The following is a 57671-nucleotide window of genomic DNA, read 5'->3' as shown; positions in this document are numbered from 1 at the left end:
CTTAAACGGATTGCTTAAAGAGGGAATGTTAAAAGTAGTAAACGCCAGGGCCAGCCTTTGTGAGTTATTATATGCCGGATGCGTACCAAGATAGTACAGGCTGAAGAAAGAGACAAAAAACAGTCCTTTCGTCAGATAACCTTTTTCAAAGGAGATTAACAGCATGATAAAGGCGCAAGGCACTACAAAATACGTAACATAGTGATCAGCACGACCAAAACCAAGCTTAAATAGCAGCAACCAGGTTACAGCTAATGGGATTAAAAATAACCGATGTTTACGTATGCCATAGATAATAAAACAACCAAGCACAATAAAAGAACAGATAAAAGCAAAGCGATGATTTTCGATATCCAGTGTCATGTCAACACCATTACCGTAACTCAGTTGCATATTTACGGTAAAATATTTAACCACCAGCCTGATATCGCCATAAATCAGCATACCAATTAAAAGTGATGAGACTGCAAAAGCAAGCACAAAGGCGATAACTTCTTTCAGTCTGAAACCTTTCAAGAACTGAACAGCAAGATACCCACCAAGTACCGCAACCGCAATCAATCCATAGAAAAAGCGAACATACAATAACAATCCTGCAAGGGCCCCAAGTGCAAGACAGAGACTTACGTTAAAGTAAAAATCTTTTTCACTGTTAAATTGACGGTAAAATAAAAAAACTAGTGGCCAAAGGAATAGAAAAACCTTGAGATAATAAAACGAAAAAAAACAAACAACAATTAAGAAAAGAGATAAATAGCCTCGTGATTTGTACGTAAGGACGAATATCGCCCAGAGTACTGAGGCATAGAACAACAGCGCGAACGCAATTGAAAGATAATAACTCCCAGCGCTATAATATTCACTTACCCCCCCCACCAACCAAAACAAGGGGCCGTAACTGAATATAAAGCTTTGCCCTTCAATAAATACTGCATTCGTTAAATTAACCCAATGTTCAGCATTATCTATGGAGCTCTTCACTGGTCCAGTTGCAACAATATTTACGACAGGCACCAATGCTAAGAGCATAAAAATAAAAAATATAAACTTCCTTGTCGCTAGACGTTGAAAGTATGGCCCCGCAAAATTCACGCTTATTGCCCTCTCTTAACGTTATATGCGCCAAAGCAACTCTTAAACAAAATTTTCAGCACAGCAAGATTCCCTCTAAAGCTGCTGATTTTTGTCGGTACTTCCCCCTCCGGGTAGATGCGTGAGGTCGGCAGTTCGATGCAACGGAAACCCAGTTTCGGCGCAATATATGACAGGTAGGCCAGTAACTCATATGTCATAAATACATTACGGAATGGCGCAACACGCTCGTCCAGCAACATTTTGCTGCTGTATGCGCGGAAACCTTGCGTTGTATCAGTCCAATGGAATCCCGACGCAATACTCAATACGGGGGCGTGGATGAATTTTATCGCAAAGTCACGTGATTTAGGCGTGTTAACCGCTACACCACCATTTACAAAACGCGAGGCCTGTACGAAATCATATCCCTGCTCTAAAGCGGCGATAAACTCCGGAATAGGCGCAGGATCATCTTTGTCATTACCATCAATGGTAATGATATTTTTATAGCCTTTTTCCAGAACAAACGCATAACCACAGCGCAATTGCGCACTTAACTTACCTGGCGCGGTTTTAAGTAACAGACCGCTGACGTTTAACTTTAATAAGTTTTCTGTTTCCAGTGAACCATCTGTACTACCGCCATCTACAATAATGATATCTGCGATGTTGTTAATATTCAGATTATTCATCTTAGTGAGAAGGCTGACGATGCGGTTTCCTTCATTAATGACCGGAATTACTACGCAAGCATCATGCTTTTTTTCCGTCCATAACGTGACGTTGTATGCAGGAACTTCCCATTTTTTTTCGTTATTCATAGCAAAATCCATTCTTGTTAAGCCGCTTTCGAGGTGATCAATGCAACACCGACGATAACAAAGGCAACACCCACTATGGTCGTCCAGTGAAATGTTTCGTTAAAAACAACGACCGACAGTATTGCTACCGCAGCCACCGCACCGGTTGTAAGCACAGGATGTGCAATATTAAGTGGCAACACTGCAAGCGATGCGGCATACAGAACAAATGCGCCACCGTAAAGCGTCAGCCCTAACCAGAACGGCCAATTTGTTAACGACGCAAGCGGGTCTGCCAGTGAAGGAAATTTACGCGGTGGCATCATCGCCATTTTAATTAAGACACTGGCTGAGGCATTACATGCAATGCCTAAAATAAGTATTAACCATTTCAAGGTCATTGTACCTGTTTAACGATATAGGGAAGTGACATGAGAAAGAGCGCGACGGATAGAAACGAGATGCGACTCCTCTTTCGTTGCGAGCATTTCAATCGTGGCCGGGAAAGTTGCCAATTGCGTTTTTAATACTTCGGCCAGCGCGACATGTCCATTGAACGTATCGCCAACCGTCGCAAGTTGCGCCTCACTGATATGCACATGCCCGATAACATTCTTCGCCTGAGCCACGACAGCCTCGATACTTTCCTGGTTAATAATGACTGCTCCAGTATCAAGCTGCATTTTGATGTTGGGGTGAGCAATGCCCGTGACAACATTACAGGTCTCATTGCTTGTTGTCATAAAATTGGCGCCATAAACCGCCGGATTTGGCTCCAGACAGATAATCACACCTTGATCGGCAGCAATATCACCAAGTTTACGGAAAAACGTTTGGGCAACACGCTCGGTTTCCGTTGCACTAAGACCGGAGCAATCACGATTTTTTGGCGAACCAAAGACCAGACGAGTAGCCCCCAGAACAGAACCGATACGACAAATATCAGCTAAATGCGCCAGTAGTTTTTCCTGGACCGCTTGCGAACCAAATACATTTAAACCTGTAGTACCAAACAAGAGTGACTGCATGCCGATGATGTCAGCCCCCTGCTCTTTCCACCAGGTTTTTACCGCCACGATATCTGCGGTTGTTGCTTTGGCTGGCTCTGGAAAATACTTACCGGGCGCAATATCGATAGCATCAACTTGAAATTCTTTAAGCAGAGACAATACGTCGAGATCTTCGCTAATGTCCCAGGCAAGGTTTGAGATGGAGATTCTCATTGCTTATCTTCCTGAGCTTTTTTAGGTTCCGACTGCACGTAATGTCTGACTGCCTGCAGCGTTTCCTTCGCGGAGTACTGGTAATGCGCAGTGCCGCCAAATAATGCGCCATATACACTGCGCATATCATAAGAAACGGGGGATGCGGCCTGTTGACGGGTAAATTCGAAACCAAAACCTTCACCCGCAATTTTTGCAACAGAAACAGGCTCAGCAGTTAGATGAACGAGGCTGATATTATTTTCAAGTGCTTTGTTGATATCAAACCAGAGATTAACCATCGGGTAAAACTGGAAAACGCTACGGCTTTCGATTTTGGCAACGTTATTATCATTGAGAAAATCAAAGATGATATTTTTACGCAGCCCGGGGCCAACCAGACCTGGTAATCTCACGATCACGTGACGCGAAAATTTTTGCGCAACAAACTGCTCAAGTCGGTAGCGATTCAGACCATAAGCATGCAGATCCTGCACATCAATCGGTGTATTTTCATCAACACCCACGGGTGTTTTAAAAACGTCAACCGTACTGATAAAGACAAAGTTATCGCATTCAATACTGTCAAGGCAGGCGATCAGTGAGTCAATTTTCTCACGGTCTCCTTGTGGATCGGCATTGGCAATCCATTTCTGCGCGGGGGCGCCAGCACAGACAACAAGATCGAATTTTTTACCTTTAATATCATTAATATTCGTCGAACGATAAAAATCGTCAAATTGGGTTTGCTTCATCAAAGTGGTGCCAACAAACCCGGTATACCCAATTAACGCCTTCGCCATGTTCTCTCCTGTAATTATCGGTCGCGTCCGGTCTGCACAAGATTAGACTCTTCAGCAGTGGCATCATTTAAAACGTTTACGCGGTCCTGATTCACCATCACCGCGCTATTTTTCTCAAATACGACGGAATAAGCCGCTTGCTCACTTCGATCATCCAGAAGTCGGCTGAGGTATTCACCAAAAAACGCCAGCATAATGAACTGGAGCATAAAGAGCACCGACATAAACAGAATGGTTGTCGTCCATCCCTCAACTACGTGGCCATTAATGAGATTGACCACAATACTGTAAATAGCAAACAGCAATGCACATGAACTTCCGACGGTCCCAACAACTGACATCCAGCGCAGTGGCCGTGAAGAGTTAAATACCATCAGCCGCACTAAATTACGAAAACCATACACAATCGATTTTTTAACATGATTTTCGCTAATCGGCTCATAAACCAATTCACTTATCGGGTAGCCGGTCTTTTGAATGCGGAGGTAAAACTGGTGATGAAAACGGCCAGTATCCGTCACCGCATTTACCGCACGACGACTTAAGCAACGCAGCCCGGTAGAGTTCTTGGGAATATGGTAATCAATCGCACTCAGAATATGGGATGCGGTATTACGTAAGAAGCGATATGCGCATGGCAGAGGCTGATTAGAAACACCGACGACAACATCATAACCAGACTTACATTCCTCAACGGCGCGATGAATAACATCGACGGGATCGGTCAGGTGATCATAAAGAACAACAAAATCGCCGATCGCATTTTCGAGCCCGGCAGCCCAAACCACATCATCATGTGCTGCACCGGAGAGTTGCATAAAGCGCACACTGGGGATCGTTGCTAAAATTTGATCCACAGCCGATTTTCTCGGTACGTCACGATAGGGGCCTTTAGAAACAACTAATATTTCGTAATCACTATAATTTACATCCAGTAATTGCTGGATCTGTTGTAATTTTAATGTCAATTCACCCGAGAGATCATGAGTCTTTAAAACAACAGAAACAAAAGATTCGCTTTTCACTTGTGTAGTCTCTTTTTATTCTTAAATAATGTTCATATTCTTAATAGCTTCAACGGCATCATATACGTTATCTATCTTGCCACCCATAATACAATGGAATCCGTTCATGCCATGATGAGGTCGAAAAAGAATTGGACGAGAGTCATCCGTTTCACTGCGTGGCAACAACGTTTTCACTTCCCAGAGCGAGCGTTCGTAACGGCAATCATTGAGAATAGGCATATACCGGGAGGCATCCTTAACCATATACTGCCATGCGCTGTTTTTCTTATCCTCATCGAATTTCACATGCGAGTCGCGGTATTTTTCACCCGGATTATCATGCCATTCGTAATGCGGTGTATAGCGTACATGACTGAAAGAATGCAAGCCGACAGAAGGGAAAGGCATCACGGAGAAAAATGGGCCGCACATAATCGTAAACCCGGTTTTTTTTAATTCGTCGGGTACATCAACCAGGCACATTTCTGTCATTTCATGCTTAAGCGGAATCAATTCAATTCCGGAGTTATCAAGCAAATAATTCAAATGTGAATAGGTACAATTAAAGACATGATCAGCATGATGGGTTTCAACTTCCCCACTGGTTATGTTTCGTACATATGCTGTAATTCTGTTATTGATGCTTTCGACTTTATCAACCGAGTAACCACAGCGATACTCAGCCGTAGAGCTTTCCAGCCGTTGCAACATCATATCGCGCAGCTTGAATGCATCGAATGCAAATTCTTTGACCGTAAAACAGGCATCGATCAACTGGGGGTTGACCATGTTCTGAATTTTAGCAGGCGCCACATCGCAGTCGGCACCGATACGCTTGCAGAACATACGGAACTGGCCCGCTGACACTTTGCCCAGCATTTCGCTAATTAAATAATATTTATCAAAATCCGAGTCCACACAATCTCTAAACTCTTCAACAAAGCGGGGAAAAGAGATGCGAGAGCGTAAAGCGGTTAATATGCTTCGGGGATAGTGGTAACCATTATGCACACGGGCCTGATTATTATAAGACGCGCGGGACATATAGTTATTCTCTTTTTCAAAGAGTTTGACTCCGTGTCCTAGTAGAGAAAATTGCTCGGCAAGGTACATACCAAAAAAACCACCGCCGACAATTATTATATCTTTGCGCATGATTGCTTTAATGCCTTAATCAAATGAGATTTATGTTATTCCTTTTACACTCAAAAAAGCAGAAATAACTTTAAAGTATAATTTATTTCAAAGCAAGGCCACCCGTTTGGATGGCCTTTTATATAGGTATTATAACAGAAAATTAATTAATCCAGCCATTCCGTATGGAATACGCCTTCTTTATCAGTACGTTTATAAGTATGCGCGCCAAAATAATCACGTTGAGCCTGGATCAGGTTGGCTGGCAGTACTGCAGCACGGTAGCTATCGTAATAGGCAACCGCAGCGGCAAAGGTCGGGACCGGAATACCATTTTGTACAGCATAAGCCACGACATCGCGCAGCGCCTGCTGATACTCATCAGCGATTTTCTTAAAGTACGGTGCCAACAGCAGGTTAGCAATTGCCGGCGTTTCTGCATATGCATCGGTAATTTTCTGCAGGAACTGAGCGCGGATGATGCAGCCTGCGCGGAAAATTTTCGCGATTTCGCCATAGTTTAAATCCCAATGGTATTCATCAGACGCAGCACGCAACTGAGAGAAGCCCTGTGCATAAGAGACGATTTTACCGAGGTACAGTGCACGACGAACTTTCTCGATAAACTGCACTTTATCACCAGCAGGCTGTGCCTGCGGGCCACTCAGAACTTTAGACGCGGCAACGCGCTGCTCTTTCAGCGAAGAGATATAACGTGCGAACACGGATTCGGTGATCAGGGAAAGCGGTTCGCCGAGATCCAGGGAACTCTGGCTGGTCCATTTACCGGTGCCTTTGTTGGCCGCTTCGTCCAGAATCACATCGACCAGATAGTTACCGTCTTCATCTTTCTTGGTGAAGATGTCCTTAGTGATATCGATCAGGTAGCTGCTCAGCTCGCCTTTATTCCACTCGCTAAAAGTAGTGGCCAGCTCTTCGTTAGAAAGGTTGAGGCCGCCTTTCAGCAGAGAGTAAGCTTCTGCAATCAACTGCATGTCACCATATTCGATACCGTTGTGAACCATTTTAACGTAATGGCCCGCACCGTCAGCACCGATATAGGTCACACATGGCTCGCCATCTTCGGCAACGGCTGCAATTTTGGTCAGGATCGGTGCGACCAGTTCGTAAGCATCTTTCTGACCGCCAGGCATGATGGATGGGCCTTTTAGCGCGCCCTCTTCACCGCCTGAAACACCGGTACCAATAAAGTTAAAGCCCTCAGCAGAGAGTTCGCGGTTACGACGAATGGTGTCCTGGAAGAAGGTATTACCGCCATCAATGATGATGTCGCCTTTTTCCAGATACGGTTTCAGGGAGTCAATAGCGGCATCTGTGCCAGCGCCCGCTTTCACCATCAACAGGATGCGACGGGGAGTTTCTAAGGATTCAACAAACTCTTTCACGGTGTAATACGGAACCAGTTTCTTGCCAGGGTTCTCGGCAATCACTTCTTCGGTCTTATCACGGGAGCGGTTGAAAACGGAAACGGTATAGCCACGGCTTTCGATGTTAAGCGCCAGGTTGCGCCCCATCACGGCCATACCAACAACGCCGATTTGTTGCTTAGACATTACTTACTCCTGTCAGGTGTGGTAACCCTCTGGCGGTCAGGCCATTGGGCTTAAGTAAAGATTATAGTAACGTAGATTACACACGCTGGGTACCTGCGAAAGAGGCAACTTACCGCCAGGCCATATGCAGCCGTAAGGAGCGGCAGTTTCGCAGGTTAATGACTGAAATGATGTTACTTCCGTACGTCGCGCGACATGTCAGGTAATCATTATCTCGTTCAGAGAATTTAAGCATCGATAATCACAGTATCAATTGGTGAAAAATGCGATTATTTCAGACTCTTCTCGTTCATGGGCAATAAAAAATCGAGAATAATGAATTAACTTATGTACCGATGTTTCGAAAAAGCGACATTCATGGCTGCATAACAGCCATAAGGGTCAATTAAAGAATACATTATTGTCCCGCGCGTCTTCCATCGCAAAATCAGCACAATGTTCTCTTTAATAGCAATCAACTCAGCATTCATTGTTCACAATAAAATATGGAACAAACATATATTTAACTAATTAAATAATCTTCAACGCACAGTGATTTCAATCTTGAGCTACCCCACGCGTCAAAATTTGAAATACCCGTGATTGCTGAATAGTCCTGCCATTTTTTATTTTGCACCAGAGTAAGCATACTCAAAGTAAGCTCATGCGGCGTCAACTCAACGTTGAGACGCTTGCTTAGCGCGTTGTAATTTTCTGCGAATAACATCGCGCCATCACAGATATCGGAAATACTCTGAGACAAATCGCGTTTTAACCCACGCCCTTGGTCACCAACGGGTGCGGATGTGGTTGCGTCATACCCAATAATTGAGTCATGCGGCGCAGAGAAAAAGAGTTCAATGGCCACACGGTTTTCATAGATCTGATCAATGAGAGTTATATCGGTATTTTCAGCTTCATACATCGCGTGCATTTGCAGGAATGTCTTACGTCTAAGTTTTTCTGCGGTATTTGCAAGGCAGAAATAATAACCGTGGATCTCTACATCAATAAATTGCTTCACCGCATGGTAAAAGGCCTCTTGCGTGGTACCACTCCAGCCGACATCCACGAGAGCAATTTTCTCACCTGATTTAATACCTAACTTTTGAATATAAGCGAAAAGACCACGGCGGTTTTTACGGCAAACCAGTAAGATTTGCCATCTCCACGCATACAGGAAATTAGTCATTAATGGGAATAGCTCAGGCGTTAGCGCAGTTTCCGCAGACAGCCCAAAAGAAGCCATAATTTCGGGAGCTGGCGGAACGACACCAATACGCTCAAGGACTTCACGTGGCTGCAACCCCTCGGCACCAGAGAGTAAAAAGGGGATGAACTGCAAAAAGTTCTGATCATTAATTGTCGCAAGGGTCAGCGCTGTACGGGAACCATAGAAATATGTTGAATCAGGGAAATCACCAACATCGCCCCGCTCCACCATCTTTTGCATTACATAACCATCACGGGATAAGAAAAACACGTGATCGATCTGTTGTGCTACCGCCTGAGCTTTAATCCATTTAAGGAAACCAAGAGATGCAGCGCCACCATAGGTAAAACCTAAACTTTTATAAGTCTGCAGATCATGATAACCCTCATGGCTTTTTAACATCCCCTGAGCAAAAGAGAGGGACAGCGGTAGCCCTTTGCAAATAGTGCTTAAGTAATGGGAACAATAGTGATATGCAAGAAGACCTTTCTCACGCGGGCGTATCACATCGGATAATTCATTATCACCAACATGTAAAATCTGATCCGTAGAAACATTCAGTCTACGTGCAATGATGTCAAAGAGCTCTCCTGAATCACGCTTAGTCGCGTTTTCATCGGCTGAACTGAACACCGCAACACCGGTAACTCCGTATTTCTCCAGCGCCTGCTCAAAAAAACGCGCCGGTAAATACATATCGGAAGTAACAATGACCGTTTTCCCGGCCTCTTTTAAATGTTTAAATAATTCAAAGATAATACCATTTGGCTCAACTAAGTTTAGTTCCAATTGATATTCTGCATTAGCCATTTTTTCAGCGGCCTGCACATCATGAGTGAAGGCTGCATAAATACCTGCAATAGTAATTTCTTTTTTACCACTGGCACTCATCTGACGAAACGCTTCAACCTGAGCGCTTTGCCGTTTTGTTTTGAAATTATCAATACCCAGTTGCTTCCCAAGTATGTCAAATGCATCCTCCGGATCAGCAAGCGGACGGGTAAATAATGTGTCGAAAAAATCAAAAGAGATAACTTCCGCATCATTTAATGCAGTTACTGGCAAATCTTTAAATGATTCAATCGCTTCTGCAAAACGATTGAATTCAGGTCCCAGAATAGTATTCATAAGCATCAGCAACCAACCTCAAAATTAATGCCGTTAGGGTGCAAGTTAATATTGAAGAATGGATCATATTGATAATAACGAGGATGTTTTTCGTTGAGTCGACTTAGCTCGTTCATGAGGCGTCGCACTTTTTCTTCATCCTGATGATCCAATCCACGACTAACGGACTCGTAATGATAAAGTTCAACAGCTGGGCACATTACATTGTAATATCCCGCATCTACGCTGCGGAAACATAAATCTACATCGTTATAGGCAATAGGAAAAGATTCGTCGAACTGACCGATTCGGTCGAATTTTTTCCTTTCCATCATCAGACATGCACCGGTTACAGCCAGCCAGTTATATTCCAGAAGGTTACGCATGAAATAACCTGGGTGGGTACGGTCAATATTATGTAGCGCATGCATTGGTCCACCGGCAAGATTCAGCACACCAGCGTGTTGGACAAGGTTCGTTTCCGGATATATTAATTTTGCGCCTACAGCACCTACATGCGGCAATTGAGCGTAACCTATCAGACGCTCTAACCAATCAGCATGCAAAACTTCTGTATCGTCGTTCAAGAAAAGCAGAATCTCACCTTTTGATTCAGCCACACCAACATTATTGAGTTCCGAGAAATTGAACGGGCGATCATGGCGAATGACTTTTATCTTTTCTTCGCTTTCAAGCGAGGAAAAGTATTCAAGTGCATCAGCAGCAACAGAGCCATTATCGAGAATAATGATCTCATATTGGCTGTAACGTGTCGTATTGTTAATGGAATCAACACAGCGACGCAATACGTTACAATTGTCGCGGGTAGGAATAATAATGCTGACTAACGGATTACCAATCGGGAAGTAATTTACACGAAAATAGCCTGCAGGCCCCACAACAGGTTCGACGACGCCCTGTTGACCGCGACGAGCCAGTGCGTCTTTGCGTACATTAACTGAGGCTTCCATGACATAATCTTTCGCTGCAATATCAGAAGCGGTCGATTGGGGAATAATTCTCCAATGATACAGTACCTTAGAAATATGGCTAATTTTTGATGTCTGTTCAGAAACACGCAAAACAAAATCCCAATCCTGACAGCCATCAAATTCAGAACGTAATAAACCCGTTTTTGCCAGTAATGTTTTTTTGACACAAGACGCATGGCACGTAAACATCGTGCTCATCATGGTATCTGGCGACCAGTCAGGCTTGAAGTGAGGCTGGACGTAGAATCCTTCTTCTGAGAGTTTATCTTCATCACTGTAGATAAAGTCAGGATCATCATTGTTAATGCATAGCGCCATTTCATATAAGCAATCTGGCGTCAGGAGATCATCGTGATCCGTAAAGACAATATAATCCCCCGCTGCATGCTCGATAGCAAAATTCGTTGCACCGGAAATACGGCTATTCGTTTCAAGATGAACAACTTTGATCTGTGGATTGGTAATACTGCTTAGGACGTCATAGAGTTGCGGATCGGTACTGCAATCATTAGCCAGAATCAATTCCCACTGAGGGTACCACTGCGCTTCGATAGATTCGATAAGCTCATGGAGCAGATCCAGCGGCGTGTTGTAGATTGGCACCACAATAGAAAAGAGTGGTTTAACGGCCATATTGTTGATAATGATTGATAAATTATCTGGCTGCGCAGGAGTAACGTAACAGTATTCCGAAACACCATGGCGGAGATGATAGCCTTCGCTTCGGTTATACGTAATCGTGGTTGGCAACATGACCGCCATAGGGGCTGTACTGCCAACCGCGGACGTAGCATTTTCGTCATTACCCGCGATGAAAGGCGCTGGCACTGGGACTGGCGCTGCAGCAACAGCGTGCAGCATTTGCATCATACGCTGCTGCCGGAGGCGCGCAACGACACCTTTCCAGCCCTCCCGACGCAAGGTACTCATACCGCGTGAGACAATTTTCTTCAGCCCATGCTGGCGATACAAACGTCGGGTAACAGAGGCCAACGCCTTGGATCTGTGTTTTATTTTCCCTACTGCGCGCAGAGGTGCTGTAACTTTCCAGCTGGATGAGCTCTCAAGGGCATTTATTCTTGCCATTGCGCCCGCGAGCTGGGCATTAACATGAGCAAGTTGCGCATTAGCAGATGATAGTTGCACTTTAGTATTTTCAAGTTGTGCATTTCTGGCATCCAGTTGCGCCTCGGTATCTTCTAATTCGGTATGCACATCAATAAGTCGTACAGTGGTCTCACCCAATTGTACGGTTGAATTCTCCAGTTGCACGGTGGCTTTCTCCAATTGTGCCGTGGTCTTGTCCAAATGTACCGTGGTGTTCTCGAGTTGAACCGCTGTGTCGTCCAGTTCCTCGGTAGTATTATCCAGTCGTACCTTGGTGCTTTCTAGTTGTACCCGGACATTGTCCATCTGTACTTTCGTATTTTCCAGTTGGGTTCTTGTCTTCTCTAATTGTCCAGAGGTTTCATCCAATTGCTGTGTGGTTTCTTCAAGTTTTTCAGACGTTATATCCCGTTGTCTGGCAGTTTCCTCCAGTCGTTCTATTGTTTTTTCAAGACGTAATGTCGTTTCCGTTAGTTCAATATGGGTATCGTGTAATTTCGCGGATACGTCATTTAATTTTTTCTGTTCAAGCATTAAGTTATGTGCTTTATTGGCTCTGAAAATTTCAGCCAGCGCACTTTCCTTGATAAGTTCCACTTCGGCTTCAATATACATCTCAGAGAGTGCAGGAATATTTTGCAAAACGATCTGTGGGTCTTGCGATGTCGAATAATAAACGTCCTGCGGTTGTCCCTTCTGAACTTTCAGAATATCTCTGTATTCACCGTTAGCCTTATGGGAATTTAACTGCCAGATAGTTTCACCATCGGCATTTTTGATAGCTAATCCTGACATTGAGAACCAGTGGCAGCCATCTACCGGGTCGAACCGTAACTTCGTTACAGGTTGCTGGTTATTTCCCTTAATTGCCCAGCGAATTGTATTTTTGCCCCAGTTAAGCACAGAGAACTGTGTATTTTCTTCCGCAAAATCTTCCTCTCCGGACGCGAAATAGATACTAGCTCTACTACGCTTAATACTCACCGGAGCCAGAGGTCGCTCTTCGTGCCAGACAAGTAAATCGTCAAAGTTACGGCCTGTGACCTGATGCTGGAATTGAGCTTCTTTGCGCATGTACCGCTGCAGATCATCATCTGCCAACACAATCCCCAAACTTGCAAATACTTGATGAACAAATTCTTTTCGGGTAATTAACTCATTATCAGCCAATGGACGGACCCTTGCCTGATTGAGTACCAGGATGATACCTCTGAACAGGAGATGCCCCAGTTCAATTCGCTCCGTACCTTCCCACTCAATGTCGAATAAAACAGGCTGCCCATCAGTAAGAATAATATTCTGTGGAATGGCATCTATAAAATATGCAGGTAAACTAAAGTCAGCATTGAGTACGAGCGGCACGCCACTTTCCTGCTCATTCTTAATGAAGTAATCAAGGGCCGCTAACCATTGCTTCATCAAGTTAACAATATCATTAAGCTTCCAATAATCAGTACAAAGTGTATTAATAAATTGCTGACCTAGCAATGTACCGCGATAATACTTATCACCATTCTTCCTGATTTGCGAGTATTTATTCTCTTCTCGCGCAACATTCTCACTTGAGAAAAAGCGGTAAGATATATCCACTTCGCCATTATCAGTGCGGCGGAAGAGTGTTTCTTTAGCGTATTCTTTTTTGCGTTGTGTGCTGTAATGGTAAGCAAGAACCGTCTTGTCTAAAGGTATTTGAGCATCAATGCTGGCGACAAAAATAAACGAGTTCGCAAGTGACACCCCAAGCTTATTTTTGAAAATTTCGGGGAAGCTATTCTGTAGTGAAAACGTCAAATGCGCAGGTAATTGCGGATCGCTGAAGACACTCTGAACGGCAAGCGCGGACGCGTCAAAGTCCGCCATATCGCTACCCTGTGGGGTAATAATCGACATGGGGAGTTTGTAATCCGGGAAAGGTAATAAAACATCAGAGTGCTTATAACCCGTTTCAGTGAGAAGATTGCTTAATTCCGCATAACCCCAGGTTTTTGCTTCTCCTGCTTTATAACGTCCTTCGATGCCATACATTGACTGACGAATATGATCTTCAGGCGCGCCGGCGAAATATTTAAGACCTAATTTATTCTCGATGGCAATGAATAAAAAGCCGCCGGGCTTAAGTAATTTACGGACCTGGGTAAGTAAATCCTTCTCCGGGTGCTCGCCATCGCCAAACATGGTTGCATATTCAAGAACACCGATAAGCGTGATAGCATCGAACTGACGGCCTGGATTAAAGCGATCAAAGCGCTCTGCAACAACCTGCACATTATCCAGATCGCGAGTACGGCTGGCAGCAATTGATGCCCTGCGCTGGCTCCCTTCAAGGGCCAGAATATTCCCACCGTTTTCCCCAAGAAAGCGGCTGATTGCCCCACAGCCCGCACCAATTTCAAGGACATCTCCTTGTAATAAATGAGCAAAAGGGCGTAAGACATTTCCGCGCTGCGACGTCAAATGGTAGAGCGTCTGCCAGTCAATGCATTTATTGCGCAACTCATCAGAAAAAACCGAAATATCTTCCGCATCGCGGATAATGCCAGCAAGGCGTTCTTCCGCCTCATCGCCATCGTTGTAACCTATGTTGGTGTAGTCTTCACGTCTCCATACATTTAGACTTTTATCGAAAAAATAGCCAAGACTTTCGAGTTGAAACATAAAACCCACCTGTATTTGTAACACCGCTCAGGCAGTGCCCGGCGATGTCACAGTTCATTGCAGACTAAAATGAGTGTTTAAATTTACTAAACCGATAAACTGTACACGGTTCAACACACTCAAATGTATAGAATCGTAACGCCTGTCGTGCGGCACAACGGAACCGCACTCATCGCAACTGGCGATACCCACCGAGATAAAATAATCCCCGGAAGCCAGGTTGACGGGCATTGATAAAGAAGCATGCATAATATCTCCGGCATTGAATTGCCTGGACATATCAATATTCTGAAATTCACTATTGGTGTTATAAATTGTCACCCCTTCTTTGGTTTTGAGTGCAAAACCAAAAATAGGACGATATACCGCTTCTTTAAACCTTACGTAAAACTGCAAATGAATAGCACGCTCGCCCTCAATCACCAGTGGATACTGCTTATCATCCTGAACCAACTGATAGTCCAGTATTTCAGCCTTAAGATCGCCCCAGCGGTACTCCGAGGGGTTGTAATTAGGCCTTTGTTCAAAACTTAGCCCATCCCTTAACCAGTTCTGAACATTCAATAAGTCTTGTTGCTTCTCCTCTATACGCTGCGGCTCAATGTTCGCTTCAATTTCGTCAGCAACAGCTTCTTTTTCATCCGTTTTGCCAAAGAGAAGATCGAGATATTTATTCACCACTACGCGTGGGCTGTCTTGCATGAGCATGACTCCGTCATTAATTAAAATGGCAGAGTCACAATGGGTCACAATCTGTTCAGTCGCATGGGAAACGAACAGAATAGAGGTTCCGTTTTCTTTTAACTGTTTTAAACGCGCAAAACATTTCGCCTGAAACCGCGCATCACCAACCGCCAGCGCTTCATCCACAATTAAGATTTCCGGTTCTATTTGCGCCTGGATAGCAAACGCCAGGCGCACCAGCATCCCACTTGAATAAGCACGAACAGGTGAGTCAATAAAATGTCCGATATCTGCAAAACTAATGATATCATCTAATTTTTCTTCAATTTCAGCCTTGGTCAATCCCAGTAATGCTGCATTGAGGTAGATATTTTCCCGGCCCGAAAAATCGTTATTAAACCCGGCACCCAATTCAAGCAATGCGGCTACACGTCCATGCAACTTAACGCTTCCAGATGTAGGGGTCAGCGTACCGGCAATTATTTGTAGAAGGGTTGATTTCCCCGAGCCATTTTTACCGACAATCCCGACGGTTTCGCCTTTTTTCAAGCGAAAGCTGATATCCTGCAGCGCCCAAAACTCATCATGGTAGAGTCTGGTTACTTTTCCTGTGCGATGATGCACTTTCGGTACGATGAACTCTTTTAATCTTTTAATAGGATTATCGTAGACTTGATAACATTTACTGACGTTATCAATTTCAATTGCATACAGATCAGATGACATCAGCAAACCCTCCTCGTGTTTTCTGGAACCAGATATAGCAGACATAGGTAATCCAGATAGAGTTTACTGAATAAATTGCTAATCCGAAGAAATCAGGCAGTTGCCCCCAAACAATAACAACGCGTGACTGCTCAATAATGTAAGTTAATGGATTGAGCAGTACAATGTGTTGCATCCAACCTGGTAATGCAGACAGGGGGTAAAAGACAGGTGAAAGAAAGATTAAAATAGTTACAATCACACCGATTGATTGTCCGATATCACGGATATAGACACCCAGCGAAGAAATAAGCCATGAGAGTCCGAGAGACAGTATAACAAGCGGTAAGAAAACAAGCGGTGCAAATATAATAGTCCAATTTATATAGCCATTAAAAATAAAAAAGGCCATAATCAATACAGCGCAACTGATAATACTCTGAAAGACTGACGATAACACGGTGACTACTGGCAATATTTCTAATGGGAAAACAACTTTTTTAACGTAATTAGCATGCTGTAAAATTAAGTTTGGCGCTCTAATCAAACACTCGGCCAAGAATGAATGGATAATCATACCAACAAACAGAATAACAGCAAACTGTGTTTTTGGTTCATCAGCGACAGCATTTCCCCAGCGGGCTTTAAACACAACAGAGAAAACTAACGTATATATTACAAGCATGAGGATGGGATTAATTAAGGACCATAGCACACCAATCGCCGAGCCTTTATATTTACTCAGTATGTCCCTTTTTGTCATCTGAAATATGAGACTTCTATTGTTCAACAGCGAACTCATAAGTGAGCCCGCTGTTGCTATTTTTACTTTTCCACTCACACCTTCACCTCAAAAAAAATTCATATCTGACATCAAATCTTATTCAAAAAAATCGCAGCAATGAGCGCAATATTTCCACACCAGGTCTGTCGGTATAATCTGGTTTCAAATATCATCCTGATTCTTGTAAAAAAATTCGCATTCCGCTTGCTGTCGAAACTTGATAAGATTTTGGCATTTTCCGGGGTCAATCTATTCTGGAATGGCTTAATAAGCTCAAGGTTTTTATCATTCCAGCGCTTAAAATGGCCCCCCATCAACTTCTTGATCCGCTGCGCGCGCGCAATCATTGTCAGATTAGATCCGATGAGGTTTTCCTGATGCTGCCGATATTTTATTGTAGGCGAAGAATCATAGTGGACATCCCCTCCACAGCCCGTGATCAGTATGTATACCCACCAATCATGAGAGATAATTTCCTGCCATTTAGGGGTTTCGATGACAATATCTCTGGCTTGCTTATTAAGCACCATCGTATTACCGCCAGCGATACTTTGCACTAATGCATTACGGAATGAAGGGGTTTTATCAAATAACGGAGAGAGGCCAATAACTTCCCCTTTTTCATCTGTAAGGATAGTCCTACCGCAATATACTGACGGTGTTTGAGGATTTTGCGCTAAGTAATCCAACGCATGGGAAAGTTTGTTCTCAACCCACTCATCGTCTTGGTCGCTGAAAGCATAATAATCAAAATCATCGCCACAGTTTTCAAGCGCAGAGATAAAATTCCAGGCAAATCCCTTATTAGGTCCACGGAGCAGGACAATTTTGTCCTCTCCATAGTTTCGCTGGTACTCATGGATAATTTCCAGAGTACCATCAGTCGAACCATCATCAGATGCAAAAATAACCCAGTTCTGATGAGTTTGATTAGTAATTGAGTCAAGCTGTTTGCGTATAAACTTACTTCCATTGTAAGTACACAAAAGTATCGCGACTCTCTTATCCATCTTCATGTTAGGGATAGGTTTCCGCACCTGATAAGAGAAGCCCATTCTGATCTTTTGCCGACAATTGCACTTGACCAGCCTCCGGCCATTCGATATTGATTTGCGGATCGTTCCAGATAATGCAACGTTCCGACTGTGGCGCGTAGTAATTTGTCGCTTTATAAACAAACTGTGCCGTATCGCTCAGGGTCAAAAAGCCGTGAGCAAACCCTTCTGGGATCCACAACTGTCGCTTGTTCTCTGCGCTCAATACCGCGCCAACCCATTGACCGAAAGTTGCAGAATGTTTTCGAATATCCACAGCAACATCGAACACTTCCCCTTCGATACAACGCACCAGCTTGCCCTGAGCATGCGGGTCAAGCTGATAATGCAGACCACGAAGCACACCTTTCTGCGATTGTGAGTGGTTGTCCTGAACGAAGTCGATTTTTTTTCCTACCGCTTCCTCAAAAATTTTTTGACTGAAACTTTCAAAGAAAAAACCACGGGCGTCACCAAAAACTTTCGGTTCAAAAATAAATACTTCAGGAATTGCAGTCTTAATTACATTCATTTATTTACTTTCCAAGCATTTCAGTCACGACACGTTTTACACCTACTTTCCAGTCAGGAATAACGGTTGCAAAGGCGGTCTGGAATTTCAGATTCGACAAACGCGAATTGGACGGGCGTTTGGCCGGGGTTGGATATGCAGATGTGTCAACCCCTTTCACTTCCTTGATGACGAGTGATTCACCCAGTTCCTGGGCGACGGAGAAAACATATTGCGCATAGTCATACCAGGTGGTTTCCCCACTGGCGACGAGGTGATAAGTACCAAATAACGAGGCATTATTTGTCGCAGCACGGATGGCGATCGCGGTGCAATCTGCCAACAATTCCGCGCCGGTTGGCGCGCCATGTTGATCGTTGATAATCGCTAATTGTTCTTTTTCTTTTGCCAGACGAAGCATTGTTTTCGCAAAGTTCGCACCGCGTGTTGCATACACCCAACTGGTGCGGAAAATGAAGTGGCGTGGGTTGTGGGTTGCCACAGCCAGCTCGCCCGCCAGTTTCGTTTCACCATAAACATTCAGCGGCCCCGTCTGCTCATCTTCCAGACGAAAATGCGTGCCCTGGCCGTTAAAGACATAATCAGTAGAATAATGCACCAGTAACGCACCGAGCTTCGCTGACTCTTTCGCGATCACTTCAACGCTATCAGCATTCAGCAGTTGCGAAAGTTCTCTTTCACTTTCCGCTTTATCTACCGCCGTATGCGCAGCCGCATTAACAATGACATCCGGTTTTACACTACGAATGGTTTCGGCAATCCCCTCAGGATTAGTCAGATCACCACATAACTCAGTATCAAAAAAATCGACTGCGACAAGCTCACCTAATGTTGACAAAGAACGTTGCAGTTCCCAGCCCACCTGGCCATTTTTTCCAATTAATAAGATCTTCATCGTCTTCTCGTTTTTGCTGCTCTGTCACGCTTTTTCGCTGATCAATAATTGCAGGTAGCGGCCGTAGTCGGTCTTCGACAATTTTTTAATCTGTTCCGCAACTTGTTCTTTATTTAACCAGCCTTTACGGAACGCAATTTCTTCAAGGCAGGCGACTTTCATGCCCTGCCGTTTCTCAATGGTATGAATAAATTGCGATGCTTCGACCAGGCTGTCATGGGTTCCGGTATCAAGCCAGGCAAACCCACGTCCCAGCAATTCAACCTGCAATTCACCACGATCCAGATACATCTGATTCAGTGTAGTAATCTCCAGCTCACCGCGTGCTGAAGGTTTCACCTGTTTTGCCATTTCGACGACATTTTTGTCGTAAAAATAGAGGCCGGTCACTGCCCAGTTTGATTTTGGTTTTAAGGGTTTTTCTTCGATGGATAACGCGGTGTAGTTTTCATCAAATTCCACGACACCAAAACGTTCCGGATCCTGCACCTGATAACCGAACACCATTGCACCAGAGGTCAACTTTGCTGCGGTTTCCAGTTTCTTGCCGAAACTTTGACCAAAATAGATATTATCGCCCAGCACCAGCGCACATGGCTCGTTATTAATAAATTCTTCGCCGATAATAAACGCCTGCGCCAGGCCGTCCGGCGATGGCTGCACTTCATAGGAAAGACGGATACCAAACTGCGAACCATCACCTAATAAACGCTGGAACGATGCCATATCTTCCGGCGTCGTGATAATCAAAATGTCACGAATACCTGCTAACATCAGTACAGAGATCGGATAAAAAATCATCGGTTTGTCGTAAACAGGCAACAACTGTTTTGACACACCCTGAGTAATCGGATAGAGGCGAGTTCCGGAACCGCCCGCTAATACAATACCTTTCATTATTCCGTCCTTATGATTTTATTCTGCAAGCCCCAGGCGTTCACCAGCATATGACCCATCCATCACACGCTGCCACCAGTCCTGGTTAGTCAAATACCATTCAACCGTTTTGCGGATACCCGATTCGAAAGTCTCTTGTGGAACCCAACCTAAATCGTCTTTTATTTTACTGGCATCAATGGCATAACGCAGGTCATGACCCGGACGGTCAGTAACATAAGTAATTAATTCTGCAAAGCTACTAATGTTATTAGGTTTTGTGGCAATAATGTCATCCAAAATAGCGCAGATGGTTTTTACCACCTCAATATTCTTACGCTCATTATGGCCACCGATATTGTAAGTCTCACCAGCAACGCCTTCTGTCACGACTTTATATAAGGCGCGGGCATGATCTTCGACAAATAACCAATCGCGAATTTGCTCACCATTGCCATAAACCGGTAATGGTTTACCAGCCAATGCATTAAGGATGATCAGCGGAATAAGTTTTTCAGGGAAATGGTACGGACCATAGTTGTTAGAGCAATTCGTCACCAGGGTCGGCAAACCGTAAGTACGGCGCCAGGCGCGAACTAAGTGATCGCTGGACGCTTTCGATGAGGAATACGGGCTGCTGGGAGAATAAGGGGTTTTCTCGGTAAACAGCGGCAAGGCAGTGCCAGCGGGGACCTCATCCGGGTGCGGCAAATCGCCGTAGACTTCGTCCGTTGAGATATGATGGAAGCGGAACGCGGCTTTTCGTGTTTCATCCAGTTGAGACCAGTATTTACGTGCGGCTTCAAGCAGCACATAAGTGCCCACGATATTTGTCTCAATAAAGGCTGCAGGTCCGGTGATCGAGCGGTCCACATGGCTCTCAGCAGCCAGGTGCATGACAGCATCAGGCTGGTGAGTGGCGAAAATACGCGCCATCGCCTCAGCATCACAAATGTCTGCACGTTCAAAAACATAGCGGGCACTGGTTTCAATTTCGACCAGTGATTCAAGGTTGCCCGCATAGGTTAATTTATCAACATTAACTACAGAATCCTGAGTATTCTTAATGATATTACGGACGACAGCAGATCCAATAAAACCTGCCCCACCTGTGACCAATATTTTCACGAGATTATTCCATCTACTTTGCGAGTTGTTACTGTGGCACCGACATGCAAAATTCAAGCCAGGGCATAAAGTCAAAAACAAGGCACGCTACCGCCCCTGGCTCATCAGCTACCAGTGTGCTGTACGTAACGTCCAACGATTTCATTAGAAACGGGCATAGTAGTGCAACTGAGAATCATTACCAGGCACTAAATGTTAAAAAACACATTTTCTGCTTAAACCAATATGGAAACAAGAAAAATCTCAAGCCATTAAAGTAACTCTGAAAGTTCCGTTTATTTCTTATACGTTGACCTGGCATGAAAAATATAAAAAAAAGCAGCGAGAATGTTCTGAAGCACTTATGCTTCCTGTTGCCACTCTCAGCTGCCATTCTAATTACTTAATTTTTAACTTTTTATCTGATCCATGACTGCGTCAAAAGTTTCTTAATGCTTTCGCGGAATTTTTGACCTTCTTTGAGGTTACGCAGGCCGTAGTTAACGAACGCCTGCATGTAGCCCATTTTTTTACCACAGTCGTAACTCTCGCCGGTCATCAGCATGGCATCCACTGACTGCTTCTTCGCCAGTTCCGCGATAGCATCTGTTAACTGAATACGTCCCCAGGCGCCAGGCTCAGTACGCTCCAGCTCTGCCCAGATTTCAGAGGAAAGTACATAGCGGCCTACAGCCATCAGGTCTGAATCCAGCGTTTGCGGCTGATCAGGTTTTTCGATGAACTCAACGATACGGCTCACCTTACCTTCGCTATCCAGCGGCTCTTTGGTCTGAATCACAGAGTACTCAGACAAGTCGCCCTTCATGCGTTTTGCCAGCACCTGGCTACGGCCGGTTTCATTGAAACGGGCAACCATTGCCGCCAGGTTGTAACGCAGCGGGTCGGCAGAAGCGGAATCCAGAATGATATCCGGCAGGACCACCACGAACGGGTTGTCGCCAACGATTGGGCGCGCACAGAGAATGGAGTGCCCCAGGCCCAGCGGTTGCGCCTGACGGACGTTCATGATTGTCACGCCTGGAGGGCAAATAGACTGCACCTCAGCCAGAAGCTGACGTTTTACGCGCTGTTCAAGTAACGCTTCCAGCTCATAGGAGGTATCGAAGTGGTTTTCGACCGCGTTTTTGGAAGAGTGAGTTACCAGGACGATTTCTTTGATCCCTGCAGCAACAACTTCGTCGACGATGTATTGAATCATTGGCTTATCGACGATAGGTAGCATCTCTTTAGGAATAGCTTTGGTGGCGGGTAGCATATGCATCCCCAAACCTGCTACCGGAATAACTGCTTTCAAATTAATCATTATGCCTTCCACCTGTAAATGATTGATAAATTATAGACCTTCAACTTCTTTTCGCCAGCGTTCACGGGACGAGTTGCCGCGAAATATGTTACGCCGATTGTCGTATAATTGCTGTAGATGTAATCCTGGCAGTGAAATAAAGTCACCAGGATTCATCGCAAAGTATGACAATCTCCTTACCGCTACGGCTTCGCCGGCAAATGGAAGTTGAGATTTTGTACATTCACAACCTGATGATCGATGCGATCAATATCGACGGAGCTCTGCCCTTTCTCATTCACAGCTTTAATATTTGCCAGCGACAGCAAGGTATCCTGCCGCGCCATAAAGCGCCCGCGCACATCCTTACGTAAATCGAAGTTAAGCTTGAGTGCCGGCCCCACAGAGGAGTCTTGCATTACGTTGATATTTCGCAGGAAAAGGTGTTGTGGTTTGTTATGGAACTCCAGCGTTGCCCGCTGTAAGTTGAGGTTGGTGATGGCCACAAATGAGGTGGCGTTACCGGACGAAATCTGGATACCGCGCAGCTTGTACTGACTCTGTGCATTCTCCAGGCGAATATCGTTCAGTTTGAAATTTTGCGGAATGGACAAATAATCGCCTTTGATAACCCCGTAGCCGATGAGCATCCCGGCGCTGTTGACCATCGAGACGTTATCAATGACAAAATTGTCACAGCCATATATCGCCACCGTCGCGTTATCTATCCCGGCTTTTTTGCTAAAGTCCGGCGTAATATTTTCTGCCTTAATGTTACGAATAATAAAGTGTTTACCGTTTTCAACGTGGACCAGTTGTCGGCAATTGCTGCCGGTGATGTTGGCAACCACAAAATTCTTCACCGCCTGGTCTTCCGGGTAGGTGTTATCGTAGGTACTGCCCGCCAGCCCAATACCGATGCCCCAGTTGATTTTGCCGTTTGTGCAATCAATATGGTCAATGACATGGTCAGAGATCAGGATATCGCGATCGTTAATGGCGACGTTCCACTCTATGGCGTCACCTTGCAGGTAGCTAAAGCGGCTATTGGTGATCCGGGCGCCAATAATCTGATTATGAAAGCCCTGACGCAGAATGGCGTAGTTGGCCTTGGTGACCGTAATGTTGTCGATGGTCAGATTGCGCATAACCTGCGGCTCTTTTCCACCGATGTAGATTTGCGCCACCGGGCCATAACCGCTCATATTCAAACCTTGAATGACACAATCTGAACCGCGGACATCAAGCGTCAGATTGTACAGACTCCCCCCCTTCTCACCGATGACCTTACAGCCATCCTGCAATACCAGACGTCCACGACCATTGCTTTTAATACTCCCCCGCACCAGCAGCGTCTTCCCCGGCGGAATAAAGACCCCGGTATTGAGATTTTCACACACCAGACCTTCCGGGATTTCAACCGTTTGCGCTTCACTAAAGGCCTGTTTCAATGCCGCAGGCCAGTCGGTTGTCTGATAGCGACGGATATCCACCGTTTCGGCGCGCGCTGTGGCAACCGGTAAAAAAGGCAGCGCCGCAAGAGCGGCGCCAGCAGTCAGGAAACTGCGTCGGTTAAACGCAAATCGATTCTTTTTTTCGAACTCAGACATAGGACCTCGATTCAGAGCGCCTGTAGCAGCGTGGCAAGTTGCTGATTGATACGTTGCTGGTTGAAGTCGGTTTCGATTTTTTGGCGGGCGCGGGCAATCACCGGCGTCAGATCCTGACGCTGCATTGCACTGAACTCGGCGAGCTTGTCCGCCAGCGTGCGGGCGTCATTTTCCGGCACCAGCCAGCCAGACTCCCCAGCGTTGATCAGTTCAGGAATACCACTGTGCACCGTTGACACCACCGGAATACCTACGGCCATCGCCTCCATGAGGGCCACGGGAATCCCTTCCATATCGCCATCCACACCGGTGACCGACGGCAATAAAAAGAGATCGGCTTCATCCAGCATCGCTTTGACCTCATGGCTGGGCTTAAAGCCCGGCATGTGGATCACATCATCCAGTTGGTATTGCTCAATCAGGGTGCGCAAGCGCCGCTCCCACGGGCCAATGCCCAAAATAGTCCAGGTAAAGGCCACACCACGCTCTTTAAGTAAACGGCAGGCTTCAATACCTACATGCAGCCCCTTTTTCTCAGTCAGCCGCGCAACAGAGATCATCTGCAGCGGCGTTCCGGGGGCTTTCACCGGGCGCAGGGTAAAACGGGCGATATCTACCCCCATGCGCGAGATGGCAATTTTTTCTTCCGGGCAGCCCATACTGCGTAACCTGTCCGCCCACAGTTCACTAATAGGTAACATCAGGTCGCCACGGCGAAAGAGCTGCTGATATTCCGGCGTATAGTGGCTGAGCACATCACGATGCGAAATATCAATGCCGTGGAAAACAGTGGCAATCTTGCCTTGTAACAGACCCAGTTCGCGCAGTTTCGCCGCCGTAACCCCTGCCGGGCCAAAATGAGCAATAAAGACATCGGCGCGAAAAACCTGCGGTGTCAGACCGCAAATAGCTGCCAGAATCAGATTTCGCGCTTCATCACCGTAGCGCGACATATTGAGCGCTTTCCAGGTGGCCGCGCGTCCTGCGCCGCGTAATATCGCCTGCCCACGATAGCGCAGTTTCGCCAGCTTGCCCTCCGGCTCATCCAGTAACCAGTGGGTTTTTTCCGCCAGACGGTACTCCGTCCAGGCACTATGGGTATTTTGCAGATCGCCCTTATGCAGCGCGACGATCTCCACCTCATAACCCATGTTGATAAACGCCACAATCTGATTCAGAACAAAGGTTTCCGAGGCGAGCGGGAATTTCAGCAAAAAGAAGCTGACTTTCATTTCACCTCCCGAATGCGATCCAGCACCGATTTCACCATCAACGCGCCTTTTTCTCGTTCGGCGGCCACGGCGGTGGCCAGGCGTTGATTAAGCGCAGGCAGTTGCCCCAGGGTGTCCGCCGCCATCGCCGCCAGCGAGCCATCCAGCAAGTGGCGAATATCTACCGCCATCTCCGGCATACCAAGCTGCTGCATAATCCCGGCTGATTTGTGTTCGTAGTTAATGGCGATAGCCGGCGTACCGAAGTTCATCGAGATGATGGCGGAGTGCAGGCGTGTACCCACCGTCAGGTCACAGACGGCGAGGATTTTACCCATTTCGAGGTCGTTAAGTTCATCCATGACCACGTGGTAGCGGAACGGGTCGCTAATATGCTGACGCAGATTGAGCGCCACCATCCGGTCATCTTTGTTGTAACTGTCGATACCGGTACAGGTCGAGAGCGCGATCACCTGCCAGCCTGCATCCAGAATGCGGTTCACCACGTCGGCAAAGGCCTTTTCATAGGCTTGCTGGGTCGTACCCAGTCGCTTATCAAACGGCGCGAGTTCACGTAGCGTAATAGCGACGGTTTTCTGTTTTGCAGCCACATCCAGCCAGTGACGGACGGCGTAGTTGGGGATAAACGCCGCATCATCTTCCACCAGCCAGGCGGTATCAACGCCCTGCTCCACTTTCTCGGTCGTGATTTCACTCTGCTTCATTAAATTCAGACTGACGCTCTCACGCAGGATCAACGCGTCGCAATGACCAAAGACGTAATTTGCCAGTTGATTAAACTGCGGATCCTGGAACGGCCCGACGCTGTGGCCAATCATATACAACGGCTTTTTAGCCATAAACGTACAGAGGGCATGTTCGAACTGCGGAACGCCGTAAAGATCGACAAAAAAGGAGCCACCCACCTGGATAATCGCGTCATAACCTGCAAGCAGGCGGACGAAATCGGTAAAACCCTGGGCAATAGCGATGTTGCGCAACTTACCGCTATCGGTCACCCGAGAAAGCAGTACCTGATGCTGGTAGCGACGGCGCAGGACCTTTTTCACCCGCCCCATTAACCCGGCGGCAGTATTGTGCGCTTTCATCTGGCTGTAGAGTGGATCACCCATGACCGGGCGGTTCAACAGCCAGGAAGAACTCACCGGGTAGCGGCTCATTACGTCCACTTCCGCTTGTGGTTCGATGCGTGCAATCGCATCCAGCAACCCGCGCAAAATGGCGCTGTCGCCACGGTTGCCGCAGGTGTGATTGCCAAGAATTAATAATTTCATAATGACCTCTTAAAAAATTCCCCTCCCCCCAACCCTCTCCGTTCGCGAAGAGAACCGGGGTGAGGAGGAAAATGAATATCAACCGGCACGCAATAGCGTTTTCATTTTTTCGTTGCGGCAAAACTGGCGCTTCATCTCCACCACCAGCGCATTACGTGACAGCACAATCATCGCCGCGAACGCCAGCGCGCCCGCCATCACCTGAACGGCAAGCAATGCCGACACAGGCAGACGCCCGGCGAGTGACAGCCCCAGCCCATAACTCACCACCAGCGTTGGCAGCGACAGGTAGAACGGCAGCCACAGACTCAGGATGTACTGGCGATAGCTGGATCCCAGAACAGGTTTGATCATCACGAAATAGCTCAGGACGGTGTTAATAATCTGCACCAGCAGAAAGCCCAGCGTGACGCCAATGGCGCCTGCCAGGTGGCCGCCAATAATGATGGCGGGAATAAACAAAAAGGTTTTGAAGACATTGAATTTAAAGCTGATATCCACGCGGGCTTTGGCCATTAACAACGACCCAATCGGATTGCCGACCGCACGCAGCAGCCCCACAATGCATAACAATTGCAGGACAGGAATGATGCTGCTCCACTTCTCGCCGAACACCAGCGGCACGAAATTATTCGACACCACCAGCAGCCCAAGCAGGATCGGAAAGTTAATGATCCCTACCACCGACAACAGCTTGTAAAAATTAAGCCGCAGCTTTTCCGTGTCATCCTGAATTTTGGCGAAAGCCGGGAACAGGACGCGCGTAATGATAGGGTTGAGTTTCATTGGTGGAACGACGGCCACGTTATAGGCCAGGTTGTAACCGCCCGCGACGCTGGCCCCAAGGATGCGCGCCAGTACCAGCGTAGAGAGGTTGGTGTTCAGGTAGTTAATGACGCTGTCCGCCGTAAGCCACGCGCCAAACTTGAGGTTGGAACTGACCGAACGCAGCGAAAAATGCAGACCAGGACGGTAAATCTTGCGGCCAAACCAGCCGAAGAGCAGCGTACGCACGGCGCTGTTAACCAGATAGCCGAGGATGGCGGTCATTGCCAGTGGCCAGAAAAAGGCGCTGACCACCGTAAAGGTAAAACCAGCCAGCACCGAGACGGTTTCTATGCTGCCGATCTTGTTAAACTCCAGCTCCTTTTGCATCAGCGCCCGGAACTGCTGACCATGCGGAATCAGCACAAAGGCCAGCGACAGGGTTTTTATCAGCGGCGCCAGATCCGGGTTATGCAGCAACCCGGCAATCAGATCGCTGAGTAAAAAGATAGCCACACAGACCACCAGCCCCAGCCCGACATTCAGCCAGTACAGGGTGGTGAGTTCGAGATGACTGATCTCCTTACGCTGGATGATGGAGTTGGCAATACCAAAATCCGATAGCGTATCGGCGAGCGCGATAATCACCAGCGAGACAGTGAGCAGGCCAAACTGGTGGTTATCGATAATGCGCGCCAGTACGGTCATCTGTACCAGCCCAAGCCCGATAATGGTCAACGTTGCCATGGCCGACCATTTCGCCCCGCTGATGGTTTTTTCACGTAAGCTCATGATTTTTTTCCTTTGAACATGGCCCATAAGGCGTTATTGGCGCAGGCAGTTTGAACACGGACAGCGCGGAAAAACCGGAACGTACACGAAGTACGTGAGGATTTTGAGCACTGCCCTGGTTCAAAATGGCCAGCAAAATAGCCTTATGGGACAAGTTCCTAATACGCCGCTTTATTCACAAACCCTTTAAAGATGGTCAGAAAAACGATTTTGATATCGAACCAAAGACTCCATTCACGGATGTACTCAAGGTCGAACTCAACGCGTTTTTCCATTTTTTCCAGCGTATCCGTCTCGCCGCGCCAGCCATTAATCTGCGCCCAGCCGGTAATACCCGGTTTCACTTTATGACGCAGCATGTAGCCTTCAATGAGCTGACGGTACTGCTCGTTATGCGCCACCGCATGAGGGCGTGGACCGACGATAGACATCCCGCCCGTCAGCACATTGATAAACTGCGGTAGCTCATCCAGGGATGTCCGGCGCAGGAAGCTGCCAACTTTGGTCACGCGCGGATCGTTTTGCGTGGCCTGGGTTACGACTTTGTCGTTCTCCATAACTTTCATGGAGCGGAATTTCCACACTTTGATGGGCTTACCGTCCATACCGTAACGGGTCTGGCGGAAGATAACCGGGCCCGGGGAGGTCAATTTCACCGCCAACGAGATCCCCAACAGAACCGGTGAGATCAGCATCAGGATGAGCGACGCCAGCACAATGTCTTCGAGGCGTTTGAGAATGCGGTTGACGCCCGAAAGCGGCGTGTCATACAGCGGCACCACCGGCACGCCATTCACCTCTTCAATCCGCGAATGCAGAATGTTAAAGGTGAAAACATCGGGTATCAGGATCACCGAGCAGGTGGTGTCTGCCAGTTGCCGCACCAGATGTTTGATGCACTGAGCGTCGTTCATTGACATGGCGATGTAGACGTTGTGGATTTTCCCGGCGCGAGCGTCGTCAAGCAGTTGGTCATAATTGCCCACCCAGTCACTGCTCACGCCACCCGGTTTCGCGTCGTGATAGACACCGATCACTTCAAAACCCAGCCAGGGTTCATTACGAAAACTCTCCAGCAGTTCCTGCCCGGCGGGAAGGTCGCCCGCCACCGCAACGCGACGGGTGTTATAGCCATGATTACGCAGCCAACCGGCGGCAAAACGGATAATCCCACGGCAGATAATCAGCCCTGAACTGCTGAGCAAATACCAGGCAAAATAGAGGGCAAAGGTATTGTTAAGTTCGCTGCGAAAAGCCACCAGACCGGCGCTAAAGACAAAACTGAGGGTCCAGTTTTGCAGCAATAAAACCAGCTCGGTCATAAACCGCACACCACGCCATGAACGATAAAAATCAGTCATGCCGCCAATCATCTGGAACACTACGAGGGTAATGAGGGCCATCAGCAGGTGCTGATAAAAGAATGGCAACGTATTGAACCTACAGACAATGTACAGCCCACCGAACATGATGGTGATGTCTGAGAATCGCTGCACGATTGAGATTAACGATGCATTCGTTTTGGCCCGGTCGCGCTTTTTTAGATTTGTCATCGTTGTACCTATTCATTTGTTTCCCCCCACCCCAGCCCTCTCCTCTCGCAGAAAAGGGTTAGAGTGAGGGGAAAACAGAGATTACTGTTTCAACAACGCCAGAATGTCCTGTGTTCGCGCCTCCATCAGCGCGGTGTCGCTGCGCGATTCCACGTTCAGACGTACAACCGGCTCGGTATTGGACGAGCGCAAATTAAAGCGCCAGTCCGGGAAGGACATGCTGATGCCATCGGTTCGGTCAACGCTAAGCGCAGAACCGCTGAAATGTGCTTCGACGCGGGCGATTGCCGGCGCGGCCTGGTCCAGCTTTAAGTTGATCTCGCCGCTGGCCGGGAAAGCCGCCATGCGATCGCGTACCAGCGCTTCCAGCGTTTTGCCCTTGAGACACAGCAGCTCCGTCACCAAAAGCCATGGGATCATGCCGCTATCGCAATAGGCAAAATCACGGAAATAGTGATGCGCGCTCATCTCACCGCCGTAGATCGCGTCCTCTTCACGCATCCGCTCTTTAATAAACGCATGCCCGGTTTTCGACATCACCGGCTTACCGCCTGCCGCTGTGACAACGTCCACCGTGTTCCAGGAAAGGCGCGGGTCGTGGATGATCTTCGCGCCGGGGTTTTTCTCCAGGAATGCCTGCGCCAGCAGACCGACGATGTAATAGCCCTCGATAAACTGGCCGTTACCGTCAAAGAAGAAGCAGCGGTCAAAATCCCCGTCGAACGCGATACCTAAATCCGCATGATGTTCAATAACCGCGTTGCGGGTATCGTCACGGCATTCCGGCAGTAGTGGGTTCGGGATACCGTTCGGGAAGTTGCCATCGGGGGTGTTGTGCACCTTGATAAAGGTGACGGGAACATTGTTCGCCTTAAAGCGCTGTTCCAGGGCATCAATGACCGGCCCTGCCGCCCCGTTACCGGAATTGATCACCAGTTTTAACGGTTTGAAATTCGCCAGGTCGACATAGCTGAGCAGGTGATCAATATAGGCGTCACGCAGGTTGATTTGCCGATAGCTGCCGCGTTTTTGCGCATTCACTGGCGGGAAGTCATTCGCTTCTGCCAGGCGCTGAACATCGCGCAGCCCCGTATCACCGCTGATTGGACGGGCACCTTTACGGACCAGCTTCATGCCGTTGTAGTCCATCGGGTTATGGCTGGCCGTCACTTCAATCCCACCATCGACGCCCAGATGGAAGGTGGCAAAATAGATCTCTTCGGTGCCCGAAAGGCCGATATCCAGAACATCCACACCCGCGTCTTGTAGCCCTTTGGCCAGCGCCAGCTTTAATGTTTCGCTCGTTAAACGGACATCACCGCCCAGCACGATGGTTTGCGGTTTTAAATACTCGCCATAGGCCCGGCCAATCCGCCAGGCAATGTCTTCATTCAGCTCTTCACCCAGCTTGCCGCGAATATCGTAGGCTTTAAAACAGGTTAATTTTTCCATCATTACCTCGTTTTCAGGCAACAGTTAGCCCTCTCCGGTGTGGAGAAATAATCAAAAAGAATTCAATCGTTATATCTATCCGACGTCGCGTTGCGGCAAATCAGCGGCTACGCAAAAGGTGTCGGACAGCGTCAGATGCGCCCGTAGCGATCTTCAAACCGCACAATATCGTCCTCTTCAAGATATGAACCGGACCGTACTTCAATTAAATCGAGCGGTATTTTCCCTGGGTTCTCAAGACAGTGACGTGCGCCGAGCGGAATGTAGACCGACTCGTTCTCACCCAGCAGTTTGATCTCGTCATTAATAGTGACTTTCGCCGTACCGGCCACCACGACCCAGTGTTCAGCCCGATGATGATGCATCTGGACCGAAAGCCCTTCGCCAGGTTTCACAGTGATGCGCTTCACCTGATAGCGATCGCCCGCATCAATGGAGTCATATTTCCCCCAGGGACGGTAGACTTCGCGGTGAATGTGGTGCTCATGGCGGCCATCCGCTTTGATCTGCTCGACCACTTTCTTCACATCCTGCACATGGTTACGGTCCGCAATCAGCACGGCATCCTTGGTCTGCACCACCACCAGATCTTTCACGCCGACGGTGGTGACCAGACCGGACTCCGCATAGACGAAGCTGTTCTCCGTGTCATGACTGATGACGTCGCCGTGATGGACGTTTCCCTCGGGCGTATGGGCGCTGATTTCCCACAACGAGGACCAGGAACCCACATCGCTCCAGCCGGCATCCATCGGTACCACCACCGCATCGGCGGTTTTTTCCATTACCGCGTAGTCGATAGACTCTTCCGGGCAGGCCAGGAACGCGGCTTCATCAACACGGATAAAGTCCAGGTCCGGGTCCGTTACATTCATTGCGCGTTCGCAGGCCTCGTAAATATCGGGACGATATTTTTTCAGCTCTTCCAGATAGCGCCCGGCGCTGAACAGGAACATGCCGCTGTTCCAGTAATATTCACCGCTCGCCACATAACCCTGCGCCGTATCGAGGTTCGGTTTTTCCACAAACTGCGCCACGTCGAAGGCCAGACCTTCACCTTTACCAGGGGTCACTTCGCCACGACGAATGTAGCCATAACCGGTTTCCGGCAGGTCCGGTACGATGCCAAAGGTCACCAGTTTGCCGCTTTCGGCATAGGCCAGCGCCTGGCGCACCGACGTGCGGAACGCCTCTTCATCCTGAATCACATGATCCGCCGCCAGCACCAGCATCAGCGGGTCAGAGGTCGGGTTATGGCGTTTGATCGCCATTGCGGCCAGCGCAATCGCCGGTGCGGTGTTACGCCCCGCCGGTTCAAGGATGATGTTTTCCGTCAGCTTGTTGAGCTGGCGCAACTGCTCGGCAACGATAAAGCGGTGTTGTTCATTACAGATAACAACCGGACTTTCACACTCCACCCCGTCCAGACGGCAGACGGTGGTCTGCAGCATGGTCAAATCGCCTTTCAGGCAGAGAAATTGTTTTGGATACAGGACACGGGACAGTGGCCACAGGCGGCTGCCGGAGCCTCCGGCCATCACTACCGGATACAGTTGTGTTTGACTCATGATTTATCCCCATTCCCTTCGTAATTCAGACGTTCGTCTTGCGCATGGGCGGCCTGCCCTGCACTGACCGCCGGATCGCGTCGGGAGATATCAGTCATAAACTGGGTTAACACGCTCTCTTTCTCGAGCGTGCGTTCGGCATATTCACGTGCCACCGCGTTGGTTTTGGGCATCAAGAGTGCCTGTTCGATGCCCGCCGTTAACGCCGGTACGGATTCAGGCTCTACGCACACGGCAATGCCCGGCGAAGCCAGACACAGTTGGCCCAATTCGGTGGACGCCTCAGCGGTGATAACGGCATTGCCGCCCACGGCGAGGATATTGGTCAGTTTCGATGGCAGCACGGCATCCGCCGCGCCACGTTTTTGAATCACCAGATGGCAATCGGCCATCTTGAGCAGCGCAGGCAACGCCTCGTAAGACTGCAACGGAAAGAATTTCACGTTATCCAGCCCCTGTTGCAGGGCCTGTTTTTCCAGTCTCACTTTGCCGCCACCCTGACCCACAATCACAAACAACCACGGTTGCTCGCGAAGGTTAGCCGCCGCCGCAATCACATTTTCCAGCCCCTGCTTTTCACCAATGTTGCCGGAGTAAAGAATGATTTTTTTATCTTCCGGCAATCCCAGCGTTTGTCTCAGTTGGGCAACGTCCTGCGCGTCGACATCGCGAAAGCGGGCCACTTCTGACCAGTTCGGGAAGAAGATTATCCGCCCTGGCTCCACCCCTTTTTCCCGTGCTTTGTTCATCATTGAGCGGGAGATGGTGGACACATTGTCGACATTGTGCAGGCCGCTGCGCTCAAACGCGGCGGCCAGTTTCGCCACTTTGCCGGTTTTGCCTTTCCCGGCCATCCCTAAGCCAAGCATGGCGTCAACTTCATAATCCTGGATGTGCAGCAGCGTGCGCGCACCGGTGAGTTTTGCCAGCAGGCGCATACCCGGTGTGCAAAACAGTGTCGGTACCACGCCGATGATGCGATCCGGCTTCCAGCGACGCTGTGCCATCAGCGGGAAAAAGCTGCTCACGGCGAAGCTGGTCAGGTGAATAAGGCGTTTCAATGTCGAAGGCTGTTTCGGCACATACAGAGGACAGCGCCAGACGGTCGCGGCACCGTTTTCCCGGCGATAACGCCGGGCGGAATACGCCTTACCCACCTGCCATTCCGGGTAGTAAGGCGGTGCGGTAATGACACGCACGTCATCCCCCTGCCGGGCCATCCATTCAACCATCTCGCCGGTGTATTTACCGATACCGGTTAACTCCGGCGCATAGTTGATGCCGTAAACAAGAATTTTCATAAGCCCGGTACTCCCCGCGCTTCCTTGAAGTAGGCGCGGCTATTGTCATGTACCAGCGGGTCAGCTATCAGCACATCGGGCGTCAGCCAGCGATAGTCATCGTGCTGTTCTGTCGGCAGGGCCAGCGTGGAGGCATCGACCCGTAAGCGAAAGCCGAGCACAATGTAGTGGGTAGAAAAATCGCTGCCGGAGAAGTTGTCGTCATAGAAGTGCTGCCAGACGCCATAAAACTCTCCTGCCGACATCGGCAGGAGTACGCCCAGTTCAGCCAGCGTCAAACGTTCAAACGCGCTCGCCAGAGGTTCATCTTTTTGCACCCGTCCACCCGGCACAAACCAGTAACCCTGCGCCGGACGATTCGTACGCTTGCCGAGCAAAAACTCGCCGCTTTCGTTCTCCACGATAAGATCGATGGAGATAAGCGGAGTCGAACGCACGACCGTGGCAAAATCTTCCGGACGTAAAAACATGCTTACCCCCTGAACCGTTGCTGATTTTCGAGGAACCACTGGTAGGTGCTTGCCAGCCCCTGCTCCAGCGAGATCTCGTGATACCAGCCAAGCGCGTGCAGGCGGGACACATCCAGCAGTTTGCGTGGCGTACCATCCGGCTTGGTGGCATCAAAGACCACCCGGCCTTTGTAGCCCACGACCTGGGCGAGCGTTTGCGCCAGCTCACGGATCGTGCAGTCCACACCGGTGCCGACATTAATGTGCGACAGCATCGGTTCGGTATTCTCCTGCCACACTTCCCGGTCCAGCTCCATCACATGAATGCTGGCCGCCGCCATGTCGTCCACATGGAGGAACTCACGCATCGGCGTGCCGCTGCCCCATACCACCACGTCAGGCGCGTTGCTGAGCGTGGCTTCATGGAAGCGACGGAGCAACGCCGGGATCACGTGGGAGTTGCTTGGGTGGAAGTTGTCATTCGGCCCGTACAGGTTGGTCGGCATCACCGAGCGATAATCGCGGTTGTACTGGCGGTTGTAGGACTCGCACAGTTTGATACCGGCAATTTTGGCAATCGCATACGGTTCGTTCGTCGCCTCCAGCGTCCCCTGCAACAGTTCACTTTCAGCCATCGGTTGGTGCGCAAGCTTCGGGTAAATACAGGATGAACCGAGGAACAACAGCTTGTTCACGTCATGCGAATGCGCCGCGTGAATGATGTTGCACTCCATCATCATGTTCTCGTAGATAAAATCTGCCGGGTAGGTGTTATTGGCGACAATACCACCCACTTTCGCCGCCGCCAGGTAAACCTGGTCGATACGTTCGCTGGCAAAGAACGCCTGCACCTGCGCGGAATCCAGCAGGTTCAGTTCGTCACGGCTACGCAGCACCAGCTCCACGTCTTCGCGCTGCGACAGCAGTCTTACAATGGCCGATCCGACCATGCCGCGGTGACCCGCGACAAAGATACGTTGTTTCGTCATTCTCAGGACTCCAGCGCGATGGCAACCTCGTAACCGTGAGCTTTTAACAGCGAATGTTTTTTCGCCGCTTCAAGATCTTTGGCTACCATCTCAGAGACCATCTCCTGCAGCGTGGTTTCTGGTTTCCAGCCCAGTTTTTCGTGTGCTTTGGTCGGGTCGCCGAGCAGGGTTTCCACTTCCGCCGGACGGAAGTAACGCGGATCAACGGCAACAATCACATCACCCGGTTTCACGCCTGGCGCGTCATGGCCGGTGACGGAGACCACAATCCCCTTCTCTTCCACGCCTTTACCTTCGAAGCGCAGTTTGATACCCAGTTGCGCCGCCGCCATTTCCACAAACTGACGTACGGAATACTGCACGCCGGTGGCGATAACGAAGTCTTCCGGATGGTCCTGTTGCAGCATCATCCACTGCATTTTCACGTAATCTTTCGCATGACCCCAGTCACGCAGGGAGTCCATGTTGCCAAGGTACAGGCAAGATTCGAGGCCCTGGGCGATGTTGGCAATCGCGCGGGTAATTTTGCGGGTGACGAAGGTCTCACCACGGCGCGGCGACTCGTGGTTAAACAGAATGCCGTTGCAGGCGTACATGCCATAGGATTCACGGTAGTTAACGGTGATCCAGTAGGCGTACAGTTTTGCCACCGCATACGGAGAGCGTGGGTAGAACGGCGTGGTCTCTTTCTGCGGGATCTCCTGGACCAGGCCATACAGCTCAGAGGTAGAGGCCTGGTAGAAGCGCGTTTTCTTTTCAAGGCCCAGGAAGCGAATGGCTTCCAGCAGACGCAATGTCCCCATCGCATCCACATCTGCGGTATATTCCGGCGATTCAAAGGAGACCGCTACGTGGCTCATCGCCCCAAGGTTATAGACCTCATCCGGCTGCACTTCCTGCAGAATACGGGTCAGGTTAGAGGTATCCGTCAGATCACCGTAGTGAAGGTGGAATTTCGGGTTACTGGTGTGCGGATCCTGATAAATATGGTCCACACGCTCAGTGTTGAATGAAGAGGCACGACGCTTAATGCCATGAACTTCATAACCCTTTTCCAGAAGCAGTTCTGCCAGATAAGAGCCATCTTGCCCGGTAACGCCGGTGATGAGAGCGACTTTAGACATATTTTATTCCTCTATTACTTATCAGAAGTTATTCAGTTTTTACGCGTTCGCGCGTTACCACTGCGGGGTTGCCACGGCAAATTGTGTTTGCCGGAAGCGTCTTAAAAACACTGCTGCGCGCACCGACAACCGTTCCGTCACCAATACGCACGCCGGGGGCAACAAAGACATCCGTTGCCAGCCAGCATTTATCGCCAATCACGATGGGCGACGCGGTAATATCAAAATGCGCGCTCATAAAATCGTGACTGCCGGTACACAAATAACATTTCTGCGAAATCACAGAATTAGCGCCAATTGAGATATCGCCCAGGGTATATAACACAGCGTCATCGCCAACCCAGCTATAATCACCCAGCGTTAATTTCCATGGATACGTTATTTTCACCGACGGACGAATCACTACGTTTTTTCCGATTTTTGCACCGAATAAACGCAACAGAAAGGCACGCCAGCGATACATAATTTGTGGCGACCAGGCAAATAATGTTGACTGCACCGCCCACCACAATTGAACCTTAATAGCATTCCCGCCCCGGAAGCCTTTCGGCACGGAGAATCCTTGTAAGTCTTGCATCGTGTTTCCTTATACGTGTACCCGTTATTTTTCAAACCGCCGGTGCGTTAACTGCATGCGTTCATCCGAATCACTTACACACGTAAGCTCATCGGAATTCTCTGACTTTCCGTTTTCCCGCGATTCAAATTATCCAGGGCATTCACATTATGCTTTGTTATATAAGGCTTTCGCTTTGCCAGTCGTACGCAGACGTAACAGGTACGACAATTCCGCCCAGAAGCCCGGTACGTGTAATATTTTTCGTTGGACGTTGCGAGCATCCCGACATAATTCAAGGTTATTTGACGTAGAGACGCCACCCATTGAAAATTCGGATACCAGACCGTGCAGGCGTTTAAAGCGAAAGCCTGCCTTAAACATTCTGGCTGCCAGCGCGTAATCGGAAGAGACTTTATATTGTAAATCGTAGGGGTAGGTTTTCAGACCACTCATCGGGAAGAATATGGCCTGATGGCTGGCGGGTAAGCTATGGTAAATATACCAACCGCGTTTCGCGCTACGGCGTATTTTTGTGCCATCGCCGAAATCTAATAATGCATCACCAATGTACATGGCATTGTCACGTTTTTCTGCCAACTGGCGGATAACATCGACGCTTTCCGGATGCAGAATATCACCTGAGTTGAGGAACAGCGCGAAGCGGCCATTGGCCATGCTGATGCCTTTATTCATCGCATCATAGATGCCATTATCTTTCTCGCTGACGTAACGTAAGTGGTACTGGCCGTTAAGGTTTTTCAGAAACTCTGCGGTACCGTCAGCAGAGCCGCCATCCACAACAATCCACTCAAATGCGATATCCTGCGCCTGTGCCAGATGGGCCAGCGATTCCCAGGTTTTCATCACGCCTTCATAATTACGAAACGCAACGGTAATAACGCTTAGTAACATGTGACCCACCTCGTCATATGCTCGAAATATTTAACGCCTTGCGGAAAATAAACGGGCAAACAATTAAAAATGCGTATTCAGGACTAAAAATCGACCCCGTAAAAAACCACGATATCGGAGCGAACAGATAAAGCTGAACACGAAAATTCTGATTATTACCAAACGCATTGACAGTCATTCTTACTACTTTGAACAAATACCAACCGGTCAGTAATACGGCAAACCATGAAAAATAGATAATTAACAGATACAAGCCATTGTCTATGGTTTTACCGACATCTGCACCGTTAAAGATTCCGAATGATGCGACATATTCGTAAAGTGAGCCGAATCTTACCACACCATCAATGTTGGCCAGGGAATATCCCACCATCGCCAGCGGTCCGATAATGCGATAATAAGAGGAGGAGCCTTCTGTTCCTAAATCACCGAGACGTTCCGCAATATAAGGAAAGGCGAACACCACCCCGACAACAAATACCGCCAGTGAAATAATGGCCAACGGTAATTTCTTGCGTATCGCTTCCTTGTTTAAATACTGAAATGCCCATTCCAGTAGATAAAAAAGGATAAATGTCATTACCCCTGAAAACGATCCCGAAAGAACTATCCCTGTCAGAATCATAGCATCTGTCTTCGGCGTTTTGATACCAAACTGTTTGATGCTGAGCCAAATTGAGATTAATGCCAGAGCGAAGAATGCCGGTTCGAAATAGAGTGCTGTGGTTCGCTTACCGCCAAATTTGATAAAATTCAGTACGTAGCTGTTACTGTAAATCAGATATTTCGAAATTATCTCCATCAGGCTGCTGCCGCCGGAGAGAATAATTTGCGCCATTTCCGCCGCTGCCAGCATCACGACCAACGCAACCACCACGTAGAAGAAGCGGAGTATTTTGCGGTAGTTATGCGGCGAAACAGTTTTGAACCGAATGCTCCACACCATGCCGATGATGATCACGATATAAACAAACAGCATCGTTGAGGTGACATACTTACTGGCGTTAAGCGACTGACCAAAAATGTAGTTAAACAGTGTTAATCCCGCACCGGTGCCCAGGGCAATCATCAACTTTTTCAGGTTGAGTTTATCCACATAGAGCAGCAGTAACAGCGGTAAGAACGTCACAATGGTTATCGGAAAGCTTTCGCCAAGCTGGAAAATCTTCACGTTAACCAGCAGGTAAATCAGCGGCAGCAGGAGATAACTACAGACCCTGATAGAATGAGACATATTCCTCCAGCATCTGTTGCCCACTGTAAGCACGGCGACTACGCGCCCGAAACGCGTCCAGCGATGTGCCGAATACGGCCTGTGCGATGTCGGCTTTGTGACGCTGCACCAGCGGCACCACCTCCGCGTCGCTAAAGGTCTTGCCGCCGGACTTCTCCAGAACCTCACGCGCAGCATCGCTGTGCGTAGCAATCACCGGCACACCAATGGAGAGCGCTTCACACAAAATGAGCGGGTAGTTATCCACGCGCGAGGTAAAGAGCAGCGCATCCATCTGGTTGAGTTCGCTCATTAACTGACGTTTATCCGTCAGAAAGCCGTGGTTCACCACGTTCGGCCCCTCAAAGGGAGAAAACTTGCCAAAGGTATGCAGCTCAACCTGTTCACCCAGCGCCATCACGTCACGGACAAGTTGTTGATTGGTCTTGCCGTCATAGCGCAGGTCGTGCGCCACCACGGCGATTTTCGGGCGCCCCTGGGTGACAGTAACCGGAGATAACTCCGCCAGAATGGCTTCGGTCGCCACATCAATTCCATTATTGATAATGCGGCAACGCCCCGCACCGTACAGACTGTTGAATGCCTCCGCCACGTGCTGGCTGGGGGAAATAAACTGGCAGCCGAGGGCCATCATCTCGTTAAATAAACGGCGCTTCTCACCAACCAGTTGATGCGCGCGATCCACTTTTACCGGTGGATAGTTCGCCAGCGTCGGGCATTTTTGGCATCCCTGTTTCCAGCCTTCACAACCATCGGTGAAGGCACAGCGCCCGGTGACACTCCAGTGATCGTGCAGCGTCCAGACAAAGGTCACGTCAGGCTTATGCGCTTTCAGTTTCTGGCAGAATGCCACCACTTCGTTCAGGTTCAGCCAGTAGCTGTGCATCACGTGAAAGTGCAGCACCACCGGGCCTTTGGTGCGGCTGACGCTGCGATAGAGATTGTTAAGATTGCCAAATACATCGCGGTTAAACAGGCGAAACAGCGCCAGGTTTGCTATCGATGTCAGACGTGGGGTCTGTTTAAACACGTTGGGATACTGGTCATGGCTGACACTTTTCTTGCCGCCTTTACCGTAACCATAGACGAACCGCGATTGCATGCCTTGCTGCAATGCCCGCTGGTGTAAATCCAGCGCGACACCCGCCGCGCCGCCTTCGGCGAGGCGAACGTTAAATTGTAATATGTTCATTTTATTGTCTTCACCCGCGCTTTTTCACCCACCACCAGCGCATTATCCGGCACGCTGTCGAGCACGACGCTGCCTGCGCCAACCACGACGTTATTGCCAATGGTGATATCACCCAGCAGGACGACATTGGCCCCGAGTTCAACGTTGTTGCCGATGACCGGACAGGCCAGATTGTCTGCGCCACGATTGCCGATGGTCACGCCATGGCGAATGGTGAAATCATCACCCGCGACCACGTGCTTATTGATCACGACGGCATAACCATGGTGAATAGTGAAACGACGGCCAATCGTCGCAGCCGCCTGGATCTCATAGCCAAACAGGCATTCCGTCATAAAGCGGTAAATCAACAGCACGGGGGCAGCCCACAGGTTGTTGAGCACATTTTTCTTACGCCATACCGAGCAAAAATGGGCGACGCGATAGGCCGCGACCATGCAGCATGGGCGCAAACTCCATTGATTAGCGCGAAAATCTTCCAGTCGCATTATTTCCCTCGCAGACCATCAGCCAGACGCTTGCCATTACGCACGGAGAAAAGAGTCAGCAGCGTGCGCCAGTTCATACGCTTGTTGCGGATCTGGTACAGCGTGAAGAGCTGATATTTCTTGCTGGCGCGGTCAAACTTGGCTTTGTGTTTCCGGTAGAAATGGAAGTAGCCGGAGAATTTTTTCGGCGACGAAGTAATCTGCATTTCACCGTGATTGATGTGCAGAATTTGCGTCGCTTTTTCGATTTTCCACGGTTCGCCGTACTGCTCCACCATGCGTAAAAAGATGTCGTAGTCCTGTGCCGCTTTCAGTTTTGTATCGAACAGACACTCTTTGAAGCGCCATGACCAGCTAAACACCTGGTTGCCTACAATGTTGCGCTTGTAGAACAGCTTGCGGGAAAACGGCGATTTTGGGTAAAGCGGTAAACTGGTCGGTTGTGAATAGACTTCGCCCTGGCAGACATAGTCATTGGCATAGAGAAAAGCCCGCGTTGCCAGATGGTGTTTATGTTCCAGAAAGACCGACAGGCGGTCCGGCGTCCATTCATCATCATCATCAATGCCAGTAATAAACTGGCCTGTCGCCTGCATGATCGCCTGGTTGCGTACCGCACAGGCGCCGGAATTAAAAGCGTTACGGGTATAGGTCACGCGTGGATCATTCAGTTCGGCCACATAACTCTGGAGTTGCTCAAAGGCCGTCGAGCAGTCGTCAACAATGATCATTTCCCAGTGGGTGTAATCCTGACGCAGCACCGATTTGATGGCGCGGATCGCCAATTGTTGGCGGTTCCACGTTGGCATATAAATCGAGATTAACGGACGTTCTGTGGTCATTTTCTTCCCCGATTGATCAATATTCCCTTCACCCCGGCCCTCTCCCTCAAGGGAGAGGTTTAGGGTGAGGGGAAAATATTATTTGCTATCAGACTTGTATTCGTATTCGTAATAGCCGTAATCCTGATAGCCAGTAGCGCGGCGGAAAATGGAGTTCAGGATGACGCCTTTGACCTGAATACCGTTTTGCTCAAAGCGGCTCAGGCTGGTCTGGACCTCTTTCACCGTGTTCACCGCGTAACGTGCGACCATCAGCGTGGTGCCCGCATGGCGACCCACAATCGCGGCATCGGTCACCGCAAGGATTGGCGGTGTATCAATCAGCACCAGGTCATAATGTTTACTCGCCCAGTCGAGCAACTGCGTGAAACGTTCGCTCATTAAGAGTTCGGACGGGTTTGGCGGGATCTGCCCACGCGGCACCAGGTCAAAGTTGGCGATGGAGGTCTTTTTGGCGCAGCTTTCAATATTGCCCTTGCCTACCAGAATGTCCGACAGACCGTTAACGTTATCGGTACCGAGCAGTTCATGGGTATAGCCTTTGCGCATATCACAGTCGATCATCAGCACACGTTTGTTGGTTTGGCTAATGACCGCCGCCAGGTTGGCGCAGACAAACGTTTTACCAATCGACGGGCTGACCCCGGTCATCATCAGGACGTTATTGGGCGCCTGCATCATGGCGAAATGGAGGCTGGTGCGCAGGCTGCGTACCGCTTCAATCGCCAAATCCGCCGGGTTACCCACCGCCAGCAACTGACGCTGTTTGTAACGCTTGTTGCCCTTGACGGTTTTGACCGTATCGCGCGCTTTTTGCCACTCCGACAGTGGGATGCTGGCGTACACACTGATCCCCTGCTCTTCCAGCGCCTGCGGGCTTTCGATACCACGATTAAAGAGTGAACGCAGCAGAACCACCACAACGGAGAGAATCAACCCAAGGATGATACTGCCGAGAATGATCAGCGCTTTTTTCGGTTTCAGTACGCCAGGTTGAGTAATGGCGGCATCGACAATGCGCACATCCCCTACAGTACTGGCCTCGGTAATACGCAGCTCTTGCTGTTTATTCAGCAACTGCATATAAACCTGCTGGCCGGATTCCACATCACGCGTCAGACGGACAATCTCCTGCTGCGTTTTTGGCATTGCCGTCACGCGGGTGTTGAGTTTGGCCTTTTCATCTTCCAGCGCTTTGCGTTTTTCCAGCAATGTGCGGTAAGCCGGGTGCGCTTTGGTGTACAGCTTGGAAATCTCCGCCTCTTTAAAGGTCAGTTCATTAAGCTGCGCATCGATGTTAACCATCGAGTCGAGCACCGATTTCGCTTCCAGCGGCAGGTCGACAGAGTCTTGCTGCTGACGATAGGTGTTGAGTTTGTTTTCGGCCACGTCCAGTTTGGCGCGCACTTCCGGCAGTTGTTTATTGAGGAACTCCAGGCTTTTCGCCGCCTCTTCGGATTTACGCTCAACGTTCTGTTGCAGGTAGTTGCGGGTAATACTGTTCAGAATATCGCGGATCTGATCGCGATCTTCTCCGATATAGGTAAGACTGAGCACCCCGGTATCTTTGCCGTTCTCGGTCACGCTCAGGTTGTTTTGCAGATTATTGATCATCCCGAGCGTCGAGAATTTGGTCACGGTGAATTCGCTGTCGTTCGCCGCCTGAATGGCGCTTACCAGCATGGTCACACCGTCCTTACTTAACGGTTGCCCTACTTCACCACGAGCGCTGAAACCACCGTCGCTGGTCAGGGAGTACTGTTTCGGCCCCAGCACCTTGAGGGTAAAGACCTGATCATTCATGCCTTTGGGGAGCGTGAATGTCGTCACTTTGACCGTGTCATTTTGCCGACCCATCAGTCTGTCCCAGCCCGCGCCAAAAACCGGAAAGGTGTTTTTGGTTACGGCGATATCCAGGTTTAAATCATCGACGGTTTTACCCAGCACCAGCCTGGACTGAATCAACTGAATTTCCGCTTCTGACGCGGGTGGCTTGTTTGTCAGCGCCGAACCGATATCCTGCACCAGCGAATTACCGGCATTCTGCTCAATCTGTACCAGCGCATCCGCACTGTAGATGGGCGTGGCAAACAGGCAGTAAACGATAGCAGCCGCGGCAAATAAGCCGGTGATCCCCAGCACCCACCAGCGTGCCTCGACGACTGTACCGATTAATCGCCCTACATCGATTTCATCATTTCCCACCGACGACGCGGCGGAATGGTGTGTTTTCTCTGTCATTGTTATCCCTGCTGAGCGTTCAGTGCCTGCGCCCACTGGCGGGCAGACTGGTCAAGTAAGGTGTAAACAGCCTCAAAGGCGTCGCGGCTTTTGCGATACGGATCGGGAATTTCACGTTCATCGTCCCAGTGACCAAACAGCATCACTTTGCCGCGCATTTCCGGCGCGATTTCGCACAGTGCGGCGATATGCCGTTTTTCCATGACCAGAATCAGGTCGAAATCACGGCACATTTTTCCGGAAATCTGCCGGGCGCAATGCCCTTCAAGGGACAGATTGTTTTTCTCTGCCACGCGCGTTGCTTCCGCATCCGCGCTTTTACCTACCAGCGCCCCGAGACCGGCTGACTCCACCGTTAATGCGGGCTGATACTTTTTCAACAGCCGCTCCGCCGTGGGGGAACGGCAAATGTTCCCCACACACACCACCAGAATTTTGTTAAACATCGCCTATCACCAGGTGTGAATGTCGCGCGCCGTATCCGTCATGTAGCGAACGCCACTGATGGTTGGCAGCAACTGATTGATGAGACGGTTCCAGCGAGCAACCGGTGCGGTCGTCACATACACCACGTCATACGGCTGGAGGCGGAATTCAGTCGCCATCACCAGCGATGTCGCGTCGGACATATCAAGCTGATAGATGTTGGCAATCTTGCCGCCGCGACCGTTCTCGCCTTTCAGCGGACGAATAACGAAGATGCCGCTAGCGTTGGAGGTTGTCAGATCGATGCCTTCGGCCTGACCCAGCGCTTCGGTCAACGTCATACCGCTGAAGTCCATTTTGAGGGTGCTCTGTTTTTTAACTTCACCCATTACGAAGACTTTCAGATCGTCATTACGCGGTACGAAAAGGATGTCGCCCGGATAGAGCAGACGGTTTTGGCTCAAATCGCCGTTCTGCATCAGCGCCTGCAGGGAGATACGTTGTTCTTTGCCGTTATGCGTCAGCACCACATTGCGCCAGTCGGCGGCATCGGTCAGTCCGCCCGCGGCGTTAATCGCATCCAGAACCGTCAGCGGAACGTTGGTGATGGCCTGCTGGCCTGATTTGTTGACCTGCCCGGAGACATAGGCTTTCTGCGAACGGAAGGCGGCGATATTAACGTCCACCTGCGGGTCAGCGATGTACGTCGCTAAGCGGCTGGTAATATCACTGCGGATTTCGCCAAGGGTTTTCCCCACAACGTGAACTTTGCCAATATAGGGATAGAACATGGTGCCATCGGGCTGTACCCAGTTACCGGTGTCGCTTGAACTGCGGTACTGGCCGGCCGGTGTGGTCAGTTCAGGGTGGTCCCAGACGGTAACGCTAAGCACATCCCCTGGGCCAACGCGATATTGATAGTTTGAGATTTCCTGATCCAGCGACATATTCGGCTGGGCGACATTCGGTCGCGGACGTAATTGTTCAACCAGACGTGGCGTCAATGGATAGACATTCACCATGCGGTCTAAATCAAAATCGGCGTCTTGTTGTTTAATCACATCTTTTCCCGATGTTGACATATTGCTACCGGGAAAAACTGTGCAGCCACTCATCAAGCTCATGGACACCAATAATGGTATCAATTTCGTTTTGGATTTCATCATTGATTAATTATCACTTTTGCAGAGTAATTATCCTGTGTATTTAAATAAGCGACTGTTCATAACGGAAGCAGAATGCAGTTAATCGGAACTTAATATAACTGGTATCAATCCTAAAAATCGCTTATTCAACCACATGCTATTGACAGAATAATCCAGACTTTTTGACATGCTGTCAGGCAGGCTACCGCCCTTGGCTTTCAGCTACCAATCCACTGATTAAACAGTAAGTTATTGAAAACACCCTTTTGTACCCCGAACCTGATAGAGAATATTCCTGGATGCCTTAAATACGGCAGTCATAAGGATTTATGCTGTTTAGCTGCATTAAAAATAACTTCACAGGTATATTTGAAACATGCTGGAGGAATTGTTGCAGCTAAGCGAATTACAGGCAAGGCAACATCCCGCCCTAAACATATTTTTAAGAATAATATTAAGAGCAAATATTTAGGTTTTTAGGATTTTATTGATATTGACAAAATCCTTACCTGCATTTACGCATGCGAAATATCCGAAAAGGTCTTTTCATTTGCTGGCGCAAATAATCCCAATATTAATAAGGAAATAGATTTTTAATATATTCCCTGCCGCAATCACAAATAAGATAAATCGCATACCGGCATTGCAATTTAGATGGGCTTTATCCATGATCAGATAATGACAATTGTTAGAATTGATAAGGTGTTACACATACGATGGAATGGATTGCCGATCCATCAATCTGGGCCGGTCTGATTACGCTGATTGTGATCGAACTCGTGCTCGGCATTGATAACCTGGTTTTTATCGCGATACTTGCGGAAAAACTCCCACCGGCGCAACGCGACCGTGCCCGTGTCACAGGGCTGCTACTGGCGATGGTCATGCGCCTGCTACTGCTTGCGTCTATCTCCTGGCTGGTTACGCTCACCAATCCTCTTTTTTCCTTCCGCGACCTCAGTTTCAGCGCGCGCGATCTCATTATGCTGTTCGGCGGCCTGTTTCTGCTCTTTAAGGCCACCGTGGAACTCAATGAACGCCTGGAAGGTAAGGACAGCGATAACCCCACGCAACGGCGCGGGGCGAAGTTTTGGGCCGTGGTAGCGCAAATCGTCGTCCTGGATGCCGTTTTCTCTCTCGACTCAGTGATTACCGCAGTCGGGATGGTTGATCATCTGGCTGTCATGATGGCCGCCGTGATTGTCGCCATCTCGCTGATGCTGCTTGCCAGCAAAGCGCTGACGCGTTTTGTAAACAGCCACCCGACGATTGTCATTCTTTGTCTGAGCTTCCTGCTGATGATTGGCTTTAGCCTTGTCGCCGAAGGTTTTGGTTTCCATATCCCGAAAGGCTACCTGTATGCCGCGATAGGCTTCTCGGTCATGATTGAAGCGCTTAATCAGCTTGCTATCTTCAACCGTCGCCGTTTCCTCTCAGCCAACCAGACCTTACGCCAGCGTACGACAGAAGCCGTCTTGCGCCTGCTGAGCGGCAAAAAAGAGGATGCGGAGCTTGATGCTGAAACCTCTTCACTGCTGGTCGACCATGACAGCAGCCAGCTTTTTAACCCGCAAGAGCGGCGGATGATTGGACGGGTGCTTAACCTCAATCAGCGTACCGTTAGCAGTATCATGACCTCCCGTCATGATATTGAACATATCAATTTGAACGCCCCGGAAGCGGAGATTCGCGATCTGCTGGAGAAAAACCAGCATACGCGCATAGTGGTGACCGGTGGCAATGAAGAGAGTGATTTGCTGGGCGTGGTACATATTATTGATTTACTGCAACAGTCCCTGCGCGGTGAGCCGCTGGATCTGCGCGTATTGATCCGCCAGCCGCTGGTATTCCCGGAAACCCTGCCACTGCTGCAGGCGCTGGAACAGTTTCGTAGTGCCCGCACCCATTTTGCGTTTGTGGTCGATGAGTTCGGTTCGGTTGAAGGTGTGGTCACCCTGAGCGACGTGATGGAGACCATCGCCGGCAATCTGCCGAATGAAGTAGAGGAGATCGATGCCCGCCACGACATTCAGAAAAACAGTGACGGTAGCTGGACCGCGAATGGCCATATGCCGCTGGAAGATTTGGTGCAATATGTCCCGCTGCCGCTGGATGAAAAGCGGGAATACCACACGATCGCCGGGCTACTGATGGAGTATTTGCAACGGATCCCGACGCCAGGGGAAGAGGTTCAGGTAGGCGACTATGTCGTAAAAACGCTGGAGGTGGAAAGCCACCGCGTGCAGAAGGTCCAGATCATCGCCCTGAATACGGGCGACGAACTGGATTATCAGGTCTGACTGACGCCGGGGCTCCCGGCGTTACAGTTTATTGAGCAGTTTTTTCAGGTCTTTACCGTTCTGGCTGTCTTTGTTGCGATCCGCCCACTCATTCAGTCGGCGTTTCGCTTCATCCTGCAAATGCTTACGTAAAATCTGATCGACCTGCAGGCTGTAATTCAGTGACTGCCATTTACCATACACGTTCAGCGGAATGTCAGTAGATTTCAGGTAATCAATCAGTTTACTGTCGCCTTTCCAGCCGTCGAGTACGCGAATGTTGAAGTGAGTGTCACACTGCTCCTTCACCAGGTCCATTTCACCCTGGCCGGACAGGCTCAGCAACGGTGAACGCCCCTGCATATCCGCCAGCGTCATGACCCCCGAGTCCAGCGACAAATCAGTGCTGAAGGTGTCGAGACGCGTCACGTTATCGTAATTTTCCTGCGCCTGTACATCACTGCTACGGGCAACTGCCTGCTGGACCAGTTGTTGGAAGTTCAGCCCTTCCATCTGGCTGTCTTTTATCTCGACATGGGCATCGCCCTGCCAGTGACGGCGGAAATCATCGGCATCAATCCGGCTACCCGAAAAATCGCCCGCCAGAGAGAGTTTACCCGTGAGGGCTATCGGGTAATTGAACGCTTTAAGAATATTGCCAATCTCGACGTTATCCAGCCGCGGCTGGAAGACGGCACGTGACTTATCACGGCGTACATCCAGCATACCGGGCAGAGAGATATCCCCATCGCCCATTTTGCCCTGCAGCGTAGAGATGCTGAGCAAACCGGCATTATTAGAGAACTGACCGGTGACGTTATCAAAGCGCATTCCGCGCCAGCGAATATTATTGGCGGTAAGCGATACCTGCGCGGTGAAATCACGCAGGCTGGTATATTCCTGCTGTACGCTATTGGCAATCACCGGCCGCGGCATACGCCCCTGCGCTTGCTGCCCCTGTTGTTCGGTCGAAGCATCCGTGGAAGCCGTCTCTTTCGGCGCAAGCAGGTTATCGAGATTCAGCGTGTCGAACTGTAAATCCAGCAGCCATTGCGGTTTTGCGGAAAGAATGACGCTGCCCTTGCCGCTAAATGCGCTGTCGTTGGCGCTAAGACGAAGATTGCTAATGGAAATTTGCTGACGATCGCCCTGCCACTGCGCGGAGAGGCTCCCCTCGCCCGCAATACCCTGTGCCGGGACATCGCCACCCTGCAATTGCCATTTCAGATCGCTAATCGCCGCCGTGAGGTGAGTCGGATAATCGCTGGCATCCACTTGCGCTTTCAGGGATAACGAGAGATCGCGCTGATCGCGATTCACGCGCCCTGAAAAGTCCAGCGTCGCCTGGTGCGTAGCATCCTGTTCCATCTGCAGATGAATATCGCGTACGGTAATCTGTTCGTCGTTTTCATGCTGGAAAACCAGCACGCTGTCGGCAACCTGTAGTCGGGCAATATCCCACGACCAGCCACGATCTTCGGCAGCCTGCGGCAGCGTGTTCTCTTTGGGGGCCACCGGTGCATCATGTTCTGGTGCCGCATAGGTCTGCGGCGTCAGTTGAATGACCGCCCCTTTGAGCATGACCTGCTTCACCTGAAGCTGATGAGAGAGCAGCGGCAGCAGCCCAACATCCAGGCGCATATTGTCTGCTTTCACCACCGGGGCTTCCGCTCCCGGGGCGGTCAGGGTAATGCGCCCAGAGAGAATGCTCAGTTGCGGCCAGACATGCCAGCGCAGCGGGCCGTCAAGTTGCAACTGATAGCCGCTACGGGCTTCAACCTGACGCACCATATAGTCACGAAAATCGTTTGGGTTGACCATGACGACCAACGCCGAAAGGCCGGCTACCAGCACGACCAGTAAAATCATTAGCGTGGTTAACACTCTTCTCATGGCAGCCTCAGCGGGTACAAATCACTCAGTCCTTATCAATGCGGCTGGCAACCGCGCCCTGCTGATCGCGATACTTCGCGTCCTGGCGGCGGTTATACGGACGGTCGGCCGGGCCGGAGAGCGGTTCAAAGCTCAGCGCACCAATCAGCATACCGGGGCGCAATGCCAGCGGCAGTTTGCCAGAATTATAGAACTCCAGCACGATACTGCCGGACCAGCCGGGATCGATGCGGTGTGCGGTGACGTGGACCATCAGCCCCAGACGCGCCAGTGAAGAACGGCCATCCAGCCAGCCCACCAGGTCGGCCGGCAATGTCACCGATTCAAAGGTCACCGCCAGCGCCAGTTCCCCAGGATGCAGGAAAAATGCTTCCCCGTCGGGGAGAACGATTTCATCGCTCATTACACGATCGAGCGCCGCGCTCACTTCGTCTTTCGGCCCGCTCAAATCGATGAACGCAGCAGTGTGCCCACGGAAGGTACGAAATTTGTTGCCCAGGCGGACATCGACAGTCGCGCCATTAATGCGCTCAACGGGGGGACGCGGGGTAATCGACAGACGCCCCTGATCCAGCCAGGCTTCAATATCTCGGTCGCAAAGACGCATGGCACTTTCTCCTTTCGTGCATGACGCCCCTGACAGTTCAGGGGCAAAGCAAAGTAAACTAAAGGGTACAGCCTATCATGTATTATTCAAAAAACTGGCTGATTTTGGCTTTCAGAATATCAATGGCGATACGGTTTTTACCCCCGCGCGGCACGATGATATCGGCATACTGCTTGGAAGGCTCAATAAACTGCAGGAACATCGGGCGAACCGTCTTCTGATATTGTGCCATCACCGAGTCCATTGAACGGCCACGCTCGTTCACGTCACGCTTGATACGGCGCATCAGGCAGATATCCAGCGGGGTATCAACGAAGATAGAAAAGTTCATCTCATCACGCAGGCGCGCGTCGGTCAGCAGCAGAATGCCTTCAAGAATGATGACTTTTTTCGGTTCGATGTGAATAGTTTCCGGTGTGCGGGTATGTTCTACATAACTATAGACCGGTAATTCAATGGCCTGGCCGCTTTTGAGCATCTGCAGATGCTGGAACAGCAGACTATGATCCATGGAGCTTGGATGGTCATAGTTGGTTTTGACACGCTCTTCCATCGACAGATGGCCTTGATCTTTATAGTAACTGTCTTCCGGAATAACGCCGATATGCTCATCACCCACCTGCTCACGCAGTTCACGATAAAGCGTGCTGGCAATAAGACTTTTACCTGAAGCCGATGCGCCGGCGATGCCGATAATGACGCACTGATGTGACTTATCAGTCATAAATTTAGCGACCTGATTAACCTGGATGTAAAGGAAGGACGACGCCTGAGCGTCAAACGCGGCAATTATAGGGATTTCGCGTCCATGATACCAGTCGAATACGTCCTGTACGCCGTTCGGGAAAAAAGCGCGGTGCTTATTTTGCAAAATGCGACTTTTCGCAAATCAGAACGTTCAAATTAACAGCGCTTGTCGGCTTTTTTCCCGAAACTAAGTAATTAATAACATTATGATGTCAAATTCTGAGCAGACGGCATAGGAATTGTAAATTGTTTGTACTAGCATAATCCGAACTCATATTTAACTCGTCCGGACGCCGTTCCTGACAACATAGGGTTTGCGGATTAAGCGGTAATGATGAAACAAAATCAGCGAGTCTTGATGGCCACCCCTAACCTTATACTGCGTCTGCTCAGTTTGGGGTTATTGTCGTTCATCTTTTCGTTATTCTCGCTGCAACTGACCCGCTTCGGAACGCACCTCTCACCGCTATGGTTTCCCTCTGCCCTGATGATGGTGGCGTTTTATCGCCACGCCGGAAAAATGTGGCCGGGCATCGCCGTCGTCTGTTCGTTGGGCAGTGTGGCGGCCACCATTCAGTTGTTTTCGGTCAGTTCAGTCAATATCTGGTATACGGTTATCAACGTTATCGAAGCGGTCACCGGGGCCATGCTACTACGCAAATTTTTGCCCTGGTATAACCCGCTACAGAATCTAAGCGACTGGATACGGCTGGCTATCAGTAGCGCGCTCATCCCTCCCCTGCTGGGCGGGATTTTAGTTTGCCTGTTGGTGCCCACAGACAACCTCGTGCGCACCTTCATGCTCTGGGTGCTCTCAGAGGCCATTGGCGCTCTGGCGCTGGTGCCGATTGGTGTTCTCTTTAAACCGCACTACCTGCTGCGCCACCGTAAACCGCAGTTGCTTCTTGAAACCCTGGCAACCCTGGCCGTGACGCTCTGCCTGAGCTGGCTGGCAATGACCTGGCTGCCCTGGCCGTTTACCGCCGTGATCGTGCTGCTGATGTGGAGCGCCATCCGCCTGCCGCGTATGGAAGCGTTCCTTATCTACCTGATTACCATCATGATGGTGTCGCTGATGATGGCGGCTCATCCACAGGTGGGCATTCTCACACCCAAAACTGGCGCGATGTTGAACGCACCCTGGCTGCCGTTTTTAATGATTCTTCTGCCCGCTAACGTCATGACAATGGTGATGTATGCCTTCCGGGCCGAACGCAAACATATTAGCGAAAGCGAAGAGCGCTTTCGTAATGCGATGGAATACTCCGCCATCGGCATGGCGCTGGTCGGCCTCCAGGGGCAGTGGCTACAGGCCAACAAAGCCCTGTGCAATTTTCTGGGCTACACCCAGGAAGAATTGCGGCTGATGACCTTCCAGCAACTTACCTGGCCGGAAGACCTGAATAAAGACCTTGAGCAGTTGGATCTGTTAGTTCGCGGTGAAATTAATACCTACTCGCTGGAAAAGCGCTACTACACCCGCAGCGGTGATTTGGTCTGGGCGCTACTGGCAGTGTCGGTGGTGCGTCACGCGGACGGCTCTCCGCGTTATTTCATCGCCCAGGTCGAAGACATAAACGATCTGAAACAGACTGAGTGGGTCAATAAACGGTTGATGGAACGTATCACCCTGGCGAACGAAGCCGGGGGGATAGGCATCTGGGAGTGGGAACTGGAGCCGGATATCATCAGTTGGGACAAGCGTATGTTCGAACTGTATGAAGTGCCGTCGCACATTAAACCGACCTGGCAGCTTTGGTATGAACGTATTTTGCCTGAGGACCGGGAAGAGACCGAACGCATTATCCGCGACTCTTTGATGTCGCGGATCGCCTTTAAACTGGAGTTTCGTATTGCCGTAAAAGACGGTATTCGCCATATCCGTACTCTCGCCAACCGGGTGCTTAACCGCAATGGCGAAGTGGAACGTCTGCTCGGCGTTAATATGGACATGACCGAGGTGAAGCAACTCAACGAAGCGCTGTTCCAGGAAAAAGAGCGTCTGCATATTACCCTGGACTCCATCGGCGAGGCCGTGCTCTGTACTGACGTCGATATGAACGTCACTTTTATGAACCCGGTCGCCGAAAAAATGAGCGGCTGGTCGCAGGAACAGGCGATGTCGCAGCCGCTGCTGAACGTGCTGCGTATTACCTTTGGTGAAACCGGCCCGTCGATGGAAAACATCCATAGCGGCGATATGTCGCGCTCTGCTATCGAACAGGATGTGGTGCTTCATTGCCGTACCGGCGGCACTTACGATATCCATTACAGCGTGACGCCGCTAAGCACCCTTGATGGGCAAAATATCGGCTTTGTGCTGGTTATTCAGGACGTCACCGAGTCGCGTAAGATGCTGCGCCAGCTCAGCTACAGTGCCTCTCACGACGCCCTGACCCATCTGGCGAACCGCGTTAATTTCGAAAAGCACCTTAAGCGCCTGCTGAAAAGCGTGCAGGAGTTACATCAGCGTCATGCGCTGGTATTTATCGATCTCGATCGCTTTAAAGCAGTGAACGATACCGCCGGGCATGCCGCTGGCGACGCCCTGCTGCGTGAGCTCTCCTCTCTGATGCTGAGTATGCTGCGCTCCACCGATATTCTGGCCCGTCTGGGCGGCGATGAGTTTGGCCTGCTGTTGCCGGACTGCAACGTCGAAAGCGCGCGGTATATTTCCGGGCGCATTATTCAGTCGATTAACGACTACCACTTCATGTGGGAAGGCCGCATGCACCGTATCGGCGCCAGCGCGGGGATCACCATTATTGATGAAACCAACCATCAGGCCTCGGAAGTCATGTCGCAGGCCGACATTGCCTGCTATGCGTCGAAAAATAATGGCCGCGGACTGGTGACCGTCTATGAAGCGCTGCAAGGTCAGATGCTCCAGGAACGCAGCATGATGTCGCTGGAGGAGCAATGGCGGATGATCAAAGACAATCACCTGATGATGATTGCCCGCAGCGTCGCCTCACCGCGCGTACCGGAAACCTGCAACTTCTGGTTGCTCTCTCTGCGCCTGTGGACCAGCGAAGGCGAAGTCATGGAAGAGCGGGCTTTCCGCGCCGGGTTAAATGAGCCGGAGCTGATCCGCGCCCTTGACCGCCGCGTATTCCATGAGTTTTTCCGTAACCACGCCACCGCCGTTGCGGCGAAAGGGTTGGGTGTCGCATTACCACTTTCGGCTGCCGGGCTTTCCAACAGCAAACTGGTAGATGAAATACTGGACCTGCTCGAACATGGACCGATGCCGGGTCGCCTGTTGCATCTGATGATCAACGCCGACGCCCTTATGCGTCAGGGCAAAGAGATTATCGATAACCTGAAAAAGCTGCGCCATGCGGGCTGCCGTATCATCCTGAGCCACATTGGCCAGGACCTGGAAATTTTCAACCACCTTACGCCGCACACCGCCGATTACCTTTTGCTCGACCAGGAACTGGTGACAAATGTTCATGGCAATCTGATGGATGAAATGATGGTCACGATTGTTCAGGGCCATGCCCAGCGTCTGGGCCTTAAGAGCATTGCCGGGCCAACAAACCAGCCGCTGATGATGGATACGCTTTCCGGTATTGGCATTGATTTGATCTTCGGCGACACCATTTCGCAGCCTCAGCCGCTGGATATGATGCTCAACACCAGCTACTTCGCCATTAACTAACGGTGAGATGTGGCTGCCAGCCCTCGGTATACCAGATGTGCAGCAACGCGTAAGAACGCCACGGCTGCCAGCGCTCGGCATAGCGGCGAATCTGCGCGGGTGTCATTCCGGCAAAACGCTGCTTAATCAGATAATCATCCGCCAGGAAAACATCTTTTGCCTGCCAGCCGCGCAGAGCGAAATAGTTCGCCGTCCAGCGGCCAATTCCCGGAAAGGTTTGTAGCGTTTTCATCCCGCGTTCAACATCATCCGGCATCGTCAGGGGAAACGTCCCGTCCAGCACCGATTGCGCGAGAAAGATCAGCGATTCCGCGCGCTTTACCGGCATGCCTAATGCTTTGAGCGCCAGCGGATCCGCCTGCGCCAGTTGCGCGGGCTGCGGGAACAGAACGAACTGCTCATCCAGCCTGTCGCCATACAGAGCCGCCACGCGGGAGGTCAGCTTTGCCGCCATCGCCACGCTCACCAGTTGGCCCAGAATTGCGCGGACGGCCTGTTCAAACGGGTCCACGCAGCCAGGAAGGCGCAGACCTGGTCGCGCGGCTCCCACATCCCCGAGCGCATCGGTAATGATCTGTGGCGTACAGTCGAGATCAAAAAGCTGGCTCAGCCGCTGCAAACAGACATCTGCCACCGGCAACAGGCCATCGCTCAGCGTAACTTTAAGGGTTGAAGTGGCCTCATCCGGCTCGGCGCTCATCACACCGCGATGCTCGCCAAGAGCGAACGAGCGGGTGTACGTCGTCTGGGTAATCACTTCGACGCCAGAAACCGTACGCAAGCGTAAAAATTCCAGTATCCATGCCCAGTCATAGGGCGGCTGCCAGCGCAGTGTGTACATACCATCTCCTGTCATTAGTGGCTAAGAGCATATACGCATTCATGATTTTGCGCTTTGCTTTGATATTCCAGTTGTCCTGTCGCGCGCATTCGGCTAAAGTCGCCCCCCTTCTTCACTGGCATGGGGATAAACACGTGTTTGTAGGTTTTGATTACGGCACCGCCAACTGCTCGGTCGCCGTTATGCAGGAAGACACTCCACAACTCTTAAAAATGGAAAACGACAGCACCCTGCTGCCGTCGATGCTCTGCGCGCCCACGCGCGAAGCGGTGAGTGAGTGGCTCTATCGTCACCACAATGTCCCGGCAACGGGGAGTGAAACGCAGGCGCTGCTGCGTCGTGCCGTGAGCTATAACCGCGAAGAAGATATCGACGTCCAGGCGTCAAGCGTCCAGTTCGGCCTGAACTCGCTGCGTCACTATGTGGAAGATCCGCAAGAGGTTTACTTCGTTAAATCACCGAAATCGTTCCTCGGCGCAAGCGGGCTAAAACCGCAGCAAATCGCGCTGTTTGAAGATTTGGTCTGCGCCATGATGCTGCACATTCGCCAGCAGGCAGAAGCACAGCTTCCGCAGACGATTGACCAGGCGGTGATTGGCCGGCCGATTAACTTCCAGGGGCTGGGGGGTGATGACGCCAACGCGCAGGCTCAGGGCATCCTTGAACGTGCGGCAAAACGCGCCGGTTTTCGCGATGTCGTGTTCCAGTACGAACCGGTGGCTGCCGGGCTGGATTTTGAAGCCACTTTGCGTGAAGAAAAGCGCGTGCTGGTGGTGGATATCGGCGGCGGGACAACCGACTGTTCGTTATTGCTGATGGGGCCACAGTGGCACAATCGTCAGGATCGTGAGACCAGCCTGCTGGGGCACAGTGGCTGCCGTGTCGGCGGTAACGACCTGGACATCGCGCTGGCGTTTAAAAACCTGATGCCGCTGCTCGGCATGGGCGGCCAGACAGAAAAAGGCATCGCGTTGCCGATCCTGCCCTGGTGGAACGCTGTCGCAATTAACGACGTTCCGGCGCAAACCGATTTCTACAGCGCGGCAAACGGACGCCTGCTCAACGACCTGGTACGCGACGCACGCGAGGCGGACAAAGTCGCCCTGCTGCAAAAGGTATGGAAGCAGCGCTTAAGTTACCGCCTGGTGCGCAGTGCCGAAGAGAGCAAAATCGCCCTCTCCGGGCAGATGCAAACCCAGGCGCAGTTGCCGTTTATCAGCAACGAATTAGCGACCGCTATTGATCAGGCGGGACTGGAAGCCGCGCTGAATCAGCCATTGCAGCGTATTCTGGAGCAGGTGCAACTGGCGCTGGACAACAGCGACACGACGCCGGAGGTGATTTATCTCACCGGGGGGAGCGCGCGCTCACCGATTATCAAACGCGCACTGTCACAGGCGCTGCCGGGGATCCCGATTGCCGGTGGCGATGATTTTGGCTCGGTAACTGCCGGCCTGGCCCGTTGGGCACAGGTGGTATTTCGTTAAGGGTTGTAGCACCGCTGCCAGCAGCATAACTTTTTGCGTAACGCAGATAAGTATTATGCTGGCGCGGTATCCCATATTTTCCCGCGCTGTGTCGGAATCTAAATAAGTTTTCACATCGGTGATGTATTACGTTTTAATTCCCCAAAATTGTTTATTATTTCCATAAAAAAACCATTATTGCTTTCAACTTATTCCATCTTTTTTCATTCTCTTCTCACCCCTCGCCAATAATTATTTTCCAAAAAGGCTAATCTGCTTTTTTTCATAAAAACCGCACAGATGGGGGAATAATATACCCCAAAGAGGTGCATGAATCGCCACAGGCACTACAAATAAAATTGCAAAAAAAAACGTCCCGCATTGTTTTTATTGCTCTTTTCACAGTGGATATCACATTGTCGCATTTTCCGGATTGCAACCTGCTCCTGAGATTGTTAC

General features: G+C 49.9%; 46 protein-coding genes (2 of these 46 cut by a window edge). 3 read left to right on the top strand and 43 right to left on the bottom strand.

Translation table 11 applies throughout. The annotated features are described in order from the left end of the window. The 38 genes from MRY16398_RS09265 to MRY16398_RS09080 form a co-directional block, all read right to left on the bottom strand. Positions 1 to 1092, bottom strand: the 5' portion of a protein-coding gene (locus MRY16398_RS09265) for a hypothetical protein (RefSeq protein WP_125124210.1). The gene continues 1245 nt to the left of window position 1, outside the view; the window shows 1092 of its 2337 coding nt (coding positions 1-1092); its start codon is at positions 1090 to 1092; its stop codon lies off the left edge, out of view. A 2-nt stretch (positions 1093 to 1094) separates the two neighbouring features. Beyond that, entirely contained in the window at positions 1095 to 1895 is an 801-nt protein-coding gene (locus MRY16398_RS09260) for a glycosyltransferase family 2 protein (protein WP_197718608.1), read from the bottom strand. A 17-nt stretch (positions 1896 to 1912) separates the two neighbouring features. Continuing rightward, positions 1913 to 2275 carry a DMT family transporter gene (locus MRY16398_RS09255; protein ID WP_232034390.1) on the bottom strand — a complete coding sequence of 121 codons (363 nt, stop codon included), beginning with the start codon at positions 2273 to 2275 and terminating at the stop codon, positions 1913 to 1915. A 9-nt stretch (positions 2276 to 2284) separates the two neighbouring features. Further along, a complete protein-coding gene (locus MRY16398_RS09250; RefSeq protein WP_125124209.1) occupies positions 2285 to 3097 on the bottom strand; it encodes a sugar phosphate isomerase/epimerase family protein in 813 nt (270 codons plus the stop codon). Next, a complete protein-coding gene (locus tag MRY16398_RS09245) occupies positions 3094 to 3879 on the bottom strand; it encodes an NAD-dependent epimerase/dehydratase family protein (RefSeq protein WP_125124208.1) in 786 nt (261 codons plus the stop codon). The genes MRY16398_RS09250 and MRY16398_RS09245 overlap by 4 nt, the downstream gene beginning before the upstream one ends. 14 nt (positions 3880 to 3893) lie before the next feature. Beyond that, a complete protein-coding gene (locus MRY16398_RS09240; protein ID WP_107223907.1) occupies positions 3894 to 4904 on the bottom strand; it encodes a glycosyl transferase family 2 in 1011 nt (336 codons plus the stop codon). 21 nt (positions 4905 to 4925) lie between these two features. Then, positions 4926 to 6041: an FAD-dependent oxidoreductase gene (locus MRY16398_RS09235; RefSeq protein WP_041851950.1), complete on the bottom strand. Its 1116-nt coding sequence runs from the start codon at positions 6039 to 6041 to the stop codon at positions 4926 to 4928. A gap of 146 nt (positions 6042 to 6187) precedes the next feature. Next, positions 6188 to 7594, bottom strand: a complete 1407-nt coding sequence (gene gndA / locus MRY16398_RS09230) for an NADP-dependent phosphogluconate dehydrogenase (protein ID WP_041851951.1) — start codon at positions 7592 to 7594, stop codon at positions 6188 to 6190. A 502-nt stretch (positions 7595 to 8096) separates the two neighbouring features. Continuing rightward, complete coding sequence (locus MRY16398_RS09225) at positions 8097 to 9920, bottom strand: HAD family hydrolase (RefSeq protein ID WP_125124207.1); 1824 nt, start codon at positions 9918 to 9920, stop codon at positions 8097 to 8099. Further along, positions 9920 to 14647, bottom strand: a complete 4728-nt coding sequence (locus tag MRY16398_RS09220; RefSeq protein ID WP_125124206.1) for a glycosyltransferase — start codon at positions 14645 to 14647, stop codon at positions 9920 to 9922. The genes MRY16398_RS09225 and MRY16398_RS09220 overlap by 1 nt, the downstream gene beginning before the upstream one ends. Positions 14648 to 14701: 54 nt before the next feature. After that, a complete protein-coding gene (locus MRY16398_RS09215) occupies positions 14702 to 16057 on the bottom strand; it encodes an ABC transporter ATP-binding protein (protein WP_041851952.1) in 1356 nt (451 codons plus the stop codon). Beyond that, complete coding sequence (locus MRY16398_RS09210) at positions 16047 to 16877, bottom strand: ABC transporter permease (RefSeq protein WP_041851953.1); 831 nt, start codon at positions 16875 to 16877, stop codon at positions 16047 to 16049. The genes MRY16398_RS09215 and MRY16398_RS09210 overlap by 11 nt, the downstream gene beginning before the upstream one ends. A gap of 32 nt (positions 16878 to 16909) precedes the next feature. Further along, positions 16910 to 17836, bottom strand: coding sequence for a glycosyltransferase family 2 protein (locus MRY16398_RS09205; RefSeq protein ID WP_197718607.1), 927 nt, complete (start codon positions 17834 to 17836; stop codon positions 16910 to 16912). Position 17837: 1 nt separating this feature from the next. Continuing rightward, entirely contained in the window at positions 17838 to 18386 is a 549-nt protein-coding gene (gene rfbC / locus MRY16398_RS09200) for a dTDP-4-dehydrorhamnose 3,5-epimerase (protein WP_041851954.1), read from the bottom strand. Positions 18387 to 18390: 4 nt separating this feature from the next. Further along, entirely contained in the window at positions 18391 to 19281 is an 891-nt protein-coding gene (gene rfbD / locus MRY16398_RS09195) for a dTDP-4-dehydrorhamnose reductase (protein ID WP_125124204.1), read from the bottom strand. Positions 19282 to 19305: 24 nt separating this feature from the next. Then, positions 19306 to 20178: a glucose-1-phosphate thymidylyltransferase RfbA gene (rfbA, locus tag MRY16398_RS09190; RefSeq protein WP_125124203.1), complete on the bottom strand. Its 873-nt coding sequence runs from the start codon at positions 20176 to 20178 to the stop codon at positions 19306 to 19308. Between the two features lie 18 nt (positions 20179 to 20196). Next, positions 20197 to 21285, bottom strand: coding sequence for a dTDP-glucose 4,6-dehydratase (rfbB, locus tag MRY16398_RS09185; protein WP_041851957.1), 1089 nt, complete (start codon positions 21283 to 21285; stop codon positions 20197 to 20199). Between the two features lie 397 nt (positions 21286 to 21682). Beyond that, positions 21683 to 22588: a GalU regulator GalF gene (gene galF / locus MRY16398_RS09180; RefSeq protein ID WP_125124202.1), complete on the bottom strand. Its 906-nt coding sequence runs from the start codon at positions 22586 to 22588 to the stop codon at positions 21683 to 21685. Positions 22589 to 22770: 182 nt separating this feature from the next. Continuing rightward, entirely contained in the window at positions 22771 to 24177 is a 1407-nt protein-coding gene (gene wcaM, locus MRY16398_RS09175; RefSeq protein WP_125124201.1) for a colanic acid biosynthesis protein WcaM, read from the bottom strand. A gap of 11 nt (positions 24178 to 24188) precedes the next feature. Beyond that, entirely contained in the window at positions 24189 to 25409 is a 1221-nt protein-coding gene (wcaL, locus tag MRY16398_RS09170) for a colanic acid biosynthesis glycosyltransferase WcaL (protein ID WP_071195749.1), read from the bottom strand. After that, on the bottom strand, positions 25406 to 26683 hold the full coding sequence (wcaK, locus tag MRY16398_RS09165; RefSeq protein WP_125124200.1) for a colanic acid biosynthesis pyruvyl transferase WcaK: 1278 nt from the start codon (positions 26681 to 26683) through the stop codon (positions 25406 to 25408). The genes wcaL and wcaK overlap by 4 nt, the downstream gene beginning before the upstream one ends. Positions 26684 to 26761: 78 nt before the next feature. Continuing rightward, the gene (gene wzxC, locus MRY16398_RS09160; protein ID WP_071195747.1) at positions 26762 to 28240 is read right to left on the bottom strand and encodes a colanic acid undecaprenyl disphosphate flippase WzxC; all 1479 of its coding nucleotides are present in this window, start codon (positions 28238 to 28240) and stop codon (positions 26762 to 26764) included. A gap of 158 nt (positions 28241 to 28398) precedes the next feature. Next, positions 28399 to 29793: an undecaprenyl-phosphate glucose phosphotransferase gene (wcaJ, locus tag MRY16398_RS09155; protein WP_071195746.1), complete on the bottom strand. Its 1395-nt coding sequence runs from the start codon at positions 29791 to 29793 to the stop codon at positions 28399 to 28401. An 81-nt stretch (positions 29794 to 29874) separates the two neighbouring features. After that, positions 29875 to 31245 (bottom strand): colanic acid biosynthesis phosphomannomutase CpsG, encoded by a 1371-nt coding sequence (cpsG, locus tag MRY16398_RS09150; protein WP_041852051.1) that lies wholly within the window; start codon positions 31243 to 31245, stop codon positions 29875 to 29877. Positions 31246 to 31376: 131 nt separating this feature from the next. Beyond that, the gene (cpsB, locus tag MRY16398_RS09145; protein WP_041851963.1) at positions 31377 to 32813 is read right to left on the bottom strand and encodes a mannose-1-phosphate guanyltransferase; all 1437 of its coding nucleotides are present in this window, start codon (positions 32811 to 32813) and stop codon (positions 31377 to 31379) included. Further along, complete coding sequence (wcaI, locus tag MRY16398_RS09140; RefSeq protein ID WP_125124199.1) at positions 32810 to 34114, bottom strand: colanic acid biosynthesis fucosyltransferase WcaI; 1305 nt, start codon at positions 34112 to 34114, stop codon at positions 32810 to 32812. Before wcaI ends, cpsB begins: the two co-directional genes overlap by 4 nt. Continuing rightward, the gene (locus MRY16398_RS09135) at positions 34111 to 34584 is read right to left on the bottom strand and encodes a GDP-mannose mannosyl hydrolase (protein WP_071195745.1); all 474 of its coding nucleotides are present in this window, start codon (positions 34582 to 34584) and stop codon (positions 34111 to 34113) included. The genes wcaI and MRY16398_RS09135 overlap by 4 nt, the downstream gene beginning before the upstream one ends. Positions 34585 to 34586: 2 nt before the next feature. Further along, on the bottom strand, positions 34587 to 35552 hold the full coding sequence (gene fcl, locus MRY16398_RS09130) for a GDP-L-fucose synthase (protein ID WP_041851966.1): 966 nt from the start codon (positions 35550 to 35552) through the stop codon (positions 34587 to 34589). A 2-nt stretch (positions 35553 to 35554) separates the two neighbouring features. Next, positions 35555 to 36676 (bottom strand): GDP-mannose 4,6-dehydratase, encoded by a 1122-nt coding sequence (gene gmd, locus MRY16398_RS09125; protein ID WP_041851967.1) that lies wholly within the window; start codon positions 36674 to 36676, stop codon positions 35555 to 35557. 28 nt (positions 36677 to 36704) lie between these two features. Further along, the gene (wcaF, locus tag MRY16398_RS09120) at positions 36705 to 37253 is read right to left on the bottom strand and encodes a colanic acid biosynthesis acetyltransferase WcaF (protein ID WP_041851968.1); all 549 of its coding nucleotides are present in this window, start codon (positions 37251 to 37253) and stop codon (positions 36705 to 36707) included. Positions 37254 to 37400: 147 nt separating this feature from the next. Further along, positions 37401 to 38147: a colanic acid biosynthesis glycosyltransferase WcaE gene (gene wcaE / locus MRY16398_RS09115; protein ID WP_041851969.1), complete on the bottom strand. Its 747-nt coding sequence runs from the start codon at positions 38145 to 38147 to the stop codon at positions 37401 to 37403. A gap of 13 nt (positions 38148 to 38160) precedes the next feature. Next, positions 38161 to 39381 (bottom strand): colanic acid polymerase WcaD, encoded by a 1221-nt coding sequence (gene wcaD / locus MRY16398_RS09110; RefSeq protein WP_125124198.1) that lies wholly within the window; start codon positions 39379 to 39381, stop codon positions 38161 to 38163. After that, positions 39356 to 40573: a colanic acid biosynthesis glycosyltransferase WcaC gene (gene wcaC / locus MRY16398_RS09105; RefSeq protein ID WP_041851971.1), complete on the bottom strand. Its 1218-nt coding sequence runs from the start codon at positions 40571 to 40573 to the stop codon at positions 39356 to 39358. Before wcaC ends, wcaD begins: the two co-directional genes overlap by 26 nt. After that, on the bottom strand, positions 40570 to 41061 hold the full coding sequence (wcaB, locus tag MRY16398_RS09100) for a colanic acid biosynthesis acetyltransferase WcaB (RefSeq protein WP_041851972.1): 492 nt from the start codon (positions 41059 to 41061) through the stop codon (positions 40570 to 40572). The genes wcaC and wcaB overlap by 4 nt, the downstream gene beginning before the upstream one ends. Next, entirely contained in the window at positions 41061 to 41903 is an 843-nt protein-coding gene (gene wcaA, locus MRY16398_RS09095) for a colanic acid biosynthesis glycosyltransferase WcaA (RefSeq protein WP_041851973.1), read from the bottom strand. The genes wcaB and wcaA overlap by 1 nt, the downstream gene beginning before the upstream one ends. Positions 41904 to 41981: 78 nt before the next feature. Continuing rightward, positions 41982 to 44144 carry a tyrosine-protein kinase Wzc gene (gene wzc, locus MRY16398_RS09090; protein WP_041851974.1) on the bottom strand — a complete coding sequence of 721 codons (2163 nt, stop codon included), beginning with the start codon at positions 44142 to 44144 and terminating at the stop codon, positions 41982 to 41984. Positions 44145 to 44146: 2 nt separating this feature from the next. Further along, the gene (wzb, locus tag MRY16398_RS09085; RefSeq protein WP_041851975.1) at positions 44147 to 44590 is read right to left on the bottom strand and encodes a low molecular weight protein-tyrosine-phosphatase Wzb; all 444 of its coding nucleotides are present in this window, start codon (positions 44588 to 44590) and stop codon (positions 44147 to 44149) included. A gap of 6 nt (positions 44591 to 44596) precedes the next feature. After that, positions 44597 to 45736 carry a polysaccharide export protein gene (locus tag MRY16398_RS09080; protein WP_041851976.1) on the bottom strand — a complete coding sequence of 380 codons (1140 nt, stop codon included), beginning with the start codon at positions 45734 to 45736 and terminating at the stop codon, positions 44597 to 44599. Positions 45737 to 46431: 695 nt separating this feature from the next. Here MRY16398_RS09080 and MRY16398_RS09070 point away from each other — a divergent pair. Further along, on the top strand, positions 46432 to 48015 hold the full coding sequence (locus MRY16398_RS09070; protein WP_125124197.1) for a TerC family protein: 1584 nt from the start codon (positions 46432 to 46434) through the stop codon (positions 48013 to 48015). Between the two features lie 21 nt (positions 48016 to 48036). Here the strand turns inward: MRY16398_RS09070 and asmA are convergent, their stop codons facing one another. The 3 genes from asmA to udk all read right to left on the bottom strand — a co-directional run bounded on the left by asmA (position 48037) and on the right by udk (position 51218). Beyond that, positions 48037 to 49887, bottom strand: coding sequence for an outer membrane assembly protein AsmA (gene asmA / locus MRY16398_RS09065; RefSeq protein WP_107223920.1), 1851 nt, complete (start codon positions 49885 to 49887; stop codon positions 48037 to 48039). 25 nt (positions 49888 to 49912) lie between these two features. Then, entirely contained in the window at positions 49913 to 50494 is a 582-nt protein-coding gene (gene dcd / locus MRY16398_RS09060; RefSeq protein WP_041851979.1) for a dCTP deaminase, read from the bottom strand. An 82-nt stretch (positions 50495 to 50576) separates the two neighbouring features. Then, entirely contained in the window at positions 50577 to 51218 is a 642-nt protein-coding gene (gene udk, locus MRY16398_RS09055) for a uridine kinase (RefSeq protein ID WP_041852052.1), read from the bottom strand. 354 nt (positions 51219 to 51572) lie between these two features. On the opposite strand from udk, the gene MRY16398_RS09050 reads away from it, so the two are divergent. Continuing rightward, positions 51573 to 54905 (top strand): diguanylate cyclase, encoded by a 3333-nt coding sequence (locus MRY16398_RS09050; RefSeq protein ID WP_125124196.1) that lies wholly within the window; start codon positions 51573 to 51575, stop codon positions 54903 to 54905. On the opposite strand, the gene alkA is transcribed toward MRY16398_RS09050, so the two are convergent. Further along, on the bottom strand, positions 54898 to 55746 hold the full coding sequence (gene alkA / locus MRY16398_RS09045) for a DNA-3-methyladenine glycosylase 2 (protein ID WP_079496316.1): 849 nt from the start codon (positions 55744 to 55746) through the stop codon (positions 54898 to 54900). The two genes, MRY16398_RS09050 and alkA, sit on opposite strands and share 8 nt — an antisense overlap. Positions 55747 to 55880: 134 nt before the next feature. On the opposite strand from alkA, the gene yegD reads away from it, so the two are divergent. After that, entirely contained in the window at positions 55881 to 57233 is a 1353-nt protein-coding gene (yegD, locus tag MRY16398_RS09040; RefSeq protein WP_108700970.1) for a molecular chaperone, read from the top strand. A 390-nt stretch (positions 57234 to 57623) separates the two neighbouring features. Here yegD and MRY16398_RS09035 read toward each other — a convergent pair whose 3' ends face one another. Beyond that, on the bottom strand, positions 57624 to 57671 hold the final stretch of the coding sequence (locus MRY16398_RS09035) for a hypothetical protein (protein WP_125124195.1). It continues 156 nt past the right edge of the window; the window shows 48 of its 204 coding nt (coding positions 157-204); the start codon falls outside the window, past its right edge; the stop codon is at positions 57624 to 57626.

The sequence above is a fragment of the Phytobacter sp. MRY16-398 genome (assembly GCF_003925915.1).
GTDB classification, from domain to species: domain Bacteria; phylum Pseudomonadota; class Gammaproteobacteria; order Enterobacterales; family Enterobacteriaceae; genus Phytobacter; species Phytobacter diazotrophicus.
This window is presented reverse-complemented; position numbering and strand designations above follow the sequence as displayed.

Coding starts and splice junctions, on each gene's coding strand:
- MRY16398_RS09225 (WP_125124207.1), bottom strand. CDS start 9,920: ATGCTTATGAATACTATTCTGGGACCTGAATTCAATCGTTTTGCAGAA.
- wcaI (WP_125124199.1), bottom strand. CDS start 34,114: ATGAAAATTCTTGTTTACGGCATCAACTATGCGCCGGAGTTAACCGGT.
- alkA (WP_079496316.1), bottom strand. CDS start 55,746: ATGTACACACTGCGCTGGCAGCCGCCCTATGACTGGGCATGGATACTG.
- wcaE (WP_041851969.1), bottom strand. CDS start 38,147: ATGTTACTAAGCGTTATTACCGTTGCGTTTCGTAATTATGAAGGCGTG.
- MRY16398_RS09080 (WP_041851976.1), bottom strand. CDS start 45,736: ATGATGAAATCCAAAACGAAATTGATACCATTATTGGTGTCCATGAGC.
- MRY16398_RS09235 (WP_041851950.1), bottom strand. CDS start 6,041: ATGCGCAAAGATATAATAATTGTCGGCGGTGGTTTTTTTGGTATGTAC.
- MRY16398_RS09070 (WP_125124197.1), top strand. CDS start 46,432: ATGGAATGGATTGCCGATCCATCAATCTGGGCCGGTCTGATTACGCTG.
- rfbC (WP_041851954.1), bottom strand. CDS start 18,386: ATGAATGTAATTAAGACTGCAATTCCTGAAGTATTTATTTTTGAACCG.
- wcaJ (WP_071195746.1), bottom strand. CDS start 29,793: ATGACAAATCTAAAAAAGCGCGACCGGGCCAAAACGAATGCATCGTTA.
- MRY16398_RS09050 (WP_125124196.1), top strand. CDS start 51,573: ATGATGAAACAAAATCAGCGAGTCTTGATGGCCACCCCTAACCTTATA.
- MRY16398_RS09260 (WP_197718608.1), bottom strand. CDS start 1,895: ATGAATAACGAAAAAAAATGGGAAGTTCCTGCATACAACGTCACGTTA.
- MRY16398_RS09215 (WP_041851952.1), bottom strand. CDS start 16,057: ATGTCATCTGATCTGTATGCAATTGAAATTGATAACGTCAGTAAATGT.
- wzc (WP_041851974.1), bottom strand. CDS start 44,144: ATGACAGAGAAAACACACCATTCCGCCGCGTCGTCGGTGGGAAATGAT.
- wcaB (WP_041851972.1), bottom strand. CDS start 41,061: ATGCGACTGGAAGATTTTCGCGCTAATCAATGGAGTTTGCGCCCATGC.
- MRY16398_RS09245 (WP_125124208.1), bottom strand. CDS start 3,879: ATGGCGAAGGCGTTAATTGGGTATACCGGGTTTGTTGGCACCACTTTG.
- rfbD (WP_125124204.1), bottom strand. CDS start 19,281: ATGAAGATCTTATTAATTGGAAAAAATGGCCAGGTGGGCTGGGAACTG.
- wcaC (WP_041851971.1), bottom strand. CDS start 40,573: ATGAACATATTACAATTTAACGTTCGCCTCGCCGAAGGCGGCGCGGCG.
- gndA (WP_041851951.1), bottom strand. CDS start 7,594: ATGTCTAAGCAACAAATCGGCGTTGTTGGTATGGCCGTGATGGGGCGC.
- wzxC (WP_071195747.1), bottom strand. CDS start 28,240: ATGAGCTTACGTGAAAAAACCATCAGCGGGGCGAAATGGTCGGCCATG.
- fcl (WP_041851966.1), bottom strand. CDS start 35,552: ATGACGAAACAACGTATCTTTGTCGCGGGTCACCGCGGCATGGTCGGA.
- MRY16398_RS09205 (WP_197718607.1), bottom strand. CDS start 17,836: ATGAAGATGGATAAGAGAGTCGCGATACTTTTGTGTACTTACAATGGA.
- MRY16398_RS09255 (WP_232034390.1), bottom strand. CDS start 2,275: ATGACCTTGAAATGGTTAATACTTATTTTAGGCATTGCATGTAATGCC.
- wcaL (WP_071195749.1), bottom strand. CDS start 25,409: ATGAAAGTCAGCTTCTTTTTGCTGAAATTCCCGCTCGCCTCGGAAACC.
- wcaD (WP_125124198.1), bottom strand. CDS start 39,381: ATGTCTCATTCTATCAGGGTCTGTAGTTATCTCCTGCTGCCGCTGATT.
- rfbA (WP_125124203.1), bottom strand. CDS start 20,178: ATGAAAGGTATTGTATTAGCGGGCGGTTCCGGAACTCGCCTCTATCCG.
- dcd (WP_041851979.1), bottom strand. CDS start 50,494: ATGCGTCTTTGCGACCGAGATATTGAAGCCTGGCTGGATCAGGGGCGT.
- galF (WP_125124202.1), bottom strand. CDS start 22,588: ATGATTAATTTGAAAGCAGTTATTCCGGTAGCAGGTTTGGGGATGCAT.
- MRY16398_RS09220 (WP_125124206.1), bottom strand. CDS start 14,647: ATGTTTCAACTCGAAAGTCTTGGCTATTTTTTCGATAAAAGTCTAAAT.
- MRY16398_RS09250 (WP_125124209.1), bottom strand. CDS start 3,097: ATGAGAATCTCCATCTCAAACCTTGCCTGGGACATTAGCGAAGATCTC.
- MRY16398_RS09135 (WP_071195745.1), bottom strand. CDS start 34,584: ATGTTTTTACGTCCGGAAGATTTTGCCACGGTCGTGCGTTCGACTCCG.
- wcaK (WP_125124200.1), bottom strand. CDS start 26,683: ATGAAATTATTAATTCTTGGCAATCACACCTGCGGCAACCGTGGCGAC.
- wcaF (WP_041851968.1), bottom strand. CDS start 37,253: ATGCAAGACTTACAAGGATTCTCCGTGCCGAAAGGCTTCCGGGGCGGG.
- gmd (WP_041851967.1), bottom strand. CDS start 36,676: ATGTCTAAAGTCGCTCTCATCACCGGCGTTACCGGGCAAGATGGCTCT.
- wzb (WP_041851975.1), bottom strand. CDS start 44,590: ATGTTTAACAAAATTCTGGTGGTGTGTGTGGGGAACATTTGCCGTTCC.
- wcaA (WP_041851973.1), bottom strand. CDS start 41,903: ATGACCACAGAACGTCCGTTAATCTCGATTTATATGCCAACGTGGAAC.
- wcaM (WP_125124201.1), bottom strand. CDS start 24,177: ATGTCTGAGTTCGAAAAAAAGAATCGATTTGCGTTTAACCGACGCAGT.
- cpsG (WP_041852051.1), bottom strand. CDS start 31,245: ATGGAAAAATTAACCTGTTTTAAAGCCTACGATATTCGCGGCAAGCTG.
- cpsB (WP_041851963.1), bottom strand. CDS start 32,813: ATGAGTCAAACACAACTGTATCCGGTAGTGATGGCCGGAGGCTCCGGC.
- udk (WP_041852052.1), bottom strand. CDS start 51,218: ATGACTGATAAGTCACATCAGTGCGTCATTATCGGCATCGCCGGCGCA.
- asmA (WP_107223920.1), bottom strand. CDS start 49,887: ATGAGAAGAGTGTTAACCACGCTAATGATTTTACTGGTCGTGCTGGTA.